This is a genomic window from Azospirillum humicireducens (assembly GCF_001639105.2).
Taxonomy (GTDB): Bacteria; Pseudomonadota; Alphaproteobacteria; order Azospirillales; family Azospirillaceae; genus Azospirillum; species Azospirillum humicireducens.
The window spans coordinates 453,264-510,934 of sequence record NZ_CP028907.1 but is presented as its reverse complement, the minus strand read 5'-3'; the positions used below and the strand labels follow the sequence as shown (position 1 = coordinate 510,934).

The 57,671-nt window shown below is 66.8% G+C and carries 50 protein-coding genes and 2 pseudogenes (1 of these 52 only partly in view); 22 read left to right on the top strand and 30 right to left on the bottom strand.

Features of this window, described 5'->3' with window-relative positions:
* From A6A40_RS29475 to nhaA, 7 genes are all read left to right on the top strand, one after another.
* Positions 1–108, top strand: partial view of a histone deacetylase family protein gene (locus tag A6A40_RS29475; protein ID WP_108549364.1) — the end only. Its footprint begins 822 nt before the window's first position; 108 of the gene's 930 nt are visible here — the last part of the coding sequence; the start codon falls outside the window, past its left edge; the stop codon is at positions 106–108.
* Between the two features lie 164 nt (positions 109–272).
* Positions 273–569, top strand: coding sequence for an exodeoxyribonuclease VII small subunit (locus tag A6A40_RS29470; protein ID WP_108549363.1), 297 nt, complete (start codon positions 273–275; stop codon positions 567–569).
* Between the two features lie 10 nt (positions 570–579).
* Complete coding sequence (locus A6A40_RS29465) at positions 580–1,473, top strand: polyprenyl synthetase family protein (protein ID WP_108549539.1); 894 nt, start codon at positions 580–582, stop codon at positions 1,471–1,473.
* Between the two features lie 25 nt (positions 1,474–1,498).
* Positions 1,499–3,412, top strand: a complete 1,914-nt coding sequence (gene dxs, locus A6A40_RS29460; RefSeq protein ID WP_108549362.1) for a 1-deoxy-D-xylulose-5-phosphate synthase — start codon at positions 1,499–1,501, stop codon at positions 3,410–3,412.
* A gap of 190 nt (positions 3,413–3,602) precedes the next feature.
* Entirely contained in the window at positions 3,603–4,634 is a 1,032-nt protein-coding gene (locus tag A6A40_RS29455; protein WP_108549361.1) for a sensor histidine kinase, read from the top strand.
* Positions 4,635–4,718: 84 nt separating this feature from the next.
* Positions 4,719–5,462: a TlyA family RNA methyltransferase gene (locus A6A40_RS29450; RefSeq protein WP_108549360.1), complete on the top strand. Its 744-nt coding sequence runs from the start codon at positions 4,719–4,721 to the stop codon at positions 5,460–5,462.
* Between the two features lie 255 nt (positions 5,463–5,717).
* Entirely contained in the window at positions 5,718–6,947 is a 1,230-nt protein-coding gene (gene nhaA / locus A6A40_RS29445) for a Na+/H+ antiporter NhaA (protein ID WP_108549359.1), read from the top strand.
* A gap of 174 nt (positions 6,948–7,121) precedes the next feature.
* Here nhaA and A6A40_RS29440 read toward each other — a convergent pair whose 3' ends face one another.
* Entirely contained in the window at positions 7,122–7,460 is a 339-nt protein-coding gene (locus A6A40_RS29440) for a hypothetical protein (protein ID WP_108549358.1), read from the bottom strand.
* Between the two features lie 197 nt (positions 7,461–7,657).
* On the opposite strand from A6A40_RS29440, the gene A6A40_RS29435 reads away from it, so the two are divergent.
* Positions 7,658–8,332 (top strand): dienelactone hydrolase family protein, encoded by a 675-nt coding sequence (locus A6A40_RS29435; RefSeq protein WP_108549357.1) that lies wholly within the window; start codon positions 7,658–7,660, stop codon positions 8,330–8,332.
* Here A6A40_RS29435 and A6A40_RS29430 read toward each other — a convergent pair.
* Both A6A40_RS29430 and msrP read right to left on the bottom strand, forming a co-directional pair.
* Complete coding sequence (locus A6A40_RS29430) at positions 8,244–8,999, bottom strand: protein-methionine-sulfoxide reductase heme-binding subunit MsrQ (protein WP_108549356.1); 756 nt, start codon at positions 8,997–8,999, stop codon at positions 8,244–8,246. The genes A6A40_RS29435 and A6A40_RS29430 overlap by 89 nt on opposite strands.
* A gap of 2 nt (positions 9,000–9,001) precedes the next feature.
* On the bottom strand, positions 9,002–9,949 hold the full coding sequence (gene msrP, locus A6A40_RS29425; RefSeq protein WP_108549355.1) for a protein-methionine-sulfoxide reductase catalytic subunit MsrP: 948 nt from the start codon (positions 9,947–9,949) through the stop codon (positions 9,002–9,004).
* Between the two features lie 898 nt (positions 9,950–10,847).
* Between msrP and A6A40_RS29415 the strand changes: the two genes are divergently transcribed.
* The 5 genes from A6A40_RS29415 to A6A40_RS29395 all read left to right on the top strand — a co-directional run bounded on the left by A6A40_RS29415 (position 10,848) and on the right by A6A40_RS29395 (position 20,127).
* Entirely contained in the window at positions 10,848–16,715 is a 5,868-nt protein-coding gene (locus A6A40_RS29415) for a HAMP domain-containing protein (protein WP_108549538.1), read from the top strand.
* Positions 16,712–19,048, top strand: coding sequence for a response regulator (locus A6A40_RS29410; RefSeq protein ID WP_108549353.1), 2,337 nt, complete (start codon positions 16,712–16,714; stop codon positions 19,046–19,048). Before A6A40_RS29415 ends, A6A40_RS29410 begins: the two co-directional genes overlap by 4 nt.
* Before the next feature lie 66 nt (positions 19,049–19,114).
* Positions 19,115–19,489 carry a hypothetical protein gene (locus A6A40_RS29405; protein ID WP_108549537.1) on the top strand — a complete coding sequence of 125 codons (375 nt, stop codon included), beginning with the start codon at positions 19,115–19,117 and terminating at the stop codon, positions 19,487–19,489.
* Between the two features lie 93 nt (positions 19,490–19,582).
* Complete coding sequence (locus A6A40_RS29400) at positions 19,583–19,852, top strand: DUF5985 family protein (RefSeq protein ID WP_174718561.1); 270 nt, start codon at positions 19,583–19,585, stop codon at positions 19,850–19,852.
* Complete coding sequence (locus A6A40_RS29395; protein ID WP_108549352.1) at positions 19,852–20,127, top strand: DUF5985 family protein; 276 nt, start codon at positions 19,852–19,854, stop codon at positions 20,125–20,127. Before A6A40_RS29400 ends, A6A40_RS29395 begins: the two co-directional genes overlap by 1 nt.
* Before the next feature lie 7 nt (positions 20,128–20,134).
* Here the strand turns inward: A6A40_RS29395 and A6A40_RS29390 are convergent, their stop codons facing one another.
* On the bottom strand, positions 20,135–20,503 hold the full coding sequence (locus A6A40_RS29390) for a hypothetical protein (protein WP_236784141.1): 369 nt from the start codon (positions 20,501–20,503) through the stop codon (positions 20,135–20,137).
* 254 nt (positions 20,504–20,757) lie between these two features.
* On the opposite strand from A6A40_RS29390, the gene purT reads away from it, so the two are divergent.
* On the top strand, positions 20,758–21,924 hold the full coding sequence (gene purT / locus A6A40_RS29385; RefSeq protein WP_108549350.1) for a formate-dependent phosphoribosylglycinamide formyltransferase: 1,167 nt from the start codon (positions 20,758–20,760) through the stop codon (positions 21,922–21,924).
* 4 nt (positions 21,925–21,928) lie between these two features.
* On the opposite strand, the gene A6A40_RS29380 is transcribed toward purT, so the two are convergent.
* The 15 genes and pseudogenes from A6A40_RS29380 to A6A40_RS29315 all read right to left on the bottom strand — a co-directional run bounded on the left by A6A40_RS29380 (position 21,929) and on the right by A6A40_RS29315 (position 35,759).
* On the bottom strand, positions 21,929–23,539 hold the full coding sequence (locus tag A6A40_RS29380) for a hypothetical protein (protein ID WP_108549349.1): 1,611 nt from the start codon (positions 23,537–23,539) through the stop codon (positions 21,929–21,931).
* A gap of 159 nt (positions 23,540–23,698) precedes the next feature.
* The gene (locus tag A6A40_RS29375; RefSeq protein WP_108549348.1) at positions 23,699–24,874 is read right to left on the bottom strand and encodes a calcium-binding protein; all 1,176 of its coding nucleotides are present in this window, start codon (positions 24,872–24,874) and stop codon (positions 23,699–23,701) included.
* Between the two features lie 156 nt (positions 24,875–25,030).
* Positions 25,031–26,266 carry an MFS transporter gene (locus A6A40_RS29370; RefSeq protein WP_108549347.1) on the bottom strand — a complete coding sequence of 412 codons (1,236 nt, stop codon included), beginning with the start codon at positions 26,264–26,266 and terminating at the stop codon, positions 25,031–25,033.
* Positions 26,267–27,436 (bottom strand): thiolase family protein, encoded by a 1,170-nt coding sequence (locus A6A40_RS29365; RefSeq protein ID WP_108549346.1) that lies wholly within the window; start codon positions 27,434–27,436, stop codon positions 26,267–26,269.
* Entirely contained in the window at positions 27,433–28,899 is a 1,467-nt protein-coding gene (locus tag A6A40_RS29360; RefSeq protein WP_108549345.1) for a class I adenylate-forming enzyme family protein, read from the bottom strand. The genes A6A40_RS29365 and A6A40_RS29360 overlap by 4 nt, the downstream gene beginning before the upstream one ends.
* Before the next feature lie 25 nt (positions 28,900–28,924).
* Positions 28,925–29,470, bottom strand: a complete 546-nt coding sequence (locus A6A40_RS29355) for a biotin transporter BioY (protein WP_167562562.1) — start codon at positions 29,468–29,470, stop codon at positions 28,925–28,927.
* Positions 29,471–29,500: 30 nt separating this feature from the next.
* On the bottom strand, positions 29,501–30,148 hold the full coding sequence (locus A6A40_RS29350; protein ID WP_108549343.1) for an energy-coupling factor transporter transmembrane component T family protein: 648 nt from the start codon (positions 30,146–30,148) through the stop codon (positions 29,501–29,503).
* Positions 30,148–30,822 (bottom strand): energy-coupling factor ABC transporter ATP-binding protein, encoded by a 675-nt coding sequence (locus A6A40_RS29345; protein WP_108549535.1) that lies wholly within the window; start codon positions 30,820–30,822, stop codon positions 30,148–30,150. Before A6A40_RS29345 ends, A6A40_RS29350 begins: the two co-directional genes overlap by 1 nt.
* A 127-nt stretch (positions 30,823–30,949) precedes the next feature.
* Positions 30,950–31,750, bottom strand: a complete 801-nt coding sequence (locus A6A40_RS29340; RefSeq protein WP_158279387.1) for a class I SAM-dependent methyltransferase — start codon at positions 31,748–31,750, stop codon at positions 30,950–30,952.
* Between the two features lie 117 nt (positions 31,751–31,867).
* Positions 31,868–32,038 (bottom strand): annotated as a pseudogene (locus A6A40_RS32040) (amino acid ABC transporter ATP-binding protein); the annotation flags it as partial.
* Between the two features lies 1 nt (position 32,039).
* Positions 32,040–32,541 (bottom strand): annotated as a pseudogene (locus A6A40_RS29335) (amino acid ABC transporter ATP-binding protein); the annotation flags it as partial.
* A 71-nt stretch (positions 32,542–32,612) separates the two neighbouring features.
* A complete protein-coding gene (locus A6A40_RS29330; protein ID WP_108549341.1) occupies positions 32,613–33,317 on the bottom strand; it encodes an amino acid ABC transporter permease in 705 nt (234 codons plus the stop codon).
* A gap of 4 nt (positions 33,318–33,321) precedes the next feature.
* Complete coding sequence (locus A6A40_RS29325; RefSeq protein ID WP_108549340.1) at positions 33,322–33,969, bottom strand: amino acid ABC transporter permease; 648 nt, start codon at positions 33,967–33,969, stop codon at positions 33,322–33,324.
* A gap of 65 nt (positions 33,970–34,034) precedes the next feature.
* Positions 34,035–34,865 carry a transporter substrate-binding domain-containing protein gene (locus tag A6A40_RS29320; RefSeq protein ID WP_236784140.1) on the bottom strand — a complete coding sequence of 277 codons (831 nt, stop codon included), beginning with the start codon at positions 34,863–34,865 and terminating at the stop codon, positions 34,035–34,037.
* A gap of 66 nt (positions 34,866–34,931) precedes the next feature.
* Positions 34,932–35,759 (bottom strand): GntR family transcriptional regulator, encoded by an 828-nt coding sequence (locus A6A40_RS29315; protein WP_236784139.1) that lies wholly within the window; start codon positions 35,757–35,759, stop codon positions 34,932–34,934.
* A gap of 214 nt (positions 35,760–35,973) precedes the next feature.
* Between A6A40_RS29315 and A6A40_RS29310 the strand changes: the two genes are divergently transcribed.
* Genes A6A40_RS29310 through A6A40_RS29300 form a run of 3 tightly spaced genes read left to right on the top strand, consistent with a single transcriptional unit; the run spans position 35,974 to position 39,539 of the window.
* Entirely contained in the window at positions 35,974–37,260 is a 1,287-nt protein-coding gene (locus tag A6A40_RS29310; RefSeq protein ID WP_236784138.1) for a paraquat-inducible protein A, read from the top strand.
* Positions 37,253–38,923, top strand: coding sequence for a PqiB family protein (locus tag A6A40_RS29305; RefSeq protein WP_108549338.1), 1,671 nt, complete (start codon positions 37,253–37,255; stop codon positions 38,921–38,923). The genes A6A40_RS29310 and A6A40_RS29305 overlap by 8 nt, the downstream gene beginning before the upstream one ends.
* A 31-nt stretch (positions 38,924–38,954) precedes the next feature.
* Entirely contained in the window at positions 38,955–39,539 is a 585-nt protein-coding gene (locus A6A40_RS29300) for a PqiC family protein (protein ID WP_236784137.1), read from the top strand.
* A 31-nt stretch (positions 39,540–39,570) separates the two neighbouring features.
* Here the strand turns inward: A6A40_RS29300 and A6A40_RS29295 are convergent, their stop codons facing one another.
* The gene (locus A6A40_RS29295; protein WP_108549337.1) at positions 39,571–40,110 is read right to left on the bottom strand and encodes a hypothetical protein; all 540 of its coding nucleotides are present in this window, start codon (positions 40,108–40,110) and stop codon (positions 39,571–39,573) included.
* An 89-nt stretch (positions 40,111–40,199) separates the two neighbouring features.
* Positions 40,200–41,099, bottom strand: coding sequence for a LysR family transcriptional regulator (locus A6A40_RS29290; RefSeq protein WP_108549336.1), 900 nt, complete (start codon positions 41,097–41,099; stop codon positions 40,200–40,202).
* A 165-nt stretch (positions 41,100–41,264) separates the two neighbouring features.
* Between A6A40_RS29290 and A6A40_RS29285 the strand changes: the two genes are divergently transcribed.
* Together A6A40_RS29285 and fghA are read left to right on the top strand one after the other, a co-directional pair.
* Positions 41,265–42,383 (top strand): S-(hydroxymethyl)glutathione dehydrogenase/class III alcohol dehydrogenase, encoded by a 1,119-nt coding sequence (locus A6A40_RS29285; protein WP_108549531.1) that lies wholly within the window; start codon positions 41,265–41,267, stop codon positions 42,381–42,383.
* A gap of 71 nt (positions 42,384–42,454) precedes the next feature.
* Positions 42,455–43,306, top strand: a complete 852-nt coding sequence (gene fghA / locus A6A40_RS29280; RefSeq protein ID WP_108549335.1) for an S-formylglutathione hydrolase — start codon at positions 42,455–42,457, stop codon at positions 43,304–43,306.
* Positions 43,307–43,451: 145 nt separating this feature from the next.
* On the opposite strand, the gene A6A40_RS29275 is transcribed toward fghA, so the two are convergent.
* The 8 genes from A6A40_RS29275 to A6A40_RS29240 all read right to left on the bottom strand — a co-directional run.
* Positions 43,452–44,585, bottom strand: coding sequence for a DUF1513 domain-containing protein (locus A6A40_RS29275; protein ID WP_236784136.1), 1,134 nt, complete (start codon positions 44,583–44,585; stop codon positions 43,452–43,454).
* Positions 44,586–44,588: 3 nt separating this feature from the next.
* Positions 44,589–45,704 carry an imelysin family protein gene (locus A6A40_RS29270; protein WP_236784135.1) on the bottom strand — a complete coding sequence of 372 codons (1,116 nt, stop codon included), beginning with the start codon at positions 45,702–45,704 and terminating at the stop codon, positions 44,589–44,591.
* Positions 45,705–45,754: 50 nt separating this feature from the next.
* On the bottom strand, positions 45,755–47,026 hold the full coding sequence (locus A6A40_RS29265; RefSeq protein WP_236784134.1) for a di-heme oxidoredictase family protein: 1,272 nt from the start codon (positions 47,024–47,026) through the stop codon (positions 45,755–45,757).
* On the bottom strand, positions 47,019–48,503 hold the full coding sequence (locus A6A40_RS29260; protein WP_108549333.1) for a multicopper oxidase family protein: 1,485 nt from the start codon (positions 48,501–48,503) through the stop codon (positions 47,019–47,021). The genes A6A40_RS29265 and A6A40_RS29260 overlap by 8 nt, the downstream gene beginning before the upstream one ends.
* Before the next feature lie 133 nt (positions 48,504–48,636).
* Positions 48,637–49,911 (bottom strand): imelysin family protein, encoded by a 1,275-nt coding sequence (locus A6A40_RS29255; RefSeq protein ID WP_108549332.1) that lies wholly within the window; start codon positions 49,909–49,911, stop codon positions 48,637–48,639.
* Between the two features lie 180 nt (positions 49,912–50,091).
* Positions 50,092–51,249 carry a trans-sulfuration enzyme family protein gene (locus A6A40_RS29250; protein ID WP_108549331.1) on the bottom strand — a complete coding sequence of 386 codons (1,158 nt, stop codon included), beginning with the start codon at positions 51,247–51,249 and terminating at the stop codon, positions 50,092–50,094.
* Positions 51,250–51,351: 102 nt separating this feature from the next.
* The gene (locus tag A6A40_RS29245) at positions 51,352–52,407 is read right to left on the bottom strand and encodes an AbrB family transcriptional regulator (RefSeq protein WP_108549330.1); all 1,056 of its coding nucleotides are present in this window, start codon (positions 52,405–52,407) and stop codon (positions 51,352–51,354) included.
* Positions 52,408–52,914: 507 nt separating this feature from the next.
* Positions 52,915–53,832, bottom strand: a 918-nt coding sequence (locus A6A40_RS29240; RefSeq protein WP_236784133.1) for a globin-coupled sensor protein, incomplete at its 3' end; no start/stop codon positions are given.
* Positions 53,833–54,538: 706 nt separating this feature from the next.
* On the opposite strand from A6A40_RS29240, the gene A6A40_RS29235 reads away from it, so the two are divergent.
* Positions 54,539–55,723: a quaternary amine ABC transporter ATP-binding protein gene (locus tag A6A40_RS29235; protein WP_146191678.1), complete on the top strand. Its 1,185-nt coding sequence runs from the start codon at positions 54,539–54,541 to the stop codon at positions 55,721–55,723.
* On the top strand, positions 55,716–56,627 hold the full coding sequence (locus A6A40_RS29230; protein ID WP_108549329.1) for an ABC transporter permease: 912 nt from the start codon (positions 55,716–55,718) through the stop codon (positions 56,625–56,627). The genes A6A40_RS29235 and A6A40_RS29230 overlap by 8 nt, the downstream gene beginning before the upstream one ends.
* Before the next feature lie 2 nt (positions 56,628–56,629).
* On the opposite strand, the gene betI is transcribed toward A6A40_RS29230, so the two are convergent.
* Complete coding sequence (gene betI, locus A6A40_RS29225) at positions 56,630–57,205, bottom strand: transcriptional regulator BetI (RefSeq protein ID WP_108549328.1); 576 nt, start codon at positions 57,203–57,205, stop codon at positions 56,630–56,632.
* Positions 57,206–57,447: 242 nt separating this feature from the next.
* On the opposite strand from betI, the gene A6A40_RS29220 reads away from it, so the two are divergent.
* A partial coding sequence (locus A6A40_RS29220) for a glycine betaine ABC transporter substrate-binding protein (protein WP_272483275.1) occupies positions 57,448–57,671 on the top strand: 224 nt, incomplete at both ends.

Sequence of the window (57,671 nt, the reverse complement as noted above, 5' to 3'; positions counted from 1 at the left end):
CGCACCCATTGCGGGGCGCGCATCGTCTCGGTGCTGGAGGGGGGCTACAACCTGCGCGCCCTTGCTTCCGCCAGCGCCGCCCATGTGCGCGAATTGATGTACTGCTGACATGCGGCTTTCCGGGCGGTCGGGCGCTCCGGTCTTCCGAAAGGGGGAGGGGCAGCCCGAACGCATAGGCCGCACATAGGCCGCAATGGCCGGGGTAACTGAGTGCCTCGGGCCTTGCGCCGGACGTGGGCGGGGCATACCTTCGCGGGCTTGAGGTTCCATCGATGGTTCTGCCCGACATGCCCCCTTCCACGACGTCTTCCGCCCCCGTCTCCGGCGCCGCCCTTCCGCCCGACATCGCCGTCCTCAGCTTCGAGGATGCGCTCGCCGAACTGGAGCGGATCGTCCGCCAGCTCGAGGAAGGGCGCGGCAAGCTCGACGACGCCATCTCCTCCTACGAGCGGGGCACGGCGCTGAAGCGCCATTGCGAGATGAAGCTGCGCGAGGCGCAGGCCAAGATCGACCGCATCACCGTGAGCGCCGACGGCTCCCTCGGCACCGAACCCGCCCGGATCGACTGACGTGCAGACCATGTCCCAGACCGAGTTCAAAGCCGCGCTGGCCGACATCGCCCAGGCGGTCGAGGTCAAGATCAACGCCCTCCTGCCGACCACCGATCTGCCTGAAGCGCGGGTGTTCGACGCCATGCGCTATGGCTGCCTGAACGGCGGCAAGCGGCTGCGCCCCTTCCTGGTGATGCAATCGGCGGCCCTGTTCGGCGTCAACGCAGATTGCGCCATCCGCGTCGCCGCTGCCGTCGAGATGGTCCACAGCTATTCCCTGGTCCATGACGACCTGCCGGCGATGGACGATGGCGAGCTGCGGCGCGGCCGCCCTACCTGCCACCGCCAGTTCGACGAGGCGACCGCCATCCTGGCCGGCGACGGGCTGCTGACCTTCGCCTTCGAAGTGCTGGCGGACCCGGCGACGCACGAGGATCCCAACATCCGCTGCCAACTGGTGACGGCGCTGGCCAAGGCGTCCGGCGGCCACGGCATGGTCGGCGGCCAGATGCTGGACCTGATCGCGGAACACGAGACCTTCGACCTCGGCACCACCACCCGGCTGCAGCGCATGAAGACGGGCGAGATGATCGCCTATTCCTGCGAGGCCGGCGGCATCCTGGGCAAGGCCAACCCGCCGCAGCGCACGGCGCTGCGCGCCTACGCCCACGATCTCGGCCTCGCCTTCCAGATCGTCGACGACCTGCTGGACGTGGAAGGCACGGCGGAGGAGACCGGCAAGACGGTGGGCCGCGACGCCCAGGCCGGCAAGGCGACCTTCGTGTCGATCCTCGGCCGCGACCGTGCCCGTGCCCAGGCGGAAATGCTCGCCAATCAGGCGTCGCAGCACTTGGACATTTTCGATGGGCGTGCCGATATGTTGAAGGCGGTCGCCGACTTCGTCGTCGCGCGCCGCGCCTGACCAGAGCTTTGAGGACCATCACGACGTGACCTCCACCAAGACTCCGCTGCTCGACCTTTGTCCGACGCCAGCCAAGCTGCGGGCCCTCAAGCCCGAGCAGCTCCGCCAGTTCGCAGACGAGTTGCGCACCGAGACGGTGGATGCCGTCTCGGTGACCGGGGGCCATCTCGGTGCCGGGCTCGGGGTGGTGGAACTGACGGTCGCGCTCCATTACGTGTTCGACACGCCCCATGACCGGCTGATCTGGGACGTCGGGCACCAGTGCTATCCGCACAAGATCCTGACCGGGCGGCGCGACCGCATCCGCACGCTCCGCATGGGTGGGGGCCTCAGCGGCTTCACCAAGCGGTCGGAAAGCGAGTACGATCCGTTCGGCGCCGGCCACAGCTCCACCTCCATCTCGGCCGGGCTCGGCATGGCGGTCGCCAGCAAGATCAAGGGGGAGCGGCGCAACGTCATCGCCGTGATCGGCGACGGCTCGATGAGTGCCGGCATGGCGTACGAGGCGATGAACAACGCGGCGTCAACCAAGTCGCGGCTGATCGTCATCCTCAACGACAACGACATGTCCATCGCCCCGCCAGTCGGTGCAATGAGCGCCTATCTGTCGCGGCTGATCTCCTCCAAGCCGTACCTTTCGCTGCGCCACCTGGCGAAGGAGATCGCCGACCAGTTGCCGCGCCCGTTGCGCAACGCGGCCCGCCGGGCGGAGGAGTATGCCCGCGGCATGGTCACCGGCGGCACCCTGTTCGAGGAACTGGGCTTCTACTACATCGGTCCGATCGACGGCCACAATTTGGACCATCTGCTGCCGGTGCTGCAGAATGTCCGCGACGCCGACGACGACAAGCCGGTGCTGATCCATGTCGTCACCAAGAAGGGCAAGGGCTATGCCCCGGCAGAGGCGTCGGCCGACAAGCTGCACGCCGTCGCCAAGTTCGACGTTGTGACCGGCACCCAGTCCAAGCCGAAGTCGAACGCCCCGACCTACACCCGCGTCTTTGCCCAGAGCCTGATCGCCGAGGCGGCAGCCGACCCGACCATCGTCGGCATCACTGCCGCCATGCCCTCGGGCACCGGTCTGGACCTCTTCGGCGAGCGCTTTCCCGACCGCTGCTTCGATGTCGGCATCGCCGAACAGCATGCGGTGACCTTTGCCGCCGGCATGGCGACGGAGGGCTACAAGCCCTTCTGCGCCATTTATTCCACCTTCCTGCAGCGCGCCTACGATCAGGTCATCCATGACGTGGTGCTGCAGCATCTGCCCGTGCGCTTCGCGCTCGACCGTGCCGGTCTGGTGGGGGCGGACGGGGCGACCCATGCCGGGTCCTTCGACACCGCCTATCTCGGCTGCCTGCCCGATATCGTGTTGATGGCGGCGGCGGACGAACTGGACCTGATGCACATGGTGGCGACCCAGGCGGCCATCGACGACCGCGCCTCGGCCCTGCGCTACCCGCGCGGCGAGGGTGTCGGGCTGGAACTGCCCGACCGCGGCAGCATCCTGCCGATCGGCAAGGGCCGCATCCTGCAGGAAGGCACCAAGATCGCCATCCTCAGCTACGGCACCCGGCTGGGCGAGGGCCGTCGCGCCGCGGCGGAACTGGCGGCACGCGGCCTGCCGACCACGTTGGCCGACGCCCGCTTCGCCAAGCCGCTGGACGAGGATCTGGTCCGCCGCCTTGCGCTGGAGCATGAGGTTCTGATCACCATCGAGGAGGGGTCGGTCGGCGGTTTCGGCAGCTTCGTTCTGCAGTTCCTGGCAACGTCTGGCCTGCTTGACGGCGGCTTGAAGATCCGCCCGATGGTTCTGCCCGACCTCTATCTCGACCATGATGCGCCGGCCAAACAGTATGAGACGGCCGGCCTGACTGCCCAGCACATCGTCCGCACTGCGCTTCAGGCACTCGGCATCGAGAGCGCCGCGGCTCGGGCCTGACCGCCGTCCAAGATCGCCGAACCACCCGGAACCATCCGAATGTCGTAATGCCATTTGTCTAGGAAGGTTTCGGGTTGTTGGACTGGTGCCGAGCGCGAGCGACGCCTTACACTTCCCAGGCTGGAATGGTAGCTCCTCTGTAGCGGTGGATGCGCCGGCAGCACGCGGGGCGGCTACGGGGTCAGGGGCGATGGCGCACATCATGGCGGTCACGGCGTACCGGAACGCGGAGTTCGGGACGGATCACGGCGCGGCGCGGGCGGCGGAAGGCAGCGGCTCATGCATCGACGATCCTGCGCTGTTGCGATGCCTGCTCGATCAGATGCCGACGCCCACCGCGCTGCTGGAGGGGGCGGACGACTGCTGCAGCTTCGCCAACGCCGCCTTCCGCGCGCTGGGCGTGGTTGCGGGCTCCAGCTTGACCAACAGCTTTCCCGCCCTGTCACCGGTGTTGCTGGTGGAAGCGCGCAACAGCGGTCGACCGCAGCGCAACCGGGCGGCGAGCGACCGCGCACCGGACGGTGAGCGGTTCTGGGATTTGCGCGTCACTCCGATGCTGGGTCTCAATGGCGTCGTCCGTGCCCTGATCGTCACGGCAGATGAGACGCCGGAGTCGGTTGCGGAGCATGAGCGGCGTCTGCGCGATGTCAGCCACCGGCTGAAGAACACGCTGCAGCTCGTCTCCAGCCTGCTGACCCTGCAGACGCTGTCCAGCAAGGATCCCGAAGTGCGCCGTGCCCTGCAAAGCGCCGGCAGCCGGGTCGGCACCGTTACCCAAGCCCACCAGCATACCCACGGCGCCTTGCGCGCCGGCACCGTCGACTTGGCGCCGCATCTGCGGGAACTCTGTCAGGAATTGGAGGCGACGCTTCCCGGCGCCCACCGTATCCATGTCGCTGCGGAGGCGACGGAACTGCCGGTCGACTCGATCATTCCCTTCAGCCTGATCGTGAGCGAACTGGTCGGCAACGCCGCCCGCCACGCATTTCCGGCCGGGTCGCCGGGCACCGTCGATGTGCGGCTTGGCCGCATTGGCGGCGATACCGTCCGTCTGGAGATCTCCGACCGCGGCACCGGGCTGCCGGCCGGGCTGGACATCACCCGTGCCGCCACGTTGGGGCTGAAGGTGGTCCGTGCATTCGTCGGCCAGTTGCGCGGCACGCTGGCCGCGGACAGCAGCCCCTACGGTACCCGTGTGATCGTCGACTTCCCCGCCGCCTGACGAATCCGGTCCCCGGGGGCTTGCCCTTCCGACCGTTCCGCGTCAGGAATGCGCCGGCAAGGGCATGAGCGAAGGGCTGACGGCATGGCACGGATAAGGGCGGATGTGGCGCTGGTGGAGCGCGGGCTGGCGGAAAGCCGGGCCAAGGCGCAGGCGCTGATCCTGGCCGGGCTGGTCTATTCCGACACCAAGCGCATCGACAAGGCCGGCGACCTGATCGCAGCGGAGGCTCCGCTGGCCGTCAAGGGGCAGGACCATCCCTGGGTGTCGCGGGGTGGGCTGAAGCTGGTGAAGGGGCTGGATGTCTTCGCCATCGACCCCACCGGTCTGACCGCGGTCGATGTCGGCACCTCCACCGGCGGATTCACCGACGTGTTGCTGACCCGCGGCGCCGCCAAGGTCTATGCCGTCGATGTCGGTCATGGCCAGTTGGCCTGGAAGCTGCGCAATGACGCGCGCGTGGTGGTGCTGGAGAAGACCAACGCCCGTCACCTGACCGGCGCCGAGATCCCGGACCCGATCGACCTTGCCGTGTGCGACGCCAGCTTCATCGGGTTGGAGGTCGTGCTGCCGGCGGCACTCGATCTGGTGGTGCCGGGTGGCAGGCTGGTCGCCCTGATCAAGCCGCAGTTCGAGGTCGGCAAGGGCCGCGTCGGCAAGGGCGGCGTGGTGCGCGAACCGGAGTTGCATCGGGAGGTGTGCGATCGCATCCGCGTCTGGCTGGACACGCGTCCGGGCTGGCGGGTGCTGGACATCACCGAAAGTCCGATCACCGGGCCGGAGGGCAACAAGGAGTTCCTGATCGGGGCGGTGAAGGACCGAGCCTGACCGGGATGGTAGAACCATAAACCCTTGCGAAGACGCCCATAAGCCAGCACTTGCCGGGCTCTGCGCGGCCCAGGTCGCTACGGTGATGGCGCTGGCCCTGCCGAAGCCTGGCGTATGACGCAATGAAGCCGGCTATCCAGGGCGTCGCATCCTGATTTTCGTGCTCGTAGCCCCATATAGTCCGGGAAACTCTGTCTGTGGCAAAGCCACAGGCACGAAACAGCTCTGACAAAAATCGTATAAGGACAGAATTCCATGGTGGAAAAGACGCAACCCTCTCTCCAGCGCCCGATTTCCATTTTCAGGGAATTCATGAAAAGCGAAGCGTCAGGCGGCATTCTTCTGATGATCGCTGCGGCGCTCGCCTTGATCGTTGCGAATTCACCCCTGTCCGGCGTCTATTTCGGCACGCTGCACAGCTATGTGCTGGGACTCAGCATCGGCCATTGGGTCAATGACGGCCTGATGGCGATCTTCTTCCTCCTGGTTGGACTGGAGATCAAGCGGGAGATGCTGGACGGCCAGCTCTCCTCATGGTCCCGCCGGATTTTGCCGGGTGTGGCGGCGGCCGGCGGCATGATGGTGCCCGCCCTCATCTATGTGGCTTTCAACAGCGGCGATCCGGAAGCGATCCGCGGCTGGGCCATTCCGGCGGCGACGGACATCGCCTTCGCCCTGGGCGTCCTGTCGCTTCTCGGGCCGCGCGTGCCGACCTCCCTCAAGGTTTTTTTGACGGCCCTGGCCATCATCGACGATCTCGGTGCCGTCATCATCATCGCCCTGTTCTATACCGCCGACCTGTCGATGCCGGCGCTGGGTGCGGCGGCGCTCATCCTGGCAGCCCTGATCGCCTTGAACCGCTTCGGCGTCCAGACGCTCTGGCCCTACCTCATTCTCGGCCTGGGCCTGTGGGGTGCGGTTCTCCTGTCGGGCGTCCACGCGACGCTGGCGGGTGTCACTCTCGCACTGACAATTCCGCTTCGCCCCGCGCCGGGCAAGCCGGACGACATGCATTCCCCGCTGCACCGATTGGAGCATGGCATCCACGGATGGGTGGCCTACCTGATCGTGCCTGTCTTCGGCTTCGCGAATGCCGGTGTGTCCTTCGCCGGCATGGATTCGTCGATCCTGACCGGCTCTCTCCCGCTGGGAATTGCGATGGGGCTGTTCGTGGGCAAGATGGTGGGAGTGTTCGGAACCGCCTGGCTCACCGTTCGCCTGGGATTCGCCGACATGCCGGCCGGTGCGAACACGGCGCAGCTTTTCGGTGTCTCCCTGCTATGCGGCATCGGTTTCACCATGAGCCTGTTCATCGGAGCCCTGGCTTTCCCTGCTTCGCCCGAACTCGGCGATGCGGTCAAGGTCGGCGTTTTCGCGGGTTCGCTGCTGTCCGCGACCACCGGTGCCCTGCTTCTGCGCCTCGTGTCCCGGAAGGCCGTCGGTCCGGCTCCTCGGTATGCGAAAGCCGATCGGAACGCGGCGTAAACCCGGTGGTCAACGAAGCTGACCGCCTGTATCCGCACCGACTGGCACGGCGGGATGAGACGAACTCATTGGCCGCGCTGTATCAGCAATTGGCGGAACCACCGAGTCATCCGTTGGGTCGATTATGACTCAAAGCTGAAGGGGCGCCGCGGTCAGCCGCGGCGCCCGTCAGCGTCAATCGAAGCTGAAGCCCTGATCCTTCATGTAGATGTTCTTTACCTTGCACCAGTCGACGCTGAACTTTTCCGATTCATAGCCGACCCAGTCCACCTTGAACGGAACGACGCAATTTCCTTCGTCGCTGCCCCAGTCCATTTCGGCGGATTCACCCGGCTTAAGCTTGAAGTTGATCCAGTTCTTGCTCCATGCCCCGCCTTCGAAGGTTCGGAAGCCGTTGATGACGTATTCCGACGACTTGTTGTGAAGGTTGAACTTGTAGGTGTCCGCGGCCTGGGCGGAAACAGACGCCCCGGCCAGCGCGGCGAAAACTGCGAGAAAAGCGAATCTGCGCACAGTCGACCTCGTCAGGAATAGGCCCGCCAAACACTGGCGGTAATCCGCATGATGACGAGACAACAATTCCCATGGAAGAGGGGATATGACGTTCGAGCTCAAGCGCAGCCCTGTCGCCAGTTGCCCTCCCGGCCGCTCCTCTTATGATTGGCGGCAACGACCGCATGGACGGTCTTGCAAGACGAAGGGTCTGGGACATGAATGACGCAACGGCGGGCTGGATCGACCTCCAGGCCGCGGACGGCCACCGGTTTCGCGCCTATCGGGCACCGGCCAAGGGCGAGGAAATCGGGCGCCTTATCGTGGCGCCGGAGATCTTCGGCATCAACCACCATATCCGCAGCGTGTGCGACGGCTTCGCCCAACAGGGCTTCACCGCCGTGGCGCCCGATCTGTTCGACCGTACCGAGCGCGGGGTGGAACTGGCCTACGACGATGCCGGCATCCAGCGGGGCATCGCGTTGAAGGGAGCGGTGCCGACCGCGGACGCCTTGCAGGACGTGGCGGCGGCGCTGGCCCATCTGGGCGGTGACGGGGCTGCGGCCATCGTCGGCTATTGCTGGGGCGGCAGCATCGCCTGGGCGTCGGCGGCGGTCCTGCCGGTGCGCGCTGCAATCGGCTATTACGGCGGCGAGATCGGCAAGACGCTGGACAGCGCGCCACGGGTGCCGACCCTGCTGCATTTCGGCGAGCAGGACCACGCCATCCCGCTGACGGTGGCGGAGGGGGTGCGGTCGCGTTATCCATGGCTGCCGGTGCATGTCTATCCGGCCGGCCATGGCTTCAACTGCGACGAGCGGGGGAGCTTCCATCCGGAAAGCGCGGTGCTGGCGCTTCGCCGGACCGTGGGGCTTCTGCGCGCGGTGTTCTGACCGAGCCGGTTCCGGCCTGCGGGTCCTTCCGCCGCCAGAGCCGAACCGGCCAGCGGCGGAAGGCCAGCAGCCCGATGCAGATCAGCGCATAGACCAGCGGCGCCGTCTGCCAGCCCTTCACCAGCATGAGGAAGTGCAGGCAGCCGGCCAGCCCGGCGACGAACACGCACCGGTGCAGGGCGCGCCAGCTTTTGCCGCCCAGCCGCTTGACCATGCCGTCGGTGGAGGTCGCGGCCAGCGCCGTCAGGATCAGGAAGGCGCCCATTCCGACCGTGATGTAGGGACGCTTGACGATATCCTTCCAGATTGCCGGCCAGTCGAAAAACTGGTCCAGCCCGACGTAGGTCGACAGGTGGACGGCGGCGTAGAAGAAGGCGAACAGCCCCAGCATCCGCCGGAAGCGCGCCAGCCCCGCCACCCCCGTCAGCATGCGCAGCGGCGTCAGCGCCAGGGCGATCAGCAGGAAGCGCAAGGCCCACAAGCCGCTGGCCTTGACGCTCTCCAGCACCGGCTCCGCCCCCAACTCGCCGGTGTAGGCGAGCCACATGGTCCAGACCAGCGGGACGAGGCAGAGGGTGAAGACGGCGGGCTTGGCCCAACGCGACGCGAGCGCAGCGTTGGCGCCGGCGCGCAGATCGACGCCGGCGGTGGCTGTGGGGGTGGCCATGGTCAGTAATTCGCCTTCAGGTCCATCCCGGCATAGAGCGACGCGACCTCTTCGGCATAGCCGTTGAAGGGCAGGGTCTTGCGGCGGGAGAATTCGCCGACGCGCCGCTCGGTCGCCTGGCTCCAGCGCGGATGATCGACCTCGGGGTTGACGTTGGAATAGAAGCCGTATTCGCGCGGCTGCGACTTGTTCCAGGCGGTCGGCGGCTGGTCCTTGACCAGGGTGATCTTGACGATCGATTTGATCGACTTGAAGCCGTACTTCCACGGGACCACCAGACGGATCGGCGCGCCGTTCTGATTGGGCAGAACCTCGCCATACATGCCGACGGCGAGCAGGCTCAGCGGGTGCATCGCCTCGTCCAGCCGCAGCCCTTCGGTGTATGGCCAATCGAGCACCCAGGAGCGGAGGCCCGGCATCTGCTTGGGATCGTTCAGGGTCTGGAAGGCGACATATCTGGCGTTGCCGGTCGGCTCCACCCGCTTCAACAGTTCGGCCAGCGGGAAGCCGACCCAGGGGATCACCATCGACCAGCCTTCGACGCAACGCAGGCGGTAGATGCGTTCCTCGATCGGGAATTTCAGCAGATCCTCGATGCCGATGGTCATCGGCTTGGCGACTTCGCCGCCGACGGCGATTTCCCAGGGGCGGGTCTTCAGCGTGCCGGCATTCTCGGCCGGATCGCCCTTGCCAGTGCCGAACTCATAGAAATTGTTGTAGGTGGTTGCCGACTTCATCGGCGTCGTCGGGTCGAACTTCGGATCGGCCGGCTTGATGGTGGTCGGCGCCTGGAACGAGGCGGCGAAGGCGTTGCCGCTCCACACCGGCAGGCTGCCCAGAGCCATCGCGGCGGCACCGCCGGCCATCAGGCTGCGCCGGGTCAGAAACAGGTCCCGCGGCGTCACCTCGTCCTCGCGGACCTGCGAGGCGGTGGGGAATTTGAACAGCATCGACCTCTCCCGAACGGACCATTCCTGCCAGTAACCATAGGTCTACGGCAGGCCGTCGGCAAATCACGCTCTCTACACGATTGCGTGAACTGCCGTCGGCGGGGGGGCAGCGGCGACCGAGCGGGATCACGATGGCGGGACCGCCGAGCCCGCCGCTGCGTGCAACCCGCCTTACCGGGAAGGGCAGAATATCCGCCGCCGGTCGGGGCGGTCCGAGCGCCGGCAGTCCGGCAAAGGAATGGGCCAGGACTGTGCCGCTGTTGCAGGCACGGATCCAGGAAAGCATGCAGTACATCGATGCCTGCATGGAAATCGTCCAGAGAATCATGATCAGGCCTTGGGCTGTGACGACTGTCGAATTGGTCTCGCCCTGCGGGAGATGGCTTTATGCCGCATGATCCCGCCATGGTTCGGATCTGTAACGAGGCCGGTCACTGAATCGTTCCAGTTCTTGTACGATGGTAGAGCAGGGCATTTTTGGACGGACGAGTTGGTGGTCGGTAGACCTTGTGTCAGCGAACAACGTGTCGTTGACTTGATCGGCCGTTGTTCCGTTTTTTGGTGAAAAACGCGTGATCAATGTCATCACGCTGAATAATCTCCAATATCCATCCTAAGTCATAGGCATGGCCAATAAGCCAGAAGTCATGACGCCTACCAAAGGCTAAATTGACCTGAATCGCCTTTACTTCATCGTGCGGGGGTGTAGGACTGCGCGGTCACTCGCCGGTTCAGGCTCGGGTGCGCGCAGACGGGTTGCGGGTACTCGATTTGCTGGACGAGACGGGTTGAATTTATTGGACCATGCATCCGGGATGATGCCGGGGCGGTCCATTGCTGTGGCGGAATGCGGTCCATGGTGGGCCGGCGCGTGGGCAAGGGGAACGGCATGACGGCGATGGTGGAAACGGCGGACGCGTTGGATCCGAAGGTTCTGCTCATGGCCTTGCGGCAGCTGCGCAAGGGCGATTTCTCCGTACGGCTGCCGCTCGACCTGACGGGTATGGACGGCGAGATCGCCGCCGCCTTCAACGATGTTGTGGACCTGAACCAGAACCTGACCAGGGAGGTCAGCCGGCTCAGCGTCGCCATCGGCAAGGAAGGCCGCATCAGCCAGCGCGCCAAGCTGAACAATGCGTCCGGCGGGTGGGAAACCTGCATCGACAGCATCAACGCGCTGGTCGGCGACATGATCCAGCCGACGACGGAGATCGCGCGCGTGATCGGTGCCGTCGCCAAAGGCGACCTGTCCAAGACCATGGCGCTCGAGATCGAGGGACGGCCGCTCCAGGGCGAGTTCCTGCGCACCGCCCGCAACGTCAACACCATGGTGGACCAGCTCGTCACCGTCACCACCGAGCTGACGCGCGTTGCGCGCGAAGTCGGCATCGAGGGCAAGCTGGGGGGACAGGCACAGGTGAAGGGCGTCGCCGGCACCTGGAAGGACCTGACGGAGAACGTCAACGTGATGGCCGTCAACCTGACCGGCCAGGTGCGCAACATCGCGGAGGTGACGACGGCGGTCGCCAAGGGCGATTTGTCCAAGAAGATCACCGTCGACGTGAAGGGCGAGATCCTGGAACTGAAATCCACCATCAACACGATGGTGGACCAGTTGAACAGCTTCGCCTCGGAGGTGACGCGCGTGGCGCGGGAGGTGGGCTCCGAAGGCAAGCTGGGCGGTCAGGCCAAGGTCGAGGGTGTCGGCGGCACCTGGAAGGATCTGACCGACAACGTGAACATGATGGCGGCCAACCTGACCGGACAGGTCCGCAACATCGCCGAAGTGACGACGGCGGTCGCGAAGGGCGACCTGTCGAAGAAGATCACCGTCGACGTGAAGGGCGAGATTCTCGAACTCAAATCCACCATCAACACGATGGTGGACCAGCTGAACAGCTTCGCCTCGGAAGTGACGCGCGTCGCCAGAGAGGTGGGCTCCGAAGGCAAGCTGGGCGGCCAAGCCCAGGTGAAGGGCGTCGGCGGCACCTGGAAGGACCTGACCGACAGCGTGAACATGATGGCGGCCAACCTGACGGGACAGGTGCGAAACATCGCCGACGTGACCACCGCCGTCGCGACGGGCGACCTGTCGAAGAAGATCACCGTCGATGTGAAGGGTGAGATCCTGGAGCTGAAATCCACCATCAACACCATGGTGGACCAGCTGAACAGCTTCGCTTCGGAAGTGACGCGCGTGGCGCGCGAAGTGGGTTCCGAAGGCAAGCTCGGCGGTCAGGCGAAGGTGGAGGGCGTCGGCGGCACCTGGAAGGATTTGACCGACAGCGTGAATTTGATGGCGGCCAACCTGACGGGGCAGGTGCGAAACATCGCCGACGTGACCACCGCGGTCGCGAATGGCGACCTGTCCAAGAAGATCACCGTGCCGGTGAAGGGCGAGATCCTTGAGCTGAAGAACACCATCAACACCATGGTGGACCAGCTGAACAGCTTCGCTTCGGAGGTGACGCGCGTGGCGCGCGAGGTGGGCTCCGAGGGCAAGCTCGGCGGTCAGGCGCAGGTGAGGGGCGTCGGCGGCACCTGGAAGGATCTGACCGACAGCGTGAACGCGATGGCGACCAACCTGACCGGTCAGGTCCGCAACATCGCGGAGGTGACGACGGCGGTCGCCAACGGCGATCTGTCGAAGAAGATCACCGTCGATGTGAAGGGCGAGATCCTGGAACTGAAGTCCACCATCAACACCATGGTGGACCAGCTGAACAGCTTCGCATCCGAGGTGACGCGCGTGGCGCGTGAGGTGGGGTCGGAAGGCAAGCTCGGCGGTCAGGCGCAGGTGAAGGGCGTCGGCGGCACCTGGAAGGATCTGACCGACAATGTGAACGCGATGGCGACCAATCTGACCGGTCAGGTCCGCAACATCGCGGAGGTGACGACGGCGGTCGCCAACGGCGATCTGTCGAAGAAGATCACCGTCGACGTGAAGGGCGAGATCCTGGAACTGAAATCCACCATCAACACCATGGTGGACCAGCTGAACAGCTTCGCCTCCGAAGTCGCCCGCGTGGCGCGCGAGGTGGGCATCGAGGGCAAGCTGGGCGGTCAGGCGCAGGTGAAGGGCGTTGCCGGTACCTGGAAGGATCTGACCGACAACGTGAACATGATGGCGGCGAACCTGACCGGGCAGGTGCGCAACATCGCCGAAGTCACCACCGCGGTCGCCAAGGGCGATTTGTCGAAGAAGATCACCGTCGACGTGAAGGGCGAAATCTTCGAGTTGAAATCCACCATCAACACGATGGTGGACCAGCTGAACAGCTTCGCTTCGGAAGTGACGCGCGTGGCGCGCGAGGTGGGTTCCGAAGGCAAGCTGGGCGGTCAGGCGAAGGTCGAGGGCGTCGGCGGCACCTGGAAGGATCTGACCGACAATGTGAACATGATGGCGGCCAACCTCACGGGTCAGGTGCGCGGCATCGCCAGCGTCGTCACCGCGGTCGCCGACGGCGACCTGAAGCGCAAGCTGGCGGTGGACGCCAAGGGCGAGATCGCGGCGCTGGCCAACACCATCAACGGCATGATCGACACGCTGGCGACCTTCGCCGATCAGGTCACCAACGTGGCGCGCGAGGTGGGCATCGAAGGCAAGCTGGGCGGTCAGGCCCGCGTGCCCGGCGCCGCCGGCCTGTGGAAGGACCTGACCGAAAACGTGAACCAGCTGGCCGCGAACCTGACCACCCAGGTGCGCGCCATCGCCGAGGTCGCGACCGCGGTGACCAAGGGCGACCTGACCCGCTCCATCACCGTGGAGGCGATGGGCGAGGTCGCGGCGCTGAAGGACAACATCAACGAGATGATCCGCAATCTTCGCGACACCACGCTGAAGAATGCGGAGCAGGATTGGCTCAAGACCAACCTCGCCAAATTCACCCGCATGCTGCAGGGTGAGCGCGATCTGGTCACCGTCTCCAACATGATCCTGTCGGAGATCGCGCCGCTGGTGAACGCGCAGCACGGCGTCTTCTATGTCGCCACCCGCGACCGCGACGAGCCGCTGCTGGAACTGGTCGCCTCCTACGCGCTGAAGGAACGCAAGAACCTGTCCAACCGCTTCCACCTGAAGGAAGGTCTGGTCGGGCAGTGCGCCTACGAGAAGAAGCGCATCCTGCTGACCAACGTGCCGCGCGATTACGTCTCCATCAGTTCCGGCCTGGGCGAGGCGCCGCCCTTGAACATCATCGTCCTGCCGGTGCTGTTCGAGGACGACGTCAAGGCGGTGATCGAGCTCGCCAGCTTCGGCCGCTTCAGCGAGACGCACCAGAGCTTCCTGGAGCAGCTGACCGAGAGCATCGGCATCGTGCTGAACACGATCGCCGCCACGATGCGTACCGAGGGGCTGCTGAAGCAGTCGCAGCGTCTGACCACCGAACTGCAGAGCCAGCAGGAGGAGCTGAAGACCACCAACGAGCGGCTGGAACAGCAGGCCGCCTCGCTGCGCAAGTCGGAAGAGCTGCTGAAGGCCCAGCAGGAAAAACTGACCACCACCAACGAGGCGCTGGAGGAGAAGGCCGAGCAGCTGGAGAAGCAGAACATCGAGGTCGAGCGCAAGAACCGCGAGGTCGTTCTTGCCAAGGCGGCGCTGGAGGAAAAGGCGGAACAGCTTTCCCTGACCTCCAAATACAAATCGCAGTTCCTGGCCAACATGAGCCACGAGCTGCGCACGCCGCTGAACAGCCTGCTGATCCTGTCGAAGCTGCTGGCCGACAACCCCGACACCAACCTGTCCGACCGTCAGGTGGAATTCGCCCGCACCATCCATTCCGCCGGCTCCGACCTGCTGGGCCTGATCAACGACATCCTCGACCTGTCGAAGATCGAATCCGGCACCGTCACGCTGGAAATCGGCGAGGTCGTGCTGGGCGACCTGCGCAACCATGTCGAGCGCACCTTCTCGCAACTGGCGCAGGAAAAGACGCTGGCCTTCACCATCGAGATGGACGAGGCGCTGCCGGCAAGCGTCCAGACCGACGAGAAGCGGTTGGCCCAGGTTCTGAACAACCTGCTGTCCAACGCCTTCAAGTTCACGGATGCAGGCGGCATCACCTTCCGCATCTCTCCGGCGACGGAGGGCTGGAGCGCCGCGCACCCGACGCTGAACACGGCGTCGTCGGTGCTGGCCTTCACCGTCATCGACACCGGTATCGGCATTCCCGAGGACAAGCAGCGCATCATCTTCGAGGCATTCCAGCAGGCCGACGGCACCACCAGCCGCAAATATGGCGGCACCGGCCTCGGCCTGTCGATCAGCCGCGAGATCGCCCGCCTGCTGGGCGGCGAGATCCGGGTGATCAGCAAGCCCGGTCAGGGCAGCGCCTTCACGCTCTACGTCCCGCGCAGCCACGACGCCGCAGAGGAGACCGCCATTCCGCCGGTCGCCGCGGTCAGCACGGTGCCGGCTCCCGCCGGTCTGCTGCCCAAGCGGTCGGAGGCGCTGATACGCCCTGTGGTGGCGTCCGGCCCGCAGGACGGGCTCGCCCTGCTCGACATGCCGGCCGGCGACGACCGCGACCGCCTGGGCCCCGGCGAGCCGGTGGTGCTGATCGTGGAGGACGACGCCACCTTCGCCTCGATCCTGCTCGATCTGGCGCGCGAAAAGGGCTTCCGCACCGTTCTGTCCAACGGCGGGGCGGCGGCGCTGCCGTTGGCGCGAAAATACCGGCCGGACGCCATTCTCCTCGACATCGGGTTGCCGGACATGGACGGCTGGGCGCTGCTTGACCTGCTGAAACGCGATCCGCAGACCCGCCACATCCCGGTCCATGTCATCTCCGCCAAGGACGAGCGGCGGCGCGGCCTGTCGATGGGCGCCTTCGACTATTCGGAAAAGCCGGTGGAACGCGAGGCGATCTTCGATGCCCTGAACCGGGTGAAGAGCTTCAAGGAACGCGATCACCGCAAGCTGCTGGTGGTGGAAAAGGACAACCCCCGGCCGGGTGCCGTCGCCACCTTGATCGGCAACGGCGATGTGGAAACCCACACCGTCACCTCGGTCGAAGCGGCGATGGCGGCGCTGTCGGCCGACCGCTTCGACTGCATGGTGCTGGACCTGTCCAGCCCGGCACTGCCCGGCCCCTCCGCCGCCGATTTCGAACTGGTGGAGTGGTTGCGCACCCGCGACACGCTCGCCTGGATGCCGGTTGTGGTCTATGTCGCCCCCGGCATCACGGCGGAGGACGAGGCGCGGCTGCGCCGGCTTGCCGAGACCGTGGTGCTGAAGAGCGCCCGGTCGCCCGCCGGCCTGCTCGACGAGACCGCGCTGTTCCTGCACCGCGCCGTCGACAAGCTGCCGGAGGACAAGCGGCGCAGCATCCTGGAGTTGCGCCGGAACGATCCCTCGTTGGCTGGCAAGCGGGTGCTGGTGATCGACGACGACATCCGCAACATCTTCTCGCTCGCCAGCGTGATGGAGGCCCACAGGATCGAGGTCCTGCATGCCGAAAGCGGCCGCGAGGGGATCGAGCGCCTGCGCGCCGACCCCGGTGTCGACGTGGTGCTGGTCGACATCATGATGCCGGAGATGGACGGCTACGAGACCATGCGCAAGATCCGCAGCCTCGACGAGTTCCGCAGCCTGCCGATGATCGCCGTCACCGCCAAGGCGATGAAGGGCGACCGCGACAAGTGCATCGAAGCCGGGGCGACCGACTATATCGCCAAGCCGGTGGACATCGACCATCTGCTGTCCCTGCTGCGGATCTGGACCGCCAAGGGCGGCAGGCCGCAGACGCGCGGCGGGGTTCCGGCATGACCCGGCGCAAGCTCCGCCCGGCGCGGGTCGCGCGGCGCAGGATGTTCGTGCCGCCGCCTGCCTTCCCTGTATCGGCGGTCCGCCAGACGCTTCTGCCGCCGGATGTGGCGCTGCCGGCACCCGCGCCGGTTCTGACTCCGGCACCGGCCGTCACGCCCGCACCGGCGGCCGGTGCCCCCGCGGGATGGGAAAGCATGACCACCGACTCTCCTCCGCAGCCCGACACGTCGGACGTGGCGATCCTGATCGTCGATGACGACCCGCGGAACCTGTTCGCCGTGCGTGAGACGCTGGAGGACATGGGGGCGCAGCTCGTCCTGGCGAGGTCGGGGGAAGAGGCGCTGAAGCACCTGCTGCGCCAGGATTTCGCGCTGATCCTGCTCGACGTCCACATGCCGGGAATGGACGGCTACGAGACGGCCGAACTGATCCGCCTGCGCGAGAAGTCGCGCCACATTCCCATCATCTTCCTGACCGCCATCAACAAGGACGAAACGCACATCTTTCGCGGCTATGCCAGCGGCGCCGTGGATTACATGTTCAAGCCGGTCGATCCGCACATCCTGAAATGCAAGGTGGCGGTCTTCGTCGACCTCTACCGCAAGACCGAGGCGGTGAAGCGCGAGGTCGAGGCCAAGCAACGCCTCCTGGACGAGAACGAGCGGGTGCGGCGCGAGATGCGGCAGGCCGAACAGGCGCTGCGCCGGTCGGAGGAGCGGCAGGCGCTGATCCTGGGGCAGCTGCCCATCGTGCTCTACACTGCCGATCTGACGTCGGGCATTCCCTTCCGCTACCTGTCCGACACGGTGCAGTCGGTGCTGGGCTGCCCGCCCGCCCGCTTCATCGAGGATCCCGGCAATTGGGAGGCGGGGATTCACCCTGACGATCGCAACCGCGTGCTGCGCCAGTTGGAGTCGGTTCACGACACCGGGCTGACGACGGTCGAATACCGCTGGCGCTGTCCCGACGGCAGCGAGCGCCATCTGCTGGACCAGGCGGTGGTGGTGTGCGACGAGGACGGCCGGCCGGCCGAGCTGTTCGGCACCATCCTGGACGTGACCGAGACGCGCCAGGCCCAGCGTCAGCTCGCCCACGCCCAGAAGATGGAGCTGGTGGGCCAGCTGACAGGCGGCATCGCCCATGACTTCAACAACATGCTGATGGTGGTGATCGGCAGCCTCGAACGGCTGGTCCCCGGCCTTGCCGACGATCCGAAGGCGGCGAAGCGGGCGGAGATGGCGCTGCAGGCGGCGCTGCGCTGTTCCGACATGACGCGGCGCCTGCTGACCTTCGCACGGCGCCAGCAGCTTCACCCGGAGCCGGTCGATCTCGGCGCGCTGGTCGCCGGCATGGGCGAGTTGATGGAGCGCACGCTGGGCGGCGGCGTCGCCATCGCCATCGAGGCGCCTTCGGCCGATGCGGGGCCGCTGTGGACCGCCTCGGTCGACCGGTCGCAGGCGGAATCGGCTCTGCTGAACCTCGTCATCAACGCGCGCGACGCCATGCCGGGCGGCGGCACCCTGCGCATCCGCACCGAGAACACCCGGTTCGAGGAAACCCAGTCCGCCCATGGCATGTCCGTCCCGGCGGGCGACTACATTCTCCTGTCGGTGTCCGACAGCGGATGCGGCATGGCGCAGGAGGTGCTGGAGCGCGCCTTCGAGCCCTTCTTCACCACCAAGGAGGCAGGGAAGGGCACCGGTCTCGGCCTTGCCATGATCCATGGCTTCGTCAAGCAGTCGGGCGGGCTGATCGGCATCGACAGCAGTCCGGGTGTCGGCACCACCTTCCGTCTCTACCTGCCGCGAGCCGCCGTCGACGTGATCAACGGCACGGCCTCGGACGAGGATGGCGCGGCCGAGGCATTCGCCGGCCGCGGCGAGACGGTGCTGGTGGTCGATGACGACGCCGACGTGCGTGCCGTTGCCGTCCAGGCCGTGGGTGGGCTGGGTTACCGCGTGCTGGAGGCCGATGGGGCGGAAGCGGCGCTGACCCTGCTGGATCGGCAGCCGGTCGATCTCCTGTTCACCGATATCGTGATGCCGGGCGGCTTGAACGGGCGCGAACTGGCCCGTGAGGGGCTGCGCCGCCACCCTGCGCTGCGGGTCCTGTTCGCCTCGGGCTATGCCAACGGAACCAGTGCGCCGGAGCACCAGGCCGGCGCCGCCCTTCCCGCGGACGACGGCACGGATCCCGGTGCCGTGCTTGGGGCCGTCTTGAGCCGGGCGGAGACACTGGCCAAGCCATATCGCGGTGGCGATCTCGCCCGCGCACTCCGCCGCGCGCTGGATCTGCAGTCCCCCCTCGCACCGGCGGAGGCCGTCCGGGGCTGACGAGTGGGGACGATGGCGGCGCCGTCCCACGCCGCCGGTTGTGCACATCAGGTCAGGTTCTGGTTCATGCTTTTGTCCGACGATGCGCTTTCCCTGCTTCGACGCTCGATCCGTTCGGTCTGGGCGCTCGAACTTCTGCTTCTGCTGCGCCGGGATCCCGGCCGCGACTGGTCGAACGCCGACCTCGTGCGGGAGTTGCGAGGCAGCGAACTGGTGGTGCAGGAGGCGCTTGGCGGCTTTCTCGGCGCCGGGCTGGTGGTGGCGCCGGCGGATGGTTGCCATCGCTACCATCCCGCCGCACCCATCCTCGACAAATGGGTCGAGGAGATCGCGCAGGCCTATGCCACCCGCCCCTCCGCCATCATCCGGGAGATCTTCGCCGCCCCCGGCAACAAGGTGCAGATCTTCGCCGATTCCTTCCGCTTCCGCCTCAACGACTGACGCCGGTGAATGACATGATCGCCGCTTTCCAATCCGACATCGTGGACCGATCCCCCTCTCCTTTAACCGGGAGAGCCGGGTGGGGGCGCTGACATGGACGTCGTGAAATCGGCGGTCTATCTGCTGTGCTTCGCCGCCAGCCTGATGTGCATGGTCCTGCTGCTGCGCAGCTACCTGCGGTCGCGCAGCCGGCTTCTGCTGTGGAGCACGCTCTGCTTCGTCGGGCTGGCGATCAACAACCTGCTGCTGTTCATCGACGTCGTCGTCCTGCCGACCCAGGTCGATCTGCTGCCGGTCCGCCAGGTCTCCGCCATGGCCGGCGTGGGCGTGCTGCTCTTCGGCTTCATCTGGGATGCCGAGTGATGCTGTCGACGAGCTACAGCTTCTTCACCGGGGCGCTCGCGGCCCTCTATGCGGTGGCCGGGCTGTTCTTCCTCAGCTTCTGGAAGCGCACGCGGGACGCGCTGTTCGTCTCCTTCGCGCTGGCCTTCGCCCTGCTGGCGCTGAACCAGACCGTGCTGGTGCTCGGCGGTCTGGAGCGGGAGGAGCAGAGCTGGGTCTATCTGCTGCGCCTGCTGGCCTTTCTGCTGATCATCGCCGCCATTGTTCGCAAGAACCTGGAAGGGCGGCGGCGTTGATCGCGGTTTACTTCCGGCCGTCGCCGAAGCGGCGGCAATCCCATTCGTCGGTCCCGGATTCGGCATGCCCGCCGTTGGAGGTGCGGTAGCGGGCATCGTCGCACTGGCCGTTGCCGGCATAGGGGCTGTAGCCGCCCCGGCCAGTGCGATAGCCGTTGCTATAGCCGTTCCCGTAATATCCGCTGTTGTCGTACCCGCCACGATGGCGTTGGTGCCGGTTGCGGCTGGAGTCATCATCGTCGTCATTGCCGGCGGTTGCGGCCAGCACGCCCAGCCCGACCACCGCCGCTCCGATCAGCAGGGCGCCCGCCATATCGTCGTTGCCGTTGCCGGCACAGCCGGGCAGGGCCAGCGAGGCAGCCAGGCAAGCGGCCATCACCGTCCTGCCGCCGAAAAACCTGTGCCGTGCCGCTGTATCCATCGCCGCCTCCGGGACCAAAGAGCTTCATTTACGCATGAACACATGAGTGGAGTTTTTCATCCGTTACCATTATGATTTCTGTTTAGAAATATTTAGACCGCAGCATTCCCGCTTTCCAGATGCATACGGGAGGCTTACGGCGGGACTTGGCCCGACCGGCGGGAAGCCCTATGGTTCGGCCAGCTGTCGCCAATATCGGGAGTGCGTGGATGTACACCGCCAGGATCCTGCTGCTCGGCTCCGGTGAGCTGGGCAAGGAATTCGTCATCGCCGCCAAGCGGCTGGGCTGCGAGGTCATCGCCTGCGACAGCTACGCCAACGCCCCGGCGATGCAGGTCGCCGACCGGGCGGAGGTGTTCTCCATGCTCGATGCCGACGCCCTGCGCGCCGCCATCGCCAAGCATCGTCCGGACTTTATCGTGCCGGAAGTGGAGGCGATCCGCACCGAGGTGCTGCACGAGTTCGAGGATACCGGCACCATTGTCGTGCCGTCGGCCCGCGCCGCCACCATGACGATGAACCGCGACCGCATCCGCGAGGTCGCCGCGACGGAACTGGGCCTGCGCACCTCGCGCTACCGCTATGCCGAAAGCCTGGACGAGGTCCGTGCCGGAGCGGAGCACACCGGCTTCCCCTGCGTCGTCAAGCCGGTGATGTCGTCGTCGGGCAAGGGGCAGAGCACGGTGCAGGATGCCGCCGGGCTTGAAGCCGCCTGGGACTATGCGGTGGCGAACATGCGCGGCGACCGCCGCAAGGTGATCGTCGAGGAGTTCGTCGCCTTCGACTACGAGATCACGCTGCTGACCGTCCGCACCCGCGACGGCATCCTCTATTGCGAGCCGATCGGCCACCGTCAGGAGCGCGGCGACTACCAGGAATCCTGGCAGCCGGTCGCCATGCCGCAGGCGATGCTGGACGACGCCAAGGCGATGGCTGCCCGCGTCGTCGACAATCTCGGCGGCTACGGCATCTTCGGCGTCGAGTTCTTCGTGACGGCCGACGAGGTCGTCTTCTCCGAACTGTCGCCGCGTCCGCACGACACCGGCATGGTCACGCTGCTGTCGCAGAATCTGTCGGAGTTCGAACTGCACGCCCGCGCAATCCTGGGCCTGCCGATCCCCAACATCGTCTGCCATGCTCCGTCGGCCTCCGCCGTCATCCTGGCCGACCGCGAGGCGGAGAGCTTCCGCATTGAGGGGCTGGCCGATGCGCTGAGCCTGGGCAGTGCGGAGCAGGAGGTCGACGTCCGCCTGTTCGGCAAGCCGACCACCCGCAAGAACCGCCGCATGGGCGTGGCGCTCGCCACCGGCACCGATACCGATGACGCGCGGGCGCGGGCCAGGCAGGCGGCGGACAAGGTGACGATCCGGTATTGACCGGCTAATTATGAGGAAGCCGCGCTTTCAGGCCCGATGTCCGCATGGCGTCGGGCCTGAACCAAGCGATCAAGGCGCCGACCGCGGCGGCAGCACCAAGGCAGAGGCAGACGAACCCGGTTGCAGGAAGGCCCAACGCGTCGAGCTGCGACCAATCCACCAGGCAGGAAGCTCCCGTCCAGTCGTAGTATTTGTTCGACCCCGACTTGGTGGCACAACCGCTGAACAGGGACAGTTGCAGCCCCCATCCCAGCACGCCGAGCATGACCGAAGCGCAAGCGAGCGCGCGCAACCCTGCTCGCCAGGGGAGGAGGCTCCAACCGGTGGCCATCGCAAAGGAGATGGGGGCCGCCAAGATATGCAGGTACCAGCCGGGCGTACCCGCTCCGCGGCCGGTTTCGGCAATCACCGTCAGTAGGTGATAGCCCAACCCGCCGATCACCGGGCCGACGATGAAGAGGGGCAGGAAACAGGCAGGGGCCTTGGCGAAGCGGCTGGGACGCAAGGCGGCGATCCAGCGACCGACCGTCAGAACAACCAGGGTTGCGGTGGCAAGCAACAGATACTCGGGCGGCTGCGCCAAGGACCATGTTCCGGCCCAGATGTAGCTGCCGAAAATAGCGGCAAGGCCACGCACGAATGCGAAGATGGAGAAGTTCTGCTCAAGTCCGGCTTTCAATCCGATTCCATGGGCAAGGCGGATGAAGTCGTTGGTGCCCAGAAGATTATCGAACAGCAGCAGGTTACGCAGATACCATGCGGCTCCGATGAATCCGGCGACGGTGGCGCACGACACAAGATCCCGCAAATGCTCGGGTCGCCGTTCGTGCAGCCATCGAACGGCGAGAAACGCCAGAACGCCGAAGGAAATCGGGACGAAGAACGCTTTCGTCAGCAGCCCGGCCGCCAAGGCAAGACCCAGCAGCGGCATGGACCATCTGTGCCGTCGCGGCGAAAGCGATTGCAGAAGCAAAGCCCAGATCGTTCCCATCAGCAGGAGGCAAAGGCTGTCATTGCCCAACCGTGCCATTTCCGGAAAAAATTGCGGCACCAGAAACGGATAGGCTGCCATGAACGGGGCGGCGATTGTGGCCTTCTCCGGCAGATGACGTTGCGTTGCCAGAACGCCGATGGCCAGTCCGGCGAATGCCAAGATCCAGGAGGTAAGGCGTAGAATAAAAAGATGCGTCACCCAGTCAGTGCTTTTGCTCAACAAATAAACAGGAGCCAGGATTCCGTAGTAAAGCGGTGGATGCTGAGCTTGCCAATTCAGCTCCCGCCCCTGACGAAATGAGCGTTCTGTAGTCTCCGCAATGCTCGTGCGATCCATCTCACGATAGGATCTGTAGGTTGGTCGTCCGGTGTTGTCGAAAGGCGGAGTGGTTGTATAGGGCATCGGTCCGGGATAGGCATCCACATCCGCCGAAACATGATCCCGGCCATAAAGAGGAATCGAACCGGTCTCCGCAATTTGCTGGATCGATGACCAATGCGCGTATTCGTCGAACCCTTCCCATGGCGGCAGGAAAGTCAGTTGCGCGACGCCAATCAGGGCGACCGCGATCAGTAACATTCGCGTCACGAAACCATTGATTGCTTGTTTGTTATGCATCATCGCACGATCTCATAAAACTGAAGATTCTCAGCCATTTCTAATTCAGAAGCCTCGTAAGCGAGTAAGAGAGAATTTGATAAATCAGCTTTCCCGTGGGCATTTTTAAAGATTATTGTTTGCGCGGCTCGCTGAGTTGATGTCCTTTCCACACATTTCCCATCAGGACGTCATCGCGATCATGGCAGCGGTGGTGTCTTCGCTCAATCCCGCTGCCCGGCCGGTGGTGGTTAGCGGAGCGGTCGCGCGGCCTTCGCGCAAGCCGAAGGTCACATAATGGGTGGCAGCCGCCAGCTCACTGCTCCCCAGCGCGCGCTGAACATCCGGATTCCGCGCCAGATAGGCGGCGGCGTTGAAGCTGGTCGACCGCCCTTCCAACCGGCCATTGCGGGCGTAATGCATGGCGGCAGCTGTCGTATCGGCCCCGAATGCCCGGATCAGGTCGGGATTGGCCGCGAGGTACGACATAGAGTTGAACGTTGTGATGCGGTTCTCTAGCCGGCCGTGCGTTATGTAATGGGTCATTGCCGCCCCGGTATCGGTGCCGAAGGCGGCGGCGAGGTCCCGATTGGCAGCGAGATATGCCGCAGCATTGAAACTCGTCGAGCGGTTCTCGGAATAACCGAATTGCACGTAATGTGAAAATGCCGCCGCACCATTGATGCCGAAGGCGGCGGCAAGATCCCGATTGGCGGCAAGATAGCTCAGGGCATCGAAGCTGCCGGCGCTGGATGCGGCAACCGTCCTGTCATAAAAGCGGACATATTCGACATTGCTCAGAATATCGGAGCCGTAGGTCCGATCAAGAACTGCTGCCCGCTCGCCATAGGCGATCAGTTTGCCCGCTGCGTAATATTGGTTGCTGATTACGGTATCCGTATTGTCGCCACCGTCCAGCGTGTCCGTCCCATAGCCGCCACTGATCAGGTCGTTCCCGTTCCCGCCACCGATATAATCGTTGCCGCTATAGCCATAGAGAGTGTCGTCGAAAGAAGAACCGAAAATCTGGTCGTTGCCAGATAGAATTGTTTGCTGATTGAGAGAACTGGCGAGGCTGTAAATGCTGTAGAATCTCAGATCCATGTCGGTGAAGGACAGCAGCATCCTGCCACCCGGCAAAGACGCCGTCAGTGATGATATCGTTCCGGAAGCCCCGTAATCTGAAATGCTGAACCATCCGGTTATACTGGCATCCAAGACTGGAACGTTGTTTGACGTGTACCGGAACGAAATATGACTCGGACCTTGAGATGTGAGGTAGTAATTGTCAAATACAATGCCCGTTGTATCGCCGTATCCCGCCAAATTGATTGCAATATTTGCAGAAACAACGGTCATTCTGTGATCCTATCCGGGTCAGCGGACGGATTCCATCTCCTCCGATTCGGGTGTCGAGAGGATGTTGTCCGCAGAAATCATATAAAACCTTTACCGATGCAATCTGAGAATGTCCAGGTGGAAAACCTATATGTCAGTCCGTGTATTTGGACGCCTCTACCGCCCCAGCAGCCGGTCCACCCGCCGCAATGCCGGGAACATCGCCGCCCACAGCCCGGCCAACCCGATCGCGCCTACACCGCCCAGCACCACTGTCGGCACCGCACCGATCATCGCCGCGACGCTGCCGGATTCGAATTCGCCAAGTTGATTGGACGCGCCGATGAACAGCGAGGTGACGGCGCCGACCCGGCCGCGCATCTCGTCGGGGGTGGAGAGCTGGATCAGCGTCTGGCGGACGAACATGCTGACCTGATCGGTGGCGCCGACCGCCAGCAGGGCGATGAAGGACAGCACCGGATCGGTCGACAGGCCGAAGGCGATGGTGGCGGCACCGAACCCCGCCACCGCGATCAGCATCCAGCGCCCGGCATGGCGCTTCACGCCCCAGCGGGTGATGACCATCGCCATGGCGAGCGCCCCCAGCGCCGGGGCGGAACGCAGCAGGCCCAGCCCCCAGGGCCCGACGAACAGCACATCGCGCGCATAGATCGGCAGCAGCGCCGTCGCCCCGCCCAGCAGCACGGCGAACAGGTCGAGCGAGATGGCGCCCAGGATCTCCGGCCGGCTGCGGATGAAGGCGGCGCCGGCCAGCATGCTCGACAGGCTCATGGCGCGCCTGGTCATGGTGACCGGGCGCGGCCGGCAGGCGGCGATCAGCAGGACCGACAGCACCAGCATCGCCGTGCTGACGCCATAGACCGCCGCCGGCCCAGCAATGTAGAGCAGCCCGCCAAGCGCCGGGCCGGAGATCTGCGCCACCTGCACCCCCGACGACTGCCAGGCCACGGCGTTCGGCAGATCCTCCAGCGGTACTGTCGCCGACAGGATCGCCTGGTTGGCCGGTCCTTCGAAGGATTTGGCGAGGCCGATCAGCGCCACAACGGCGAAGATCGCGTGGGGGGACAGTGCGCCCGCCATGGTCAGGAGGAAGAGGGCGGCGACCGCCGCCATTTCGACGGACAGGGCGCCGAACAGCACCGTCTTGCGGTCGTTGTTGTCGACCACATGGCCGGCCACCAGGACCAGCGCCAGGGTGGGCAGGAACTGGAACAGCCCGACCAGACCGAGGTCGAGCGGGTTGTCGGTCATGGCATAGACCTGCCAGCCGACAGCAACCACCTGCATCTGGATCGCCAGCATCGAACAGACCCGCGCGCACCAGAACAGAGCGAAGGCGCGGTGGCGGAAGGCGGACCGGAAGCTGTCTCCGGCCGCAGGCACGCTGGTCATTCAGACTGGCTCCAGAAGTGTGGCGAGCCCCAGCCCGCCGCCGATGCCGAGCGTGGCGAGCCCCCGACGGGGCGACATGCCCACCGCAGGGAACAGCAACTCGGTGAAGAGCCGCGTCACCAGGATGGCACCCGACGCGCCAAAGGGATGGCCGAGCGCCAGCGCGCCGCCGCCGACCGACACACGGGACGGATCGATGCCCAACGCGTCGAGACTGGCCAGCACCTGGGAGGCGAAGGCCTCGTTGAATTCGATCAGGTCGACGTCGGCAACCGACAGGCCGGGGTTGCGGGCCAGCAGCCTGTTCACCGCCGGAATCGGGCCGGTGCCGAGCAGGTTCGGATCCACGCCGGACGCTGTGCTGTCCACCACCGCCAGCCCATGGGTCAGGCCGAGTTCGCGGAACTTCCGCTCCGACACCACCGCCACCACGGCGGCGCCGTCGTTGACCGGACAGGCGTTGCCGGCGGTCACGGTGCCGTCCGGCCGCAGGATGGGGCGCAGTGCCGCCAGCTTTTCGAGGCTGGTATCCGCGCGCGGGCACTCGTCGCGGACGATGAGGCGGCCGTCGCGCAGGGTGAGCGGCACGATCTCGCGGTCGAACCGTCCGGCGGCCTGGGCGGCGACCGCCTTGCGGTGGCTGTCCAGGGCGTAGCGGTCCTGCCGGGCCCGGTCGATCCCGTATGCCAGGGCGACATTCTCCGCCGCCTCGATCATCGACGGGTCGCCGATCTCGTCGGGGGCGAAGCGGGCGCGGTCGTAGAAGGCCGGGCTGCGGTAGAGGCTGGACGGCTTGGCGACGCGCCAGGGGGCCGTGCTGGTGCTTTCCACCCCGCCGGCCAGCACGACGTCGCAGGCGCCGGACTGCACCAGCCGGGCGGCGAGGTTGACCGCCTCCAGCCCGGACCCGCACTGCCGGTCCACCGTGACGCCCGGCACGGACACCGGCAGCCCGGCCGCCAGCGCCGCCAGCCGCGCGACATTGCCGCCGGGTCCGACCGCGTTGCCCAGCAGCACCTCATCCACCTCGGTCGGATCGATGCCGGCATCGGCCAGAACCGCCCGGATGACCGGTGCGGCGAGGTCCTCGACCGCAAACTCACGCAGGGCGCCGCCGATGCGGCCGACCGGAGTCCGGCGCGCGGCGACGATGATGGGACGGTTGTTCACTCCACCACCTCCAAGCCACCGCCCTTCGCCCGCTCACGCACATCGCCGCGGGCGATCTTGCCGCTGCCGGTCAGGGGCATATCGGCGGCCGCGAAGACACGCCGCGGCGCCTTGTAGGCCTCCAGCCGCTCCTGGCACCAGCCGCGAAGCTCCGCCAGTGAAGCGCGCCCGGCTCCGCGCCACCAGATCACCGCGGACAGGGTGTCGCCCCAATAGGGATCGGAAAGGCCGAACACCACCGCCTCCGCCACCGCAGGATGGGCGCGCAACGCTGCTTCGACCTCTGCCGGATAGACGTTCAGCCCCCCGGTGATGACCATGTCGCCGGCCCGTCCGGCCAGCCGCAGCCACCCGTCCTTGTCGATCCAGCCGTAATCGCCCACCGTGCCCCAGCCATCCCGCTCGCGGTAGCCGGCGTCGTCGGTGGGACCGAGATAGCCGTCGCTCAGCATCGCGCTGCGCACCCAGACGGTGCCGGGCCGGCCGCGCTCGACCGGGGTGCCGTCGTCGTCGCGCAGGCACAGTTCCACCCCATGGAAGGGGCGGCCGACACTGTCCGCGGGGGCGCCTTCCAGCGAAGAACGCAGACTGACGAAGCTCAACTCCGACGCACCGTAATACTCCAGCACCGCCGCATCGGGGCAGAATGCGGCCAGCCGCTCATGCACCGCGGGCGCCAGCTTGGCGCCGGAGCAGACCACCCGGCGCAGGGCGGGGAAGCGGCGGCCGTCGCGTGCCGCCGCATCGAGGATGCCGACCAGCATCGTCGGCACCAGCACCAGCGTGGTGACACCGGACTCCACCAACTGTCTGGCCGCGTCGGCGGCGTCGAATTTCGGCTGCACCCGGATCGTGGCGCCGGCGGACAGCCCTTCCACCGCGCCGTAGAGCCCCAGGCCATGGACCAGCGGCCCCGGCACCAGCACGACATCGTCCTGTCCGATGCCGAACTCCACACGGCTCGCCTCCAGCGTCGCCAGCCAGGAGCCCTGGTTGCGGATGAAGGCCTTGGGTCGCCCGGTTGTGCCGGAGGTGAAGCCGACCAGGAAGGGAGTCTTCGGGTCGACCGCCGGAATGGACCAGCCCGCCGGCTGTGCGGCCATCCAGGCGGCGGCCGTCTCCGTTGTCAGGTGCAGGTCGGGACGGAAGGTGTCGAGCGCGGCGGTGATCTGCGCCGTGCTCCATTTCGGGTCGAACAGCCCGACGATGCCGCCGGCCGCGACGATGCCGAGGAACAGCGCCGGCAGTTCCGCCCGGTTGCCGAGGCTGAGCGCCACGCGCGGCGGCTCTCCGTCCCGGCGCAGGACGGACACACCGGCGCCGGTCCGCCGCACCTGATCGAGCAGGGAGGCGTAGGACACGGCCACGCCGTCCAACAGCAGGGCAGGATGGTCGGGGGTGAGCCGGGCCGCCAGCGCGAAGGGGCGGGCGAGGTTGTCCGCCCCACGATAACCGACGCTCAAGGACGGTCGATCAGGAGCCATTCTCTCAGGCATGGATCGGCAGGATACCGGCACGGCGGACGCCGGCCGCGGCGACGGCGGCGATACCAGCCTTGATCAGATCGCCCGGCACGAAGGCCAGAGAGCCGAAGACTGCCTTCTCGATCGGCAGCCCGGCGACCAGCCACAGCCAGGGAATGCCGCCGGCATAGACGACCAGGATCCCGCCGAGGACGCTGACGGCGAACAGCCGGATCGGATTGGCGTTGGTGGCGAAGCGCTCCGCCAGCCAGCCGGTGACGAAGGCGGCGACAGGCCAGGACAGCACGAAGCCGCCGGTCGGCCCCAGCAGCACGCCGATGCCTCCGCGCCCGCCCGCCAACAGCGGCAGACCTGCGGCCACCAGCAGCACGAACAGCAGGGCGGCGATGCCGCCGCGCTTGGCGCCCAGGATGGTGCCGGCCAGCATGACGCCCAGCGTCTGGGCGGTGACCGGCACCGGCAGGAAGCCGAGCGGGATCGGCGGCGCCATGCCGAGGCCGCCCAGCAGAGCGGCGAACAGGGCGCAGAGGACGAGGTCGCGGGTGGACAGCATTGCAGACGCTTCCTTCGGCTGGTGGCGTTATCGTTGGGTGCTGGTGTTCGTCGTGGCTTGTGAACCGGAGTCCGCCGGATCGTAGCCGCGTGCTTCCAAAGCGGCGGTCAGATCATCGGCCATGGTGAGGATCTTGACCAGCAGCGGAACGAACAGGGCGGCTATGTTGCGCTCGACGCCGCGGGCGCGCTGTGCCATCCGCACCTCGCGCACCTGCTCGCCCAGCAGGGGGATGAAGCGGATGGTCAGCGCCAGCATCAGCGCCAATTTGGCCGGGTTGACCCCGACCGGGCGCAGCAGGCCGAACAGACGCTCGAACAGATCGACCATGTCCGTGACGCGGGTTGTCAGCGTGACCAGGGTCGCCAGCAGGATCAGGGCGGCGAAGCGGGCGATGGCGACCGCCGTCTCCTCCCAACCGCCGCCAGCCAGAAGGGCCTGAACGCCGAACAGCAGGGTCAGCATGACCACCGGCGCCCGCAGATCAGCCAGGACCCGGCCAGCCGGAAGCCTCGCCGCGGCAAGAACCGCGGCTCCGGTCAGTCCGGCGGCCGCTGCCCCCCAGGCACCGGGCAATGTCAGCACGACGGCGGTCACCAGCAACAGACCGCCCAGCTTCGCCCCCGCCGGCAGGCGGTGGATGACCGACTCCCGATGCAGGTAGAGCCCCAGCATCAGCCGAGCCGCTCGATATAGGCCGGCACGGTTTCGGCCGGCGGGCCGTCGGCGACGATACGGCCATCCTCCAGCACCAGCGCCCGGTCGAAGTCCTTCACCATGTCCAGGTCGTGGGTGACGACAATCACCGATTGCGGCAGTCCGCGCAGCAACTCGATCACCTTGCGGCGGTTGCGAAGGTCGAGCAGCGTCGTCGGCTCGTCGAAGACGACATAGGCCGGCTCCAGCACCAGCACCCCGGCGATGGCCAGCAGCTGTTTCTCGCCGCCGCTCATCTGGTGGGCCGGCTGGTGCCGGTAGCGGTCGAGGCCGTAGCGCTCCAGCGCTCCGGCAACGCGGCGGACGATTTCGTCCTTCGGCAGCTTGCGCGCTTTCAGCCCGAAGGCGATGTCCTCCTCGACCGTCGGGTAGACGATCTGGGTGTCGGGATTCTGGAAGACGAAGCCGACCCGCTGGCGCACTGCGCGGCCATCGGTCCGCGTGTCCAGCCCATCCACCGTAACGCTGCCGGCGGTCGGCAGGATCAACCCGTTCAACAGCCGCGCCAGCGTGCTCTTCCCCGACCCGTTTCCGCCGAGAATGGCGATGCGCCGCTCTGTCAGCCGCAGCGACAGGTCGTGCAGGACGGGACGGTCGCCATAGGCGTGGCTGACGGACCGGAGTTCGATCATCGACGGGCGCAGGGCTTTCGCGTTGCAGTTCTGTTGCATGTGCGAAAGGTTCTTAGCGGGTTTGTTTGCGGGGTGCCAGCGGGAAGCAAGTGCGCACGGATCTCCGGAGCAGTGCGCTTGCCACAGATCAACCGCAATCCGATCGCTCGACGACCCAGATACGGTCGCCCGGAAGGGTGGCGGGCATCGCATCGAAACCACCCAGTTCCGACAGGACGCGAAAGCCGTGCCGCTCGAACAGCGACCGCATTTCGTCCGGAGCGCACCAGCGCAATTCCAGAACCTCGTCCTTGCTTTTCAGAACCCTGTTGTCCTTGTCCAATATCTCGTAGCCGACCGTGAATTCGGCGACCTTCCGGACTTGGTCCACCTTGTCGCTCTTGAAGGTCCGGGCGACATTGAAGGGAGTTCCCTCCAGGTTCACCAGGATCCTGCGGTTCTGATTGGCCGGCCTCAGGCGGCTGCTGTTGTCGGACGCCCCCCAACAATCGATGATCGCCCGGCCTCTATCGGACAGATGCCGATGCAATCCGTCCAGAAAGCGGCTCCTGTCCTCGTCGGTCAGGAGAAAATTGAAGATCCGGTAGGGCGCGATCGCAAGATCGGTGCGGCGGCCGAGGTCGAGGGCGCGAATGTCCGCCTGTATGAAGGAGGTGCGGTTCTTCACCGTCTCGTCCGCGGCATCACGCTTGCGCTGGGCAACCGCGAGCATGTCACAGGACAGGTCGACACCAATAACCTCGTGCCCGGCTTCGGCAAGAGCGAAGGTCAATCGCCCGGTCCCGGCACCGATATCCACGATCGGCGTTCCGGTGCCGATCGCGAGTGTCCGATAGAATGTCGCTTCGTTCTCCGGACACAGCGCGCCGTCGATCAGGTCGTACAACGCGGCGCTGAAGCTGCCCTGGCCGTAATATCGCTCGCTCATTCCGCCTGCCGCCATTCGGTCCGACGAAAACTCCCCTGTCGGAGCTGCCGGGGCCGCAGTTATTCACATCCGCCCCCGATCCGACAAGATCATCGTCTCAGGTCCGATCGCGGATCGTCAGAAACTGTTCCGCTCGTGATAGGTTTGCAGGAACTGCTGCACCCGCGGTTCGCTGGATTCATGGAAAACCTCGCGCGGGGTGCCGAAGGCGGCAATGCGGCCATGGTCGAGAAAGGCCACCTTGTCGGCGACGTTGGCGGCGAAGCCCATCTCGTGCGTCACCACCACNCGTCGAACAGCATCAGATGGGGTTCCATCGCGATGACGCGGGCGATGGCGACTCGCTGTTGCTGGCCGCCGGACAGGCGGGCGGGATAGCTGTCGGCCTTGGCGGCGAGACCGACGCGGTCCAGCATCCGGCGGGCATGGGCGGATGCTGCGGCCTTGTCCATGCCGCGGACCTGCACCAGCGCCTCGGCCACATTCTCCAGCGCGGTCATGTGGGGCCACAGGTTGAACTGCTGGAACACCATGCCGACGTTGCGGCGCAGGTCCCGCAGGTCGCGGTTTGACAGCCGTCGGCGCGGCGTGTCCTCGGTGTAGCCCACCAGCTTGCCTTCGATGCGGATTTCCCCGCGGTCGTAGACCTCCAGGAAGTTGACGCAGCGCAGCAGCGTGCTCTTGCCCGATCCGCTGGGGCCGATCAGGCAGACGACCTCAGATTTGTTCACGGTCAGGTCGATGTCGCGCAGCACCTCGTTGGTGCCGAAGCTCTTGCTGACGCCACGGATGGAAACCATCGGCTGGGGATCGCCGGAGGTTGCGGAGCGGGGCGGATTGGCGGTTTCGGATACGGCGGTCATCACGCCCTCGCGGTTGCGGTCTTGGTCGCGTCCCCTTGCGGCGACGCATGGGTGAGGAAACGGGTGACGCGGGCCTCCAGCCGGCGGCCCAGGCGCGACACCACCTCCACCAGCAGCCAATAGAACAGCGCCATGCCGACGATGGTCTCGAAGGTGGCGAAGGTCTCCGCCGCCATCGTCTGCATCTCGTACATCAGTTCCGGCACGGTGATGATCGACAGCACCACCGTCTCCTTGGTCAGGATCGCCATCATGTTGACGATGGCCGGGATGGTCGACACCAGCATGGCCGGCACGATCACCCGGCGCAGGATGGAGCTGTAGGACATGCCGAGGCTGAGCGCAGCCTCCACCTGTCCCTTCGGCACCGCCTGATAGCCGGCGCGGAAGATCTCGGCGAAATAGGCGCTGCCATAGATGCCAAGGCCGAGGATGCCGGCCGCCGTCGCCTCCAGCCGCAGGCCGATGGACGGACCGCCGCTGTAGAGCAGGAACAACTGGATCAGGAAGGGCGTGCCGCGGATCACCTCGATATAGGCGCGGATGACCCAGCGCAGCGGCTTCACCGGGATCTGGCGCAGCAGCAGCAGGACGAAGCCCAGCACCATGCCGATGAGGCAGCCGGCGCCCCAGCACAGGATGGTGACGCCGAAGCCGCGCAGCAGCGCCGGGCCGTACTGGACGAGAAGGGAAAGGTCCAACATCGGGTCAGGCCTGTTGCAGGCGGCGTTCGACCAGCGTGCCGAACAGGGCCAGCGCGCCGTTGATCGCCAGATAGATGACGCCGGCCGCGAGATAAATCTCGAGCGGGCGGTAGTTGGCGGCCGAAATGGTCTGGCTGGTCCGTGTCAGCTCGGCCACCCCGACGACGGAAATCAGCGAGGATGCCTTCAACAGAAGGATCAGCTCGTTGACCAGCGCCGGAACCGAGATGCGGAAGGCCTGCGGCAGCAGGATGCGCGTCCAGATGGCCGATCCGGGGAAGCCCAGCGCCAGCGCCGCTTCGGACTGGCCGTGCGGGACGGCGTTCAGCGCGCCGCGGTAGATCTCCGACACATAGGCGCCCGACGCGAGGCCGAGCGCGGCGATGGAGGCGACCAGCGGCGGCACGTCGATGCCGATCAGCGGCAGCATGTAGTAGATCAGCAGCAGTTGGATCAGCAGCGGCACGCCGCGGAAGAAGCTGACATAGACGCCGCCCGCCATGTCCGCCGCCCGGCCGCCGGACTGCCGCGCCACGCAGACGGCGAGGCCGATCACCTGCCCCAGCAGCACGCCGAGCAGCGAGACCCAAACGGTCGTGACTGCCGCCCCCAGCAGATGGGGAAGGGCGTCGATGATGACGCTGAACTTCATGGAAGGGCCTTCGTCGAACGATCCCGTCCCTCTCCCGGTACAGGAGAGGGACGGTCATGCGTGCCTTACAGCTGCGGTTCCGGAACGGAGGTCGGCAGTTCCTGCGCGACGCCGAACCACTTCTTCTGGATGGTCGCCATGCGGCCGTCCTTCTGGATCTTCACCAGCGCGGCGTTGACCGCCTCGACCAGGCTCTTGTCGTCATCGCCGAGGCGGCCGACCCATGAGAAGTAGGAGGGCTTGCCGAAAGGCGGCAGCACGACGGCGAAGGTCTCCTTGCGCTGGGCGGCGGCGAAGGCGAGGTTCGGCAGCGAGTTGACCGAGGCATCGATGCGGCCGGCGGCCAGATCGGCGTAGGACTGGTTGCTGTCGACATATTCGCGCACGTCCGGCGGGGTCGGCAGGGTCTGGCCGAACTCCTTGACCTGGGCCAGCTGCGAGGTGCCCTTGCCGCCGCCGACCTTCTTGCCGGCGATGTCCTGCGGCTTGTTGATGCTCTTGTCGTCGGCGCGCTTCATGATCGCGGCGGTCGCCTCGGAAATCGGAACGGTGAAGGCGTAACGCTTCATGCGCTCCTTCGTGATCGTCACCGGGGCGATGACCAGATCGAACTTCTTGGCTTCCAGGCCGGGCAGGACGCTGGTCCAGGGCAGGTCGATGTACTTGGCCTTGACGCCCAGCTCCTTCGCCACCTCGTCGATCAGGTCGCGGTCGACGCCCTTGTATTCGTTGTTCTCAAGGAAATCGAAGGGCGGGAACTGCATCTCGGTGGCAACGGTGAGGACACCGGCCTTCTTCACGTCGGCCAGCGTGTCGGCCATCGCCGTGCCGGCGGCGGCACCGGTCACCAGCAGCGTGGCGCCCAGCAGCGCCGCCTTGAACATCGTCCGAACCATACCCTTGCTCTCCATCGTGAGTGGTCCCCTGTCGTGGCCGGCAAACCCTGTCCGGTCCTTTTGTGTTTACAAATTCAACTCGGTCGCGCTGTCGGTGATCGACGAACCGCTGAGGCTGAAACGGTCGCCGACCGAGAGGAAATGCACAAGCGTCACCGCCCTGCTGAGATGCATGGTCTGCCGCCGGATCGACAGGCACGCGGCCCCAGCCTCCACCCCCAGCAGTGCCGCCATCTCGGCGGTGGCGTTGACGGCGCGCACCGTATGGTCGGCCGACGACCAGGGAACCCGGTCGACCAGCCAGCGGCTGGGCGCCACGCTGTCGAACGGTTCCTCCTCCACCTCGGGAACGGCGTCGAGGTTGATGAGGCGCCGCTCGTGCTGGATCGGGGTTCCGTCGCTGAAATGCAGACATTCCAGCGCCAGGATCGGCGCGCCGTCCGGCAGGTCAGGCCAGCGGATGCCCTGTCCGTTCTTGAGGGTCTTGCGGTCGCGGATGCGGAATTCGTAAACATGCCCCTCGCGCGCGACGACGTCGCCGATGTCCTCGATGGGCAGGGCGAAGCGGTCGCGGCGTCCGGTGGCGACAAAGGTCCCGGCACGGCGGCGGCGGACGAGGAATCCCTCCCGCGCCAGCAATGCGATGGCCTTGTGCACGGTCTGGCGGGAAACGCCGTAGAGGCTCGACAACTCCGCCTCGTTGGGCAGGCGCTGGCCTGCCTGCCAACGTCCCCGCAGGATCTGGCCCGCAACCGCGCGTTTGATCTGGTCGAACAGGGCGCCGCGGCCATCAAGGGTGAGGCCGTCGAGGGGAGGGTCATTCCGCGGGACGCCGGCCGGCGTGGATGCCGGTCCGCCAACGCGGTCCTGTCCGGTCAGGCCTTGCCGTGCCACCCCCTGCACCCCGCTCTCCGCGCCGCATTGCGATGTGACGTTCAGGCGATAATGTATGTACATAATCTTACGGTCAATCGCCAATTCCCAGCATGGCGACCGCGTTGCTGCATTGCGGCGAAAAACCGCCTACCTCCTTCGCCGGGGCTTGCGCGGAGACGCGAAAAAGCCAATTGGTGTGTGGGATTTGCGACAAATCGGTGCGGACGCGTGCATGTCGATGCAGCAGGGCAAGTTCGGGTTGAGGGAGCATCCGGGACCGGTTCGGGACGATCTGGTCGCCTGTCCGGATTGCGGGCGGCTTCATCGTGTCCGTGAGCTGCCGCGCGGCGGCCGGGCCGTCTGCACCCGGTGCGGCGCGCAGCTGTACCGCCATGTCGCAGGGGGACCGCATCATGCCCTGCCGATGGCGTTGGCCGCGCTGTTGCTGCTCGGGCTGATCGCCGTCAATCCGCTGATGGCCGTGCATATCCAGGGAAACGACCGCGCCGGTCTGGTCACCACCGGGATCGAGGCGCTTGCCGATCAGGGAATGTGGCCGCTCTCGCTGCTGGTCGGGCTGCTGGTGCTGGGGGCGCCGGTCGCCCGCGTGGTGGGGGTGATCGCCGTGCTGCTCCGCCTGCACAGGGGACGCCCGCCGGAGTCGCCGCGTTCGACCGCCCGGCTGTTCGCCCTGACCGAGTCGCTGCGCCCCTGGGCGATGCTGGACGTCTTCCTGCTCGGCCTTCTGGTCGGCTATTCCAAGCTTTACGGATTCGCCAATGCCGAGCTGCTAACCGGCGGGCTGGCGCTCGGCGGCTATGTGCTGGCGGTCAGCGCGATGGACCAGGGGCTCGACCGCCGGGCGCTGTGGTCGGCCATCGACCATGTGCCCGCCGACCCGTCGCCGCCACCGCGGCGTTGGGTCGCCTGTTCGGTCTGCCAGCGCGTCCACGGCCATGACCATGAGCCCCTGCCGCACCGCTGCACCCGCTGCGGCAGCCGCATGCATGCGCGGGAACCCGACAGTCTGGGGCGCACCACGGCGCTGGTGGCGACCAGCGCCATCCTCTATGTCCCGGCCAATCTGCTGCCGGTGATGACCGTCGTCAATTTCGGCCAGGGCGATCCCAGCACGATCCTGGGCGGGGTGGGGGAACTGGCCGGATCCGGCATGTGGCCGCTGGCCCTGTTGGTCTTCGTCGCCAGCGTCGCGGTGCCGCTGCTGAAGCTGGGTGGGTTGGCGTGGTTCGTCGTTGCCGCTTGGCGCGGATCGGCCGCGCGGCTGCAGGGACGGACCCGGTTCTACCGTTTCATCGATGCCATCGGCCGCTGGTCCAACGTGGACATATTCATGATCGCCATCCTCACGGCTCTTGTGCAGTTCGGCGCCGTCGCCTCCGTCCGCGCCGATGCCGGCGCCATCGCCTTCGCCGCCGTGGTCATCCTGACCATGCTGGCAAGCCACATCTTCGACCCGCGCGTGATGTGGGACCGGGCGGACGGGGTGCGGCATGACTGACTCCGGCCAGCCGACACCCGAGCATCCGCCCGAGGTGGCTGTATCGACGCGCCGCAGGCTGTCCCTTCTGTGGCTGCTGCCGCTGGTGGCGGCGCTGATCGCCGGCTGGCTCGGCTGGCGCTGGCTGGAGGACCGCGGTCCGCAGATCGTCATCACCTTCCAGTCCGGTGACGGGCTGGAGGCCGGGCGGACCCGCATCAAGCACAAGAATGTCGATCTCGGCGTGATCGAGTCAGTCCGCCTGTCCGACGACCTGTCCCAGGTGATCGCCACCGCCCGCATGGACCGTGCCGCCGGCCGCCATTTGAAGGAGGGGACCCGCTTCTGGGTGGTGGCGCCGCGCCTCAGCCTGGCCGGGGTGTCCGGGTTGAGCACGGTGGTCTCCGGCACCTATGTCGAGATGGAGCCCGGCGGCGGAGAGGACCGGCGCGAGTTCGACGCGCTGGACGACCCCCCGGTGATCCGCGCCGACGTGCCAGGCCGCAGCTTCTCCTTGAAGGCGGAACAGCTGGGATCGCTGGCACAGGGCTCCCCGGTCTATTTCCGCGGCGTTCAGGTGGGCGAGGTGATGGGCTTCAATCTTTCGCCGCAGGATCGCACGGTGTCGGTCTCCGTCTTCGTCCGCGCGCCGTACGAGGGGCTGGTGCGGGAGGGGAGCCGGTTCTGGCGGTCCTCGGGCATCCAGTTCACCGCGGGGGCCGAGGGCCTCAAATTCCAGACGGAGTCGCTGAAGACGCTGGCTCTGGGCGGCGTGGTGCTGGAAACCCCGCCCGATCCGCAGGCGGGAGGGCAGGCGAAGGACTGGTCGACCTTCACCCTCTACGAGGACCAGCAATCCGCAGCCGCGGCGCGCGATCGCCTGCGCGTGCGTTACCGGCTGGAGTTCCCCGGCTCGGTCCAGGGCCTGCAGGCGGGGGCGCCGGTGTTGATGCGCGGCCTGACGGTCGGGCATGTGACCACCGTCCGCATGGAGTATGACGAGGCGAGCCAGCAGATCCACATTCCCGTCGACATCGATCTGGAACCGGATCTGGTGGCCCGCACCTATGGCATTGTCGATGACAAGCCGATGGATGAAGCGACATTGCGCAAGCTCGTTGCCATCCAGGTGCAAAAGGGCATGCGGGGCCGGCTGGCCTCGGGCAACCTGCTGACCGGGCAGAAGCTGGTGTCTTTCGATTTCGAACCGGGTCCACACCAGCCGGTTCCGGGAACCGAGCGGTCGGAATTGCCGACGGTTGAGTCCGTCGACATCGAGTCCATCACAAGATCGACCGGCATCCTGATGGACAAGGTTTCGGCATTGCCGCTGGACGGGCTGATCGCCGATCTGCGCGGTACACTGCAGTCGGTGGGCGGGCTTGCCGGGTCGCCGGACCTCGCGCGTTCCCTGGCGGCTCTCGCCAAGGCGCTGGGCAGCGCCGACGCGCTGATGCGCGACGCCGACCGGCAGTTGCCGGAGCTGGTGAAGAGTCTGCGCGGGGTGGCGACGGCGGCGCAGGGAACGCTGAACAGTGCCAACGGGTTGCTGGGCGGTGGCGGCGGGCAGGCCGATCTGGCCGGGGTGATGCGGCAGCTGAACGACGCCGCGCGCTCCTTCCGCGTGCTGGCCGACTATCTGGAACGCCACCCGGAGGCGCTGCTCCGGGGCAAGACACCGTAAGGGATCGGGGGAACGGATGAGGATTGGACGGGTGCCCGGATGGCGGGCTGCGGCGATGGCGCTGCCATTGCTGGTGCTGGCGGCCTGCCAGTCGACGCCGGACAGCCGGCTCTACACGCTGGCGGTCGTCCCGCCGGCAACGGCGGCGCAGACGGTCCGCACGGCGCCCCAAACCTTGGCATTGGGATCGTTGGACCTGCCGATGTTGATCGACCGGCCACAGATCGTCCGCCGCATCGACGGCAACCGGGTGGAGGCGCTGGAGTTCGACCGCTGGGCCGAGCCGCTGGCCGATGGACTGCGCTCCACCCTGGCCGGTGACCTCGCCGCGCGCCTGCCGGGCGTGACTGTCCTCTCGGTGGCCGGCAGCGTGGTTGAGGAGGGCACGGCGGTGCTGGCCGTCACCGTCCTGCGGTTCGATGCCGATGTCGGCGGACGGGTGGTGCTGGACGCGCAATGGACCGTGTCGCGGGCCGGCGCCGCGCGCAAGAGCGGCCCGTCGCGCGAGACGGTGGAGATCCCGGCCGCCGGCGCCGAGCCGGATGCCTTGGTACGGGCGATGAGCCAGGCGGTCGCGACCTTCGCCGACCGTGTCGCCGCCGGGGTGCGCCGCTGAAAACGGCGGCCTCTTCCGGACCGGCCTCTCTTCAGTGAAGCAGCGTTGTGCCGCGGTCGGCCGTCGGGCGGGGGCGGTCCATGCGCTCTGCCGCGGACCGATGGGTCTGCAGGTGCTGCGCCTCCGGGTCGGACATCCGCAATCCGGCTCGGGTGAGGGCGGAGGCCAGGACGCAGAGCGGCGCCATCGCCATGCGCACGCCCGGCAGCGGCAGCCAATCATTCATCAGGAGACCTGCCTCGCCATGCTGTCCCTGCTGGGCCAGCCGCAGCATGTCGAGCAGCAGCGCCTCGTCAACGCCGAGTGACGGACAGGGCGGCCGGTGCAGGTCCAGCGGGCGGGTGGTCGCCGCCAGAACGATCCGCATCAGCGTATCGAAGGCCACCGCGGCGTCGTTGGAAAGGCCGGCCGCAGTCATTCCGTCCTGCCAGTGCGGATGCTGGCGTTCCGGCTCGCGCAGGGGTTCGGCCCACAGGCGCAGAACGGACACGATCAGCGCCTCCGCAGCGTGCAGATCCTGGAAACGCTCGCGGGCCGGCAGGGCGCGGCGATGGGACGACAGGGAGGACATGGCGAACTCCGCTTTGGGAAACGAGCGAAGAATAGGGTTCCCGCAATGAAAATGCAAGTCATTCTCATTTGCATTGTGGGAGGTGCCCGTCAGCGATATTCCGCCCGCCGTGCCAGCCCCTCCTTCAGATGCCGGATCGCCGCATGCACCTTGGACGGCACATGGCGCTTTTGCGGATAGACGGCCCAAACCGCGGTGTTGGGTGGGCGGTGGCGATCCAGCAGGGAGACCAGCCGCCCTTCCGCCACCGGCCCCCGCACGTAGTAATCCGGCAATTGGCACAACCCGAATCCGCGCAGCGCGGCATCGAGCACCGAGAAGCCGCTGTTGCAGCGCCAGCGGCCGCGCGGACGGAACAGCCAATCCTGTCCGTTGTCATCGAACAGCCAATGGTCGGAGGTGCCGATCAGGCATTGATGCGAGGCGAGAGTCGCCAGACCGTGGGGAACGCCGTGACGCTCCAGATAGGCCGGTGAGGCGCAAAGATGCATCACGCGCGGGGCGATGCGCGTCGCCACCATACTCGATTCGCTGAGCCGGCCAAGGCGGATCGCCAGATCATAGCCCTCTTGCACCAGATCGAGCTGCCGGTTGGTCAACTCGACCTCGATGCTCAACTGGGGGTGCCGCTCCATGAGGTCGTTGATCAGCGGCATGACGAACTGCTCGCCATAGGCGGTGGAGCAGGTCATGCGCAGCATCCCCTTCACCTCGGCGTCGCTGCCCCCCTGCAGCGCGCCCACGGCCAGAAACGCCTCTTCGCGCTGCTCTGCCAGCCGCCGGCAACGGGCGAGAAAGGCGTGGCCGCTCTCCGTCAGGCTGACCTTGCGGGTGGTGCGGTAGAAGAGTCGGGCCTGCAGCCTGTCCTCCAGCCGCGCCACGCTGCGGCTGACATGCGACGAGGAAACGCGCAGCCGTTCAGCAGCGCGTGAAAAGCTGCCGGCTTCGGCCACCGCCACGAATTCGTCGATGCCGTCCCAGCCGCTCATGATCCATCTCCTGGGGCTTTCTTCCAGGGCCGCCGTGACATTATCCCCATGCAGCAAAAATCTATTCCCGAAATCGCCGTTCTGGCAATGACCGCTCGCGGTCTACACTGCGGGAATCAAATGCCAATCCGCATTGGCGAATTCGTTTTCGGGAAGGAAAGCCACATGGTCCTGTCGCGCGCCGCTGTCGCCTGGGAAGCCAACCGTCCGCTGGAGATCGAAGAGGTCGAGGTCGCGGCGCCCAAGGCTGGCGAGGTGATGGTCCGCATCGTCGCCACCGGCGTCTGCCATACCGACGCCTACACCCTGTCCGGCAAGGATTCCGAAGGCGTCTTCCCCTGCATCCTGGGCCATGAGGGCGGCGGCGTGGTGGTGGAGGTCGGCCCCGGCGTGACCTCCGTGGCGGTCGGCGACCATGTGATCCCGCTCTACACGCCGGAATGCGGCAAGTGCAAATTCTGCCTGTCCGGCAAGACCAACCTGTGCCAGGCGATCCGCGCCACCCAGGGCAAGGGCCTGATGCCGGACGGCACCAGCCGCTTCTCGCTGAAGGGCAAGGAGATCGCCCACTATATGGGCACCTCGACCTTCTCCGAATACACGGTTCTGCCGGAGATCGCGCTCGCCAAGATCAACAAGGCCGCACCGCTGGAGAAGGTCTGCCTGCTGGGTTGCGGCGTCACCACCGGCATGGGTGCGGTGATGAATACCGCAAAGGTGGAGCCGGGTTCCACGGTCGCCATCTTCGGCCTGGGCGGCATCGGCCTGTCGGCGATCATCGGCGCCACCATGGCGAAGGCCAGCCGCATCATCGGCGTCGACATCAACCCGTCGAAGTTCGAGATCGCCAAGCAGCTGGGCGCCACCGACGTCATCAACCCGATGGATTACGACCGTCCGATCCAGGAAGTCCTGGTCGAACTGACCGACGGCGGCGTCGATTACAGCTTCGAATGCATCGGCAACGTCAAGGTGATGCGGGCCGCCCTGGAATGCTGCCACAAGGGCTGGGGCGAGTCGGTGATCATCGGCGTCGCCGGCGCCGGCGAGGAGATTTCCACCCGTCCGTTCCAGCTGGTCACCGGCCGCGTCTGGCGGGGGTCGGCCTTCGGCGGCGTCAAGGGCCGTTCGGAGCTGCCGGACTATGTGGAGCGCTACCTGCGCGGCGAGTTCGAGCTGGACACCTTCATCACCCACACCATGGGGCTGGAGGACATCAACCACGCCTTCGACCTGATGCATGAGGGCAAGAGCATCCGCTCGGTCATCCTCTACAACCAGTAAAGCGACGGCGTTCCCCTCCTCCGCGCCGGAGGAGGGGAGTTTCCGGCAGATACCCACAAAAAGGCAGTTCCATGACCGACCCCCTCACCACCCTGTCGGAAACCCGCGTCTTCGGCGGCCGGCTGAAGCGGGTGCGGCACCAGTCCGCGGCGGTGGATTGCGACATGACCTTCGCCATCTTCCTGCCGCCGCAGGTGGAGGACGGCGTCAAGGTGCCGGTCTTCTACTGGCTGTCGGGGCTGACCTGCACCGATGAGAATTTCACCCAGAAGGCCGGCGCCTTCCGCGTCGCCGCGGAGTTGGGTCTTGCCATCGTCGCCCCAGACACCAGCCCGCGGGGCGACGGGGTGCCGGGCGACCCAGAAGGTGCTTGGGATTTCGGCCTCGGTGCCGGCTTCTATGTCGATGCGACGGAGGAGCCGTGGGCCCGGCACTATCGCATGCACGATTATGTGACGCGGGAGCTGCCTGCGCTTGTCGAGGGCAACTTCCCTGTCAGCGACCGCCGCTCCATCGCCGGCCATTCGATGGGCGGGCATGGCGCGCTTGTCTGCGCGCTGAAGCATCCCGGCTTCTACAAGGCGGTCTCGGCCTTCGCCCCGATCGTCAACCCGGCGGCGGTGCCGTGGGGCGAGAAGGCGTTCGGCCGCTATCTGGGACCGGACCGGGACCGTTGGCTGGAGTGGGACGCCTGCGCACTGATCGCGAAGGCTCCGGAACGCCTGCCGATCCTGATCGACCAGGGCGACGGCGACGGCTTCCTGGAGGCTCAGCTGAAGCCGCAGGCGCTGGTCGCCGCGGCGGACGCGGCGGGGCATCCCGTGACCCTGCGCATGCAGCCGGGCTACGACCACAGCTATTTCTTCATCAGCACCTTCATCGAGGATCACCTGCGTCACCATGCGGCGGCGCTGGTGGGGTGAGTGGCAGGCTTCGATTGCCCCCACCCCAACCCTCCCCCTCTTCGAGGGAGAGGGTGCCTTATGGGACTGCGGCGGCAGTCCCGTCCACCGCCAAAATGCGGGGGAGGTTAGGGAGGGGGTCAGCCGCCATATGCTGCAACTCGCGTTACACCACCCGCCGCGTCAGGTGGTTGTCCCACCGGAAGTCCGGCGCCCGGCGCTCCGGCCCTGCTTCGGCGGTGTTCGACACCGGCTCGATCACGCCGAGCCCGCTGGTCGCCAGATAGCCCTCGCCGTTCGGCGCCAGTCCACACCCATCGGCGAGCGCTGTCGATCCCAGCCATGTGCCGCCCGCGGCGTCCCACAGGCCGATGATCCCGCCCAGCGGTGAACTGGCGGCGACGGTCCGGCCGTCCGACGCGACGCTGCCGATATAGCCCTGCAGTCGCACCAGCACGTCCTCGGGCGTGTCGAACAGGCGGACGGGCCCGCTGCCGGGGCGGTGGGCGCCGGTCAGGGGCTGCAGCATGCCGATGGGCCGTTCGTCCTGCGTGCCGAATGCGATGCCGCCATCGTCCAGCAGAGCGATGTGGCGGATGCCGAGGTTGCTGTGCTCCTCCGGCAGGCGGACCTTGTCGAGCAACCTGCCGGTCGCCGCCTCCACATAGGTCAGCGAGGCGTCCATGCTGTCGAGGTTCAGCTTGGCCCGGCCGGTGTCGGGGTGGGTGATGACGCCGCCGTTGGCAACCGCCAGCGTGGTGCCGTCCCGCATCAGAATCAACTCGTGCGGGCCGAGACCGTGGGTGGGAATGGCGCCGACGCGGCGGTAATTGTCGGTGGCGTCATAGACGCCGATGGCCCCCTCCTCGCGCGGGACATCGTCCTCGGCGACATAGAGGGTTCGGCCGTCGGCGGAATAATCGCCATGCCCGGTGAAGCGGCGGTCGTCCGGCGCCCGCACAACCGGACCCGGAGCGCCGTCGGTCAGAGACAGGATCTGGAACCAGCGGCCGGGCCGGCGGGCGAACGCCACCGCCTCGGCCATGCCGGGACGCGGCGTGATGCCGTGGGCGCGGCCGGGGGTGGGGGTGGTGAACAGCAGCTTGCCGGTATCGGTCAGCGCGGCGACGCCAAAGGTCGGCTCGGCTCCGGCAGTGGCATAGGCGTTGAGATAGATCGCGCCGTTGCCTGCGGCATGGGCCTTGCCCGTCAGCATGGCGAGCAGACCGCCACCCAGCAGGCGCCCGCCGGCGAGCAGACCGAGGATGTTACGGCGGTCCAGCGCTCCCATCCCGACCATGGCTCAGTCCCCATCCAGCTCGTTGAAGCCCAGCGTGATGTCCAGTTGCGGGGCGAGCGTGCCCAGCATTTCCACCCGTGCCGCCTTGATCAGGCGGAGGGCGCCGTCGGCCTTCTTGCGGGCGGCGGGATCGGTCACCGCCTTGTTCAGCGGACCGGGCACCGCCTCCACTGCGCCGATGGCGGCGGCGAAGCTCTCGTCGATTGCCTGCCTGGCGGTCGCCCCGTCCTCTCCAGGCGGCAGCAGCGAGACGAAACCCGGCCCGCCATGCTCACCCATCAGCAGGGCGCGCAGCCCTTCCAGGTTCAGCACGATGTTGCGCAGCGCCCGGCCGCTGCGCAGGGCCTCGACCACCGTCGGCTTGGCATCCTCGATGCCGGTGCCGAGCGGGGCCATCAGCTTCTGGTCGATGATCACCTGCATGGCGGTGATGGCGGAGGCGTAGAGCGTGTTCACGGCCTCCGACGCGGTGGGGCCAAGGATGGTCGCCTGACCGGCGGCCAGAGGAGCCTCCAGCTCTTTCCAGCCGTCACGCGCATCGGTCGCGATGGCGGCGACGTTGCGGGCTGCGGCTGCGGCGAGCAGCCCACGGAAGCGCTTGGCGTCGCTGCCGGTGAAGCTCTCCACCGTGACGTTCTCGTCGAACAGCAGCCTCTCCAGCACGGTCAGTCCCTGCACGGCGGCGCTCTGGCGTGCCAGCGCCCCCGGCTGCAGCAGCTTCGGGTCCTGGTCGCGCAGGATCTGGCCGATCTGGCGCTGGACCACGCCCGCACGCTCCGGCCAGAAGGACATGCGGTCGGCGCGCAGATTCACGGTCAGCGGACCGGGCCGCAGATGCTGGACCGCGGCCCAGGCGTCGGTGACGCGGGTGTGGGCCGTCCGCGCCTCTTCCAGGCCGACGGCGGTCGGACCGGCGGCGAAGCGGTCGAGCGTGTCCGCATAGGCCGCGGATGCGGCCACCAGCGCGTCGAAGCGGGGCAGGGCATGGGTGCGGACCATGCCGGCCAGGAACTCGCTGTCCTTGTCCGACCGGCGGGCGGCGAAGGCCGGGGTCCGGGGCAGCAGAGCCGCCACGGCGGCTGCGGCCGACATCAGTCCAAGCACTATGCGGCGTCGCATACGATCAAATCCCCTCTGCCGGTGACGCGGTTCGAAACCCCGCCCTTCCTTTACAAACCCAGCACGTAACGCACCAGCCGTTTCCGCTCCGCCGCCGGAAGGGTCATGAAGCGTTCCTTCGCTCCCTCCGCCTCGCCACCGTGCCAGAGGATGGCTTCGGTCACGCTTCGGGCGCGCCCGTCATGCAGCAGCGACAGCTGTCCATCCCTTGCCGCAAGCCGGTTCAGCCCCCACAGCGGCGTGGTGCGCCAGTCGCTCCCGCGTGCCTCGCCCATCGGCAAGGCGTCGCCCAGGGCAGGACCGAGATCATGCAGCAGCATGTCGCTGTGCGGGAAGATGTCGCGGTCGGACAGGGCCGGATGCGCCGGATCCCCGCCCGTGCGCCAGGATGGGCGGTGGCAGGCGGCGCAGCCGGTATCGGCGAACAGCCTGGTGCCGGCCTTGTCCTTCGGCGCCTCCAGGCTGCCGTCGGGTGGCAGGTCGCGCAGATAGCCGTCGATCAGGCCGATCACCGTGCTGGGGATCTCCAGCCCCTCGAACTGCTTGGAGTCGCCGTGGGGGGCGTTGCGGCAGGCGGTCTGAGCCGGGGTGCAGTCGCCCCAAGGCTCCGGATAGGCAGGGGTCGACATGCCGATGTCGAGGCTGAAGGCTTCCGCATCCTGGTGGTCGAGCGTGGGGTGCATCGCCTTCCAGCCGAAACGGCCGACCTGACGCTTGCCGTCCACCGTCACATGGTTGACACGCCCGGCCACCGGGGCGCCGGAGGCCGCCTGCCGCGCCGCCTCGGCCTCGATCGCCTCGGCGGGGATGCGGTCGAGCAGGCCCATGCCATGCACCCGAGGTGGCACGCGGGCGGACATCACCGTCGCCTGCGCCAGCGGACCATAACCGAGATCCTCGACCACCGGCGTGGGATGGCGCAGCCGGACGGTCTCGCCGTCGGGGAAGCGCACCTCCTCCTCCCGGTAGGTGACGCGGGGACGTCCTTCGATCACCTGGCCGAGGATGGCGTTCGACTGGATCTGCCGGCCATAGACCGGGTCGTCGTTCAGCTTGATCGCATAGCCGACGCCCTGGTCTCCCTCCACCGCCGGGTCGGGGGGCCTGCCGCCGCCGGCGCGCGGATGGCAGGTGGCGCAGGAGCGTGCGTTGTAGAGCGGGCCGAGACCGTCCGCCGCCTGGGTCGCGGTGGGCGCCGCCACCCACATGCGGCGGAACAGAGCTTCGCCGATGCGGTTGTCGAGGCTGTCGGCAGCCTGCGCGGCGGGAGCGAGAAGGAGAAAAAGCGCGGTTGCTGTGCCGCGGAGCGAAATCTCAAGCAACGCGGATGTATCCCATCATGCCGGTGTCCTGATGTTCGATGATGTGGCAGTGGAACATCCAGTCGCCCGGATTGTCGGCCTTGATGGCCACGCGCAGGCGTTCCTTCGGCTCCAGCAGGACGGTGTCGGCATGGTGGGGCACCACCTTGCGGCCGTCGGACGACAGCACCTTGAAGGTGTAGCCGTGGATGTGGATCGGGTGCAGGTGCGGCGTCAGGTTGGCCAGCTCGAAGATGTAGCTCCGGCCCTTCTCCAGCGTGACCAGCGGCGGGGGCAGATGCTCGTGCCCACCCTCCGGCCAGCTCTGCTGGTTGACCGCCCAGAAGGTCTTCTGTGACAGGCAGAGCGAGTCGGCATAGGGCAGCGCGGCCAGGATGGCTGGATCGAAGCTCTGCGCCACCGCGGTGGCGGAGAAAGCCATCGGAATGACCGGCGCGTCCTTCAGGTCCGGTTCCGGGATGGTGGAGGCGGGCAGGGCGCGCGGCTTGAAGCGCTTGTTGGGCAGGGCGGGGCCGACGGCGCGGAAGATGGCGAGCGGCTTGGGCTCGGCGGAATAGACGTTGGTCAGCCGCAGGGTCTGGCCAGCCCTGGCGGGAGCGCGGAACAGAACGTCGATGCGCATCGCCGGGCCCATCGGCCAGCCATCCAGCGGGCGGGGCGGCAGCGGGTTGCCGTCGACCGCAATGATCCACGCCTCCGCCCCCTCCACCCGAAGATCGACGACGCGGGTGCTGTCGATGTTGTAGAGGCGTGCGCGGATGTCGCCGTTGGTGGGGACCTCGATCACCGGGTCGATGGCGCCGTTGACCGTCGACACGCTGCCGAAGGTGCCGGCGCGCGAAGCGCCGCGATCGGTGGTGAAGGCACCGAACTTGCCGGATTTGTCGAGTTGCCAGTCCTTGACCAGACAGACGAGGTCGGCGTCGACCTTGGGCGCGTCCGGCTCCTCGACGATCAGCACCCCGGCAAGGCCGCGGCCCAGCAGCTCCACCGTGTTGCAATGGGGATGAAAGAAGAAGGATCCGGCGTCCGGCGGAGTGAATTCATAGACATGGCGCTCACCGGGCCTGGTCGGCGGCTGGGTCAGGTAGGGCACGCCGTCCTCCAGGTTCGGCAGGCGGATGCCGTGCCAGTGGATCGAGGTGTGCTCGTCCAACCCGTTGACCAGGGTCGCCCGCAGCCGCTGGCCCTTGCGCATGCGGATGATCGGACCGGGAAAACTGTCGGCGTAGGTGATCAGCGGCGACGGTTCGGCGGGCTCCGGCAGGATGCGCTGAAGACGCTGCTTCGCGACCAGCTCCACTTCGACCAGATCGCCGGCGGAGGTGACGGGCGCCGGTCCGCTCAAACCGGTCTTCAGGGCGCCGCCATCCGTCGCGGCGGCGCCGGTTCCGCCCAGCGCCGCCGCCGCGACGGCAGCGCCCCCAGCGCGTAGAAGGGCACGGCGGGACAGGGCTGCGGCGAGACGGTGCGGCATGACGGCGGTCCGGGAACGACAGGCAGGAAAAAAACCGGCTCCGGTCCCCCCATCCGCGCCGGATCGGCCCGGAAGGGAAGTGGGGGGGGCGGTCATGCGCGGATGGGGCGCGGGACCGGAGCCGGATGCAGGCTTACTTGCCGACCTTCGACGGATCGTCGAGGCTGTCGGAACCCTGGACGCTGATGGAGACGCCCAAGGTGCTGACGGCGCCTTCCAGCGCCTTCTTCTGGTCGACAAGACGGTCGACGGCGGTGGCCACCAGCTTGTTGCCCACCTCGTTGTCGGCGGCGATCATCTGGTCGTAGGCCATCTTGCCGCTGTCGGCGGTGTCCTTGATCGCCTGCATCGCCTTCATGGTCTCGGCCATGGCGGTCTTCACCGCGGCGTCGGCGTCGGCGGACTTGGCGGCGACCAGCTGCGACAGCGATGCGCCGGAGACGGTCTTGCCGTCGGTGCGCTTGTAGCTGCCGTTGTAGACGTTCACCATGCCGACTTCGTCGTAATAGTGCGAGTTGTGGGTGTTGTCGGAGAAGCAGTCATGCTCCTCCTCCGGATCATGCAGCATCAGGCCGAGCTTCATGCGCTCGCCCGCCAGCTCGCCGTAGCTGAGCGAACCCAGGCCGGTCAGCATGCGGGCGATGCCCTCGCCCTCCGGGGCCTTGGCGATGGAGGCGCGGGCCTTGCCCTTCGGCGCCCACTCCGCCGTCATCTCGGCGAGGTCGTCGACCAGCATCTGGGTGGCAACGGTCAGATACTGGGCGCGGCGGTCGCAATGGCCGTTTGTGCAGGCCTTGCCCTTGGCGTAGTCGGTGGCCTTGCGTTCGCCCGCACCGGGACCGGTGCCATGCAGATCCTGGCCCCACAGCAGGAATTCGACGGCGTGGTAGCCGGTGGCGACGTTCGCCTCGACCTTGCCGGCCTCGTGCAGCTTGTCGGCCAGCAGACCCTTGGTGATCTTCGAGGCGTTGATCGTCTTGCCGCCGGCCGTGATCTTCGGGTTGGCGATGACGTTGGCCTTGGCGTAGGGATTGCTCTCGCCGCCGGCATAGCCGTCGTCGACATAGTCGATCAGTCCCTCGTCCAGCGGCCATGCATTGACCTTGCCTTCCCAGGCATCGACGATCGGATTGCCGAAGCGGAAGGCCTCCGTCTGCATGTAGGGAATGCGGGCAGCCTTCCAGGTCTCGCGCGCCTTCGCCAGCGTCTCCTCGGTCGGGTTGGCGACCAGGGCGTCCACCGCCTTCTTCAATGCCTTGGCGCCGTTGGTGGCGTCCTCGTAGGCGGCATGGGCAATGTCGGCGTAGGTCTTCGCCACGTCCTTATAGGCCGGCGCCGCCGCCTGGGCGGCGAACGGCATCAGGGCAACGACGGCTACGGCGGCAAGGCCGGCAGCGCGCTTCGACATGGAGGTCTCCTCGAACGTCGGTGGTCTGGGGTGACAGCAAGTGCGACTGATTCTCAGGGAATAACGTCGCGAATCATTATCACTGTCAAGCCCTATCCGCGTTGGGGGTACTCGGAAAGGCGGCTGCGGCCGTCAACTTCGTCGATGCAACATGGAGACGGAGAGACCGCCGGCCGTTCCTCACTCTTGGCGGAGAGCCCGATTGAGCGCCTGGCTCAGGTCCTCGAACAGGTCGTCGGGCGACTCAAGGCCGACCGACAGCCGGAGCAGGTCGCCGGGAACCGGGGAGGTCGGGCCTTCGATGCTGGCGCGATGCTCGATCAGGCTTTCCACCCCGCCCAGCGACGTGGCGCGGCGCCAGATTCCGACATGGGAGGCGGTGTCGATGGCGGCCTGGGTGCCGCCCTTCACCCGGATCGACAGCATGCCGCCGAAGCCGCCGGTCATCTGCCGCGAGGCGATGCCGTGGCCGCGGAAGCCGGGCAGGCCGGGATAGAGCACCTCGGCCACCTGCGGATGGGCGGACAGCCGCTCCGCCAGGGTCATCGCGGCGGCGCATTGCCAGCGGACGCGGGCGAACAGGGTGCGCAGCCCGCGCTGGAGAAGCCATGCCTCGAAGCTGCCGAGGATGCCGCCCTGCTGGGTCTGCACCGCCTTGATGCGGCTCCAGAACTCGTCCTTGCGGGCGGCGGTCAGGGTGCCGGCGACGACGTCCGAATGGCCGTTCAGGTATTTGGTCGCCGAATGCATGACGATGTCGGCGCCCAGCTCCAGCGGACGGGTCAACACCGGAGTCGCCACAGTGCTGTCCACGGCAAGCCATGCCCCGGCCTCATGCGCGAGTTCGGCCACCGCGGCGATGTCGGTGACGGTCCACAGCGGGTTGGCGGGCGTCTCCAACCAGACCAGCCGCGTCTCGCCGGGCCGGAGTGCGGCCCGGACCGCGTCGGTGTTGCTGGTGTCCACCCCTTCCACCCGCAAGCCCCAGCGGGTCGCCGGGCCATGCAACCAGTTGCGGAAGGCCCAGTACATCACGTCTGGAACGATCACATGGTCGCCGGGATCGAGCGCCTGGAACACCGCCGTCGCCGCCGCCATGCCGGAGGCGAACAGCAGCGTGTCCGCCCCCTTTTCCAGTTCGGTGATTGTCCGTGCCGGAATGTCGAAGGTCGGATTGTCGGCGCGGGCATAAACCCGGCCGCGGTCATAGCCGTTGTCGGGATCGCGGATGTATGTGGTGGAGGGGTGGATCGGCGGAATGACTGCACCGCTGGCGGCGTCCTCAAATCCCAGGGCGCCGGCGGCGATGGTTTCGGGACGGTGGGGGCGGTCGGTCATCGCCGGGGCACTCCGGATCGGGGCGAAAAGGGGGTTCAACGATACGCCCTCGACCGCAGCCGGCGCAACGCCCCGTCCGATGGTCCGCCCATCGCCGAAGGTTCAGGCGTAGCGGGCGATCAGGCGGGCGAGAGGCGGCCCGGACAGCACCACCACGAAAAGCCGCAAGGTCTGCAACGCCAGCACCAGCGGCAGATCCACCCCGGTGCCGAGCGCGATCACCACCACCGAGTCGAGCCCGCCCGGACTGGTGGCGAGGAAGGCCGTCAGCGGGTCGGTCGGCAGCAGCGTGACCAGCATCCAGGCCGACAGGCTGCACAGCGCGATCATCAGCGCGGTCGACAGAAGCATCTGTGGCACCGCGCGGACTGCGTCGCCCAGGACCTCGCGGGTGAAGCGCAGCCCGATGCTCCAGCCGATCAGCGCGTATGTGACGGTCAGCAGCGCATGGGGCAGTTGAAGCGATAGCCCGGCCCCGGTCTGGACCAGCGCCCCCAGCACCATCGGCACCAGAAGGGCGCCCGACGGGATACGGAACCGGTGCCCGATCCAGCCGCCGACCAGGGCGACCAGCAGGGTCGCCGCCAGCCCCGCCGGGTCCAGCGCCTCGACCGGGGCAGCGGCCGGGGCAGCGGCCGGGATCGAACCCTGCGGAGCGGCGGTCAGTGCGTGGGTGACCAGGGAGGCGCTGAGAACCACCAGAACCACGCGCAGATACTGCATCACCGCGACAAGCCGGACATCCGCGCCATGCTGGCCCGCCATCGCGACCATCGCCGAGGCGGCTCCCGGTGACACGCCCCAGGCTGCGGTGGTGCCGGGCAGGCTTCCGTAGCGCACGAAGAGCCAGCCGACGATGCCGCTGACCATCACCGTCAGCCCGACCGTTCCCAGCATCAGCGGCCAGTTGCTGGCGATCGACAGCAGAATCGACGGGGTGACGGCGTGGGCAACCAGGCAGCCGATGATTGCCTGGGCCATCGTGAAGCCGGATGGCGGCACCCGGATGGAGGCTCCGCCGACGCCGAAGGCGATGGCTCCGAACATCGGCCCGATCAGCCAGGCGGCCGGCAAGCCGATCCAACTCAACCCCAGAGTGGCCGCTCCCGACAGCGCCAGCAGGCCCGCCCATTGCGCCAGCTTGCCGGCCTGCCCCATCGGCCGGCCGCCTCCCGCCCGATCCCCCGCACCCGCCACTGATTCATACCTATACGAATGTTTTGCGACCGGATCATGCTGCCTGCCGCAGGACCTTTCCGTCCAGCGGCAGGACGGGCGCGGCAGCCATGCATTGCGGGTGAATTGCGGTGGGGGCGGATTCAGCCGGCGGAGCGGATGCGGCTGAGGAAATCGTCGACACCCCGGTTCAGCTCGTCCGCCTGACGGTGCAGCAGGCCGGCGGCGGACAGCACCTCCTGCGCGATTCCGCCGGTTTCCGTCGAGGACTGCGTCACCTGCCCGATCGACCCGGTGATCCGGCGGGCTCCGACGGCCACCTCCTGGACATTGCGGGTGATCTCCTGGGTGGCGGCGGTCTGTTCCTCCACCGTTGCGGCGACGGTCGTGACGATCTCGTTGATTTGGTTGATGGTGCGGCCCACGCCGTGGATCGCCTCGGCAGCGTTGCCGGCCGCATTCTGCATCCCGGCGATCTGGGTGGAGATNCGTGGCGTTCAGGGCCAGCAGGTTGGTCTGACTGGCGATGTTGTTGATGAGGTTGACCACGTCGCCGATGCGCTGTGCCGCTTCGACCAGGCCGCTGACGGTTCCCTTCGTGCGTTCCGCCTCATCGACGGCGGAGGACGAGATACGGGAGGATTCGTTGACGTGCCGGCTGATGTCGGAGATGGAGGCGGAGAGCTGTTCGGTCGCGGCCGCGACCGTCTGCATGCTGGAGGAGGCGATCTCCGTCTCCGATGCGACATCGGCGGAGCGGCGGCTGGTGGCGGTCGCAATCTCCGACATGCGTCGTGCATGGGCCTGCATCTGGTCGGACGCGGCAACCGTGCCCTCGACGATGCTCTTCACGCTGTCCTCGAAATCGCCGGCCAGCCGGTCGAGCGTTGTGCGCTTGCTGTCCTCTTCGGCGGCCTTGTAGGTCTCCAGCAGCAGTTCCATGTCGAACCACGTTACCTTGGTCAGCGCTTCCAGCTGGGAGCTGCGGGTGCGGTGGGCGGCGCCACCGAACAGGCCGGCGATCACACCGCCGCCGCCGCCCGTCAGGCCCAGTTCACGGGCGATGTTCGTGCTGACGACGAAGTGGCAGATCGACACGGCATAGGCCGGTACGCCGTTGCTGTAGAACAAGGACGCCAGCCGCCGGGCGGATTCGGCGAAGCCCTCGTCGAGACGGCCGGAGGCGGCGCGAGACCAATGGTCGACGCGGGCGGCATGCACATCCGGCAGCTTCAACGCCGACTGGATTTCCGGCCAAGCATCGAAATGACGGTGCCATCGCTCAAGCAGTTCTGGAAGTCTGCGTTCGACAAAATCCCGGTTTTCCCGAAGGATGGCAAGATCATCTTCGGTAATGGCAAAAGCGGCAAGACTCTTGGCATGCCCGTTGGACAGCGCGACACTCATGCCCGGACGATCCCCCATTCCGAATTCTAAGGTACGGCTGCCACAACCGCCAGCCTTTGGTCAACCGCTCGTTTTGATTGTTTCTGCCAACAATCGCTTCAAAACCGATGTATCGTGTGACCATTAAGCATGAAGAGTTCGTATGTATGAAGTGTAATTTTTTAGATAAATATTTCGTACACGATAGACTGAAATTATAAGACGTTCGATCCCGGAAATTTTTCTTACTGGTACAAAAGTATGATCGACCATTCGTCAGAGACATTCAGAAAATGCGAAACAAGTTCCTCAATTCCCGCTTGGGGGGAGGCGGAAATTCGGAGAGGTACTGATTTTCGAGGCGGAGGCCATGCTGTTGCCGTGAAAGTCCCCGAGTGATCGAAGCGACAGCCGCTTGTCAGGAACCTCTGGCACCAGGACTGGTTGAGCGATCGGTCATCGTATTTTTTCGAGAAGACGATGACCGGCAATTCCAGTCCCCGCTGGTGGAGGCGGAGCTGGCCGGCATCCCAATGCCGGCACGGTATTTTCATTGAACGACCAATCAAAATAAAAATCGCTGTTGTGTGCGGCGAAATGAGCAACGTCGTCATCAAAATGCAAATTCCGTGAACGGCGCTATCGACCGCGCCCCTCGTCTCGGGGCAATCTACGGCCCGATTACCATCGTCCCGTTCTGTTGCGTCCCGGAAGCCTTGCCATGTCCATGAACCTGCCCACGCCCACCGGCTCGTCTTCGACGGGGACGGGAGAGGTGCGCCTGACGGTTCGCGGCCTGCGCAAGGTCTTCGCCGACGATCCGCGTCCGGCTCTGGAGATGCTGCGCCGCGGCGCGACGAAAGCGGAGGTGCTGCGGACGCTGAACGTCAATGTCGGCGTGGCGGAGGCCAGCTTCGATATCCGGGCCGGCGAGATCTTCGTCATCATGGGCCTGTCCGGATCCGGGAAATCGACCATCATCCGTCTGCTGAACCGGCTGATCGAGCCGTCGGAGGGGGAGATCCGGCTGGACGGCCGCGACCTGACCCGCCTGTCCTATGGCGATCTGGTCGAGGTGCTGCGGCGGGACATGAGCATGGTTTTCCAGTCCTTCGCCCTGCTGCCCAACCGCACCGCCCTGGAGAATGCCGTCTTCGGGCTGGAGGTCGCCGGGGTCTCGCGTGCCCAGAGGCGCAAGGCGGCCATGGCGGCGCTGGAACGGGTGGGACTGGCCGCCTATGCCGACCGCTATCCGGATGAACTGTCGGGCGGCATGCAGCAGCGGGTCGGGCTTGCCCGCGCGCTTGCCAAGAATCCAACGATCATGCTGATGGACGAGGCATTTTCCGCGCTCGATCCGCTGATCCGTACCGACATGCAGGATGAGCTTCTGCGGCTTCAGCGCGAGGATTCCCGGACCATCGTCTTCATTTCCCACGATGCGGAGGAAGCGATGCGGCTGGCCGACCGCATCGCGGTTATGGAGGACGGGCGAATCGCCCAGATCGGGACGCCCGCCGAGATCCTGCGCGCGCCGGCCGACGATTATGTCCGCGCCTTCTTCCGCGGCGTCGATTCCACACGCGTTCTGCGCGCCCGCGACCTCGCCCGCCCGCCGACACCGGCAGACGCCATGGGGGAGGGGGAGGGCGCGCGTTTCCGCTACCGCACCGATGCCGCCGGCCATTTCCGCGGCGTGCTGGCCGGCGACGGCAGCTCGGCCCTGTTCGGGCTGGAACCCGTGGCGGCTGACACCCCGCTGCACGCGCTGTTCGGCCGGGTCGCCGCCGCGCCCTGCCCGCTGCCGGTGGTGGAGGCGGACGGTCGCTTTGTCGGCGTGATCTCCCGCGCAGTTCTCCTGGCGGCGCTGGACCGGGGGGAAGGCGCCGGCCGCGAGGTGCGTCATGGCTGAGGCGGCGATCCTCGACGTGGAATGGCTGAGCGAGACCATCGGCGGCGGCATCGCCCGCGGGTCGGAATGGCTGGTGGCGACGATTCTCGACCATGGCCAGCCGGCGCTGACCGCCATCGCCGGGGTGGTCGACGGGCTGGGCGGCGCACTGGACGACCTGCTGCTGGGCGTGCCGCCCTGGCTGCTGGCGCTGGTGCTGGCCGCAATCGCCCTGTGGCGGGTGGGCCGAGGCTTCGCCCTGTTCACCCTGCTGGCGTTCGGCGGCATCTTCGTGATGGGCCTGTGGGAGCCGACGATCTCGACCCTCGGCCTCGTGCTCGCCTCAACGGTGCTCAGCCTGATCGGCGGGGTGCCGCTCGGCATCTGGATGGCGCGCAGCAAGATCGCCGACGGGGTGGGCAAGACGCTGCTCGACCTGATGCAGACGATGCCGGCCTTCGTCTATCTCATTCCGGCGGTGATGTTCTTCGGACTGGGGCGGGTGCCGGGCATCATCGCCACGGTGGTGTTCGCCATGCCGCCGGCGGTGCGGCTGACCGCGCTCGGCATCCGGCAGGTGCCGGAGGAGCTGGTTGAGGCCGGCCGCGCCTTCGGTTGCCGCAGCCATCAGCTGCTGTTCAAGGTCCAACTGCCCAACGCGCTGCCGTCGATCATGGCCGGGGTGAACCAGACCATGATGATGGCGCTGTCGATGATCGTCGTCGCCTCGATGATCGGCGCCGGCGGGCTGGGCAACGTGGTGCTCCAGGGCATCCAGCGCCTCGACATCGGCCTCGGCGTGCAGAGCGGACTGAGCGTGGTGCTGCTCGCCGTCGTGCTCGACCGCATCACCCAGAGTTTCGGGCGGGGTGTTCGCCGTCGGGCCGCCGCCGGAACGGCCAAGCGGCGCTGGTGGCGGCGGTGAGGTCAGGCGTTGAGTTCGGAATCGAGGTAGCCCAGCGCCACTGCCCGCGCGGCGCTGCCGTCGATGGCACCCGTCAGAGCGAAGCGCAGCCACAGCCCGTCGATCATCGCCGCCAGCCCGACGGCCACCCGCTCCGCCCGTTCGGCCGGCAGCAGGGGGCGCAGGGCGTGCAGCAGGTTGGAATGCAGACGGCGGGCGTTGATGCGCTGCAGGCGCGCCAGCGCCGGATTGTGCGGCGCCTGCGCCCAGAAGCCCAGCCATGCGGCGACCACCCGCGGCTCGAACTGGCCGGGAGCGAAGTTGCAGTCGACGATGGCCTCCAGCCGCGCACGCGGCGAATCGGCGGTCGCCAGCCGCTGGGTCGCGTCGTCGCGCAGCTGCTGCAGCATGCTGCGCATGGTTGCGGCCAGCAGCTCGTCCTTGCCGCCGAAATAGTGATGGATGATGCCGGGCGATACGCCGGCCCCGCGGCTGATCGTCTGAACCGTGGTGTCGACCAGTCCATGCTCGCCCATCGAGGTGATGGTCGCGTCGATCAACTGACGGCGGCGGATCGGTTCCATTCCGACTTTGGGCATGGGGCGAGCGGTCTCCTGTCCTTCTCCGCCACGGCCGGCCGCAACCGTTACCTTGGCTTGGGCGGTAACAAATGCGCCATTTTCGCCGCTCCGTCGATGACGAAAACGGCAGACCGGACGAACGGGAAACACAGGAAAGAGGAGTTGAGGATATGAGCGGATGGATGGCCCTGGCCAAGGGGGTCGCGGGCGTCGGCGTCGCGGCGGCGGTGGTGCTGGGTGCCGGCGGGGCTCTGGCCGCNTGAAGGCCGACGCCTTCGGCCTGAAGGACTTCAAGCTCGTTGAGTCCAGCGAGGCCGGCATGCTGGCCGAGGTGAAGCGGGCCACCCGTAGCGAGGGCTGGGTCGTGTTCCTGGGCTGGGAACCGCACCCCATGAACAAGAGCTTCGAACTGACCTATCTGGAGGGCGGCGACGACTGGTTCGGCCCCAATCTGGGCGGCGCCACCGTCGCCACCAACGTCCGC

Bases quoted from the DNA above. Each gene is read 5' to 3' on its own strand.
- A6A40_RS29390 (WP_236784141.1), bottom strand. From the start codon at position 20,503: ATGGCCGCTTGCCTGGCTGCCTCGCTGGCCCTGCCCGGCTGTGCCGGC.
- nhaA (WP_108549359.1), top strand. From the start codon at position 5,718: ATGGTGGAAAAGACGCAACCCTCTCTCCAGCGCCCGATTTCCATTTTC.
- A6A40_RS29325 (WP_108549340.1), bottom strand. From the start codon at position 33,969: ATGAAGTTCAGCGTCATCATCGACGCCCTTCCCCATCTGCTGGGGGCG.
- A6A40_RS29305 (WP_108549338.1), top strand. From the start codon at position 37,253: ATGACTGACTCCGGCCAGCCGACACCCGAGCATCCGCCCGAGGTGGCT.
- A6A40_RS29450 (WP_108549360.1), top strand. From the start codon at position 4,719: ATGGCACGGATAAGGGCGGATGTGGCGCTGGTGGAGCGCGGGCTGGCG.
- A6A40_RS29470 (WP_108549363.1), top strand. From the start codon at position 273: ATGGTTCTGCCCGACATGCCCCCTTCCACGACGTCTTCCGCCCCCGTC.
- A6A40_RS29230 (WP_108549329.1), top strand. From the start codon at position 55,716: ATGGCTGAGGCGGCGATCCTCGACGTGGAATGGCTGAGCGAGACCATC.
- A6A40_RS29370 (WP_108549347.1), bottom strand. From the start codon at position 26,266: ATGACCAGCGTGCCTGCGGCCGGAGACAGCTTCCGGTCCGCCTTCCGC.
- A6A40_RS29345 (WP_108549535.1), bottom strand. From the start codon at position 30,822: ATGATCGAACTCCGGTCCGTCAGCCACGCCTATGGCGACCGTCCCGTC.
- A6A40_RS29330 (WP_108549341.1), bottom strand. From the start codon at position 33,317: ATGTTGGACCTTTCCCTTCTCGTCCAGTACGGCCCGGCGCTGCTGCGC.
- msrP (WP_108549355.1), bottom strand. From the start codon at position 9,949: ATGCTGTTCAAATTCCCCACCGCCTCGCAGGTCCGCGAGGACGAGGTG.
- A6A40_RS29290 (WP_108549336.1), bottom strand. From the start codon at position 41,099: ATGAGCGGCTGGGACGGCATCGACGAATTCGTGGCGGTGGCCGAAGCC.
- A6A40_RS29400 (WP_174718561.1), top strand. From the start codon at position 19,583: ATGGACGTCGTGAAATCGGCGGTCTATCTGCTGTGCTTCGCCGCCAGC.
- A6A40_RS29310 (WP_236784138.1), top strand. From the start codon at position 35,974: ATGTCGATGCAGCAGGGCAAGTTCGGGTTGAGGGAGCATCCGGGACCG.
- A6A40_RS29245 (WP_108549330.1), bottom strand. From the start codon at position 52,407: ATGGGGCAGGCCGGCAAGCTGGCGCAATGGGCGGGCCTGCTGGCGCTG.
- A6A40_RS29270 (WP_236784135.1), bottom strand. From the start codon at position 45,704: ATGCGACGCCGCATAGTGCTTGGACTGATGTCGGCCGCAGCCGCCGTG.
- A6A40_RS29375 (WP_108549348.1), bottom strand. From the start codon at position 24,874: ATGACCGTTGTTTCTGCAAATATTGCAATCAATTTGGCGGGATACGGC.
- A6A40_RS29430 (WP_108549356.1), bottom strand. From the start codon at position 8,999: ATGGCCACCCCCACAGCCACCGCCGGCGTCGATCTGCGCGCCGGCGCC.
- A6A40_RS29380 (WP_108549349.1), bottom strand. From the start codon at position 23,539: ATGATGCATAACAAACAAGCAATCAATGGTTTCGTGACGCGAATGTTA.
- A6A40_RS29435 (WP_108549357.1), top strand. From the start codon at position 7,658: ATGAATGACGCAACGGCGGGCTGGATCGACCTCCAGGCCGCGGACGGC.
- A6A40_RS29275 (WP_236784136.1), bottom strand. From the start codon at position 44,585: ATGGTCGGGATGGGAGCGCTGGACCGCCGTAACATCCTCGGTCTGCTC.
- A6A40_RS29350 (WP_108549343.1), bottom strand. From the start codon at position 30,148: ATGCTGGGGCTCTACCTGCATCGGGAGTCGGTCATCCACCGCCTGCCG.
- A6A40_RS29410 (WP_108549353.1), top strand. From the start codon at position 16,712: ATGACCCGGCGCAAGCTCCGCCCGGCGCGGGTCGCGCGGCGCAGGATG.
- fghA (WP_108549335.1), top strand. From the start codon at position 42,455: ATGACCGACCCCCTCACCACCCTGTCGGAAACCCGCGTCTTCGGCGGC.
- A6A40_RS29250 (WP_108549331.1), bottom strand. From the start codon at position 51,249: ATGACCGACCGCCCCCACCGTCCCGAAACCATCGCCGCCGGCGCCCTG.
- A6A40_RS29260 (WP_108549333.1), bottom strand. From the start codon at position 48,503: ATGCCGCACCGTCTCGCCGCAGCCCTGTCCCGCCGTGCCCTTCTACGC.
- A6A40_RS29415 (WP_108549538.1), top strand. From the start codon at position 10,848: ATGGTGGAAACGGCGGACGCGTTGGATCCGAAGGTTCTGCTCATGGCC.
- A6A40_RS29340 (WP_158279387.1), bottom strand. From the start codon at position 31,750: ATGAGCGAGCGATATTACGGCCAGGGCAGCTTCAGCGCCGCGTTGTAC.
- A6A40_RS29295 (WP_108549337.1), bottom strand. From the start codon at position 40,110: ATGTCCTCCCTGTCGTCCCATCGCCGCGCCCTGCCGGCCCGCGAGCGT.
- A6A40_RS29285 (WP_108549531.1), top strand. From the start codon at position 41,265: ATGGTCCTGTCGCGCGCCGCTGTCGCCTGGGAAGCCAACCGTCCGCTG.
- A6A40_RS29235 (WP_146191678.1), top strand. From the start codon at position 54,539: ATGAACCTGCCCACGCCCACCGGCTCGTCTTCGACGGGGACGGGAGAG.
- purT (WP_108549350.1), top strand. From the start codon at position 20,758: ATGTACACCGCCAGGATCCTGCTGCTCGGCTCCGGTGAGCTGGGCAAG.
- A6A40_RS29405 (WP_108549537.1), top strand. From the start codon at position 19,115: ATGCTTTTGTCCGACGATGCGCTTTCCCTGCTTCGACGCTCGATCCGT.
- A6A40_RS29465 (WP_108549539.1), top strand. From the start codon at position 580: ATGTCCCAGACCGAGTTCAAAGCCGCGCTGGCCGACATCGCCCAGGCG.
- A6A40_RS29395 (WP_108549352.1), top strand. From the start codon at position 19,852: ATGCTGTCGACGAGCTACAGCTTCTTCACCGGGGCGCTCGCGGCCCTC.
- A6A40_RS29255 (WP_108549332.1), bottom strand. From the start codon at position 49,911: ATGTCGAAGCGCGCTGCCGGCCTTGCCGCCGTAGCCGTCGTTGCCCTG.
- A6A40_RS29320 (WP_236784140.1), bottom strand. From the start codon at position 34,865: ATGGTTCGGACGATGTTCAAGGCGGCGCTGCTGGGCGCCACGCTGCTG.
- A6A40_RS29455 (WP_108549361.1), top strand. From the start codon at position 3,603: ATGGCGCACATCATGGCGGTCACGGCGTACCGGAACGCGGAGTTCGGG.
- betI (WP_108549328.1), bottom strand. From the start codon at position 57,205: ATGCCCAAAGTCGGAATGGAACCGATCCGCCGCCGTCAGTTGATCGAC.